The 55,890-nt window shown below is 66.5% G+C and carries 52 protein-coding genes (2 of these 52 cut by a window edge); 31 read left to right on the top strand and 21 right to left on the bottom strand.

The window, feature by feature from the left end:
- Both corA and ACW4E8_RS13170 read right to left on the bottom strand, forming a co-directional pair.
- Positions 1-771: the 5' portion of a magnesium/cobalt transporter CorA gene (gene corA / locus ACW4E8_RS13175; RefSeq protein WP_456804913.1), read on the bottom strand. Its footprint begins 195 nt before the window's first position; only the first 771 of its 966 coding nucleotides appear in the window; the start codon lies at positions 769-771; its stop codon lies beyond the left edge, outside the window.
- 583 nt (positions 772-1,354) lie between these two features.
- On the bottom strand, positions 1,355-2,254 hold the full coding sequence (locus tag ACW4E8_RS13170) for a DMT family transporter (protein ID WP_456804912.1): 900 nt from the start codon (positions 2,252-2,254) through the stop codon (positions 1,355-1,357).
- A 186-nt stretch (positions 2,255-2,440) separates the two neighbouring features.
- Here ACW4E8_RS13170 and pyrF point away from each other — a divergent pair, with 186 nt between their 5' ends.
- Positions 2,441-3,259, top strand: coding sequence for an orotidine-5'-phosphate decarboxylase (gene pyrF, locus ACW4E8_RS13165; protein ID WP_010813198.1), 819 nt, complete (start codon positions 2,441-2,443; stop codon positions 3,257-3,259).
- A 77-nt stretch (positions 3,260-3,336) separates the two neighbouring features.
- On the opposite strand, the gene ACW4E8_RS13160 is transcribed toward pyrF, so the two are convergent.
- The 3 genes from ACW4E8_RS13160 to thiL form a co-directional block, all read right to left on the bottom strand.
- Positions 3,337-3,834, bottom strand: a complete 498-nt coding sequence (locus ACW4E8_RS13160; protein ID WP_456804911.1) for a CinA family protein — start codon at positions 3,832-3,834, stop codon at positions 3,337-3,339.
- Positions 3,835-3,900: 66 nt separating this feature from the next.
- Complete coding sequence (locus ACW4E8_RS13155; protein WP_456804910.1) at positions 3,901-4,467, bottom strand: phosphatidylglycerophosphatase A family protein; 567 nt, start codon at positions 4,465-4,467, stop codon at positions 3,901-3,903.
- Positions 4,468-4,593: 126 nt separating this feature from the next.
- A complete protein-coding gene (gene thiL / locus ACW4E8_RS13150; RefSeq protein WP_456804909.1) occupies positions 4,594-5,574 on the bottom strand; it encodes a thiamine-phosphate kinase in 981 nt (326 codons plus the stop codon).
- 402 nt (positions 5,575-5,976) lie between these two features.
- On the opposite strand from thiL, the gene ACW4E8_RS13145 reads away from it, so the two are divergent.
- The 3 genes from ACW4E8_RS13145 (at position 5,977) to ACW4E8_RS13135 (ending at position 9,680) form a co-directional block, all read left to right on the top strand.
- On the top strand, positions 5,977-8,301 hold the full coding sequence (locus ACW4E8_RS13145; protein ID WP_153954204.1) for an NADP-dependent malic enzyme: 2,325 nt from the start codon (positions 5,977-5,979) through the stop codon (positions 8,299-8,301).
- Between the two features lie 393 nt (positions 8,302-8,694).
- Positions 8,695-9,066 (top strand): ribonuclease domain-containing protein, encoded by a 372-nt coding sequence (locus tag ACW4E8_RS13140; protein WP_114130960.1) that lies wholly within the window; start codon positions 8,695-8,697, stop codon positions 9,064-9,066.
- A complete protein-coding gene (locus tag ACW4E8_RS13135; protein ID WP_456804908.1) occupies positions 9,063-9,680 on the top strand; it encodes a barstar family protein in 618 nt (205 codons plus the stop codon). The genes ACW4E8_RS13140 and ACW4E8_RS13135 overlap by 4 nt, the downstream gene beginning before the upstream one ends.
- 83 nt (positions 9,681-9,763) lie before the next feature.
- Here ACW4E8_RS13135 and ACW4E8_RS13130 read toward each other — a convergent pair whose 3' ends face one another.
- Genes ACW4E8_RS13130 through ACW4E8_RS13120 form a run of 3 tightly spaced genes read right to left on the bottom strand, consistent with a single transcriptional unit; the run spans position 9,764 to position 11,624 of the window.
- Entirely contained in the window at positions 9,764-10,384 is a 621-nt protein-coding gene (locus ACW4E8_RS13130; protein WP_456804907.1) for a YidB family protein, read from the bottom strand.
- A gap of 59 nt (positions 10,385-10,443) precedes the next feature.
- The gene (locus ACW4E8_RS13125; protein WP_456804906.1) at positions 10,444-11,196 is read right to left on the bottom strand and encodes a 16S rRNA (uracil(1498)-N(3))-methyltransferase; all 753 of its coding nucleotides are present in this window, start codon (positions 11,194-11,196) and stop codon (positions 10,444-10,446) included.
- Positions 11,196-11,624 carry a VOC family protein gene (locus ACW4E8_RS13120; protein ID WP_013957973.1) on the bottom strand — a complete coding sequence of 143 codons (429 nt, stop codon included), beginning with the start codon at positions 11,622-11,624 and terminating at the stop codon, positions 11,196-11,198. The genes ACW4E8_RS13125 and ACW4E8_RS13120 overlap by 1 nt, the downstream gene beginning before the upstream one ends.
- 318 nt (positions 11,625-11,942) lie before the next feature.
- Between ACW4E8_RS13120 and tkt the strand changes: the two genes are divergently transcribed.
- Both tkt and gap read left to right on the top strand, forming a co-directional pair.
- Positions 11,943-13,976: a transketolase gene (tkt, locus tag ACW4E8_RS13115; protein ID WP_456804905.1), complete on the top strand. Its 2,034-nt coding sequence runs from the start codon at positions 11,943-11,945 to the stop codon at positions 13,974-13,976.
- Positions 13,977-14,060: 84 nt separating this feature from the next.
- Positions 14,061-15,059: a type I glyceraldehyde-3-phosphate dehydrogenase gene (gene gap / locus ACW4E8_RS13110; protein ID WP_010813209.1), complete on the top strand. Its 999-nt coding sequence runs from the start codon at positions 14,061-14,063 to the stop codon at positions 15,057-15,059.
- A gap of 81 nt (positions 15,060-15,140) precedes the next feature.
- On the opposite strand, the gene ACW4E8_RS13105 is transcribed toward gap, so the two are convergent.
- Complete coding sequence (locus ACW4E8_RS13105) at positions 15,141-15,752, bottom strand: flavin reductase family protein (RefSeq protein ID WP_456804904.1); 612 nt, start codon at positions 15,750-15,752, stop codon at positions 15,141-15,143.
- A 296-nt stretch (positions 15,753-16,048) separates the two neighbouring features.
- Between ACW4E8_RS13105 and ACW4E8_RS13100 the strand changes: the two genes are divergently transcribed.
- The gene (locus tag ACW4E8_RS13100; RefSeq protein ID WP_456804903.1) at positions 16,049-17,044 is read left to right on the top strand and encodes a LysR family transcriptional regulator; all 996 of its coding nucleotides are present in this window, start codon (positions 16,049-16,051) and stop codon (positions 17,042-17,044) included.
- 93 nt (positions 17,045-17,137) lie between these two features.
- On the opposite strand, the gene fur is transcribed toward ACW4E8_RS13100, so the two are convergent.
- The gene (gene fur / locus ACW4E8_RS13095; RefSeq protein ID WP_035817195.1) at positions 17,138-17,569 is read right to left on the bottom strand and encodes a ferric iron uptake transcriptional regulator; all 432 of its coding nucleotides are present in this window, start codon (positions 17,567-17,569) and stop codon (positions 17,138-17,140) included.
- Positions 17,570-17,814: 245 nt separating this feature from the next.
- On the opposite strand from fur, the gene ACW4E8_RS13090 reads away from it, so the two are divergent.
- From ACW4E8_RS13090 to ACW4E8_RS13050, 9 genes are all read left to right on the top strand, one after another.
- Positions 17,815-18,483: an outer membrane protein assembly factor BamE gene (locus ACW4E8_RS13090; protein WP_456804902.1), complete on the top strand. Its 669-nt coding sequence runs from the start codon at positions 17,815-17,817 to the stop codon at positions 18,481-18,483.
- 111 nt (positions 18,484-18,594) lie between these two features.
- Positions 18,595-19,392 (top strand): 4-hydroxy-tetrahydrodipicolinate reductase, encoded by a 798-nt coding sequence (gene dapB / locus ACW4E8_RS13085; protein ID WP_456804901.1) that lies wholly within the window; start codon positions 18,595-18,597, stop codon positions 19,390-19,392.
- Positions 19,393-19,574: 182 nt separating this feature from the next.
- A complete protein-coding gene (gene leuS / locus ACW4E8_RS13080; RefSeq protein ID WP_456804900.1) occupies positions 19,575-22,196 on the top strand; it encodes a leucine--tRNA ligase in 2,622 nt (873 codons plus the stop codon).
- A 34-nt stretch (positions 22,197-22,230) separates the two neighbouring features.
- Complete coding sequence (locus ACW4E8_RS13075; RefSeq protein ID WP_456804899.1) at positions 22,231-22,746, top strand: LPS-assembly lipoprotein LptE; 516 nt, start codon at positions 22,231-22,233, stop codon at positions 22,744-22,746.
- Between the two features lie 23 nt (positions 22,747-22,769).
- Positions 22,770-23,828 carry a DNA polymerase III subunit delta gene (gene holA, locus ACW4E8_RS13070; RefSeq protein ID WP_456804898.1) on the top strand — a complete coding sequence of 353 codons (1,059 nt, stop codon included), beginning with the start codon at positions 22,770-22,772 and terminating at the stop codon, positions 23,826-23,828.
- A gap of 88 nt (positions 23,829-23,916) precedes the next feature.
- A complete protein-coding gene (locus ACW4E8_RS13065) occupies positions 23,917-25,197 on the top strand; it encodes a glutamate-5-semialdehyde dehydrogenase (RefSeq protein WP_456804897.1) in 1,281 nt (426 codons plus the stop codon).
- Positions 25,198-25,249: 52 nt separating this feature from the next.
- On the top strand, positions 25,250-25,672 hold the full coding sequence (locus tag ACW4E8_RS13060; protein WP_456804896.1) for a CopD family protein: 423 nt from the start codon (positions 25,250-25,252) through the stop codon (positions 25,670-25,672).
- A 45-nt stretch (positions 25,673-25,717) separates the two neighbouring features.
- A complete protein-coding gene (locus tag ACW4E8_RS13055) occupies positions 25,718-26,323 on the top strand; it encodes a DsbA family protein (protein WP_456804895.1) in 606 nt (201 codons plus the stop codon).
- Positions 26,324-26,387: 64 nt separating this feature from the next.
- Positions 26,388-27,641 carry a THUMP domain-containing class I SAM-dependent RNA methyltransferase gene (locus ACW4E8_RS13050; RefSeq protein ID WP_456804894.1) on the top strand — a complete coding sequence of 418 codons (1,254 nt, stop codon included), beginning with the start codon at positions 26,388-26,390 and terminating at the stop codon, positions 27,639-27,641.
- A 35-nt stretch (positions 27,642-27,676) separates the two neighbouring features.
- On the opposite strand, the gene ACW4E8_RS13045 is transcribed toward ACW4E8_RS13050, so the two are convergent.
- The 5 genes from ACW4E8_RS13045 to ACW4E8_RS13025 form a co-directional block, all read right to left on the bottom strand.
- A complete protein-coding gene (locus ACW4E8_RS13045; protein ID WP_456804893.1) occupies positions 27,677-28,723 on the bottom strand; it encodes a response regulator in 1,047 nt (348 codons plus the stop codon).
- Positions 28,724-28,943: 220 nt separating this feature from the next.
- Complete coding sequence (locus tag ACW4E8_RS13040) at positions 28,944-30,416, bottom strand: NAD(P)(+) transhydrogenase (Re/Si-specific) subunit beta (protein ID WP_456804892.1); 1,473 nt, start codon at positions 30,414-30,416, stop codon at positions 28,944-28,946.
- Positions 30,416-30,757 (bottom strand): NAD(P) transhydrogenase subunit alpha, encoded by a 342-nt coding sequence (locus ACW4E8_RS13035; RefSeq protein WP_013957959.1) that lies wholly within the window; start codon positions 30,755-30,757, stop codon positions 30,416-30,418. The genes ACW4E8_RS13040 and ACW4E8_RS13035 overlap by 1 nt, the downstream gene beginning before the upstream one ends.
- A gap of 174 nt (positions 30,758-30,931) precedes the next feature.
- Positions 30,932-31,294, bottom strand: a complete 363-nt coding sequence (gene panD, locus ACW4E8_RS13030; RefSeq protein ID WP_456804891.1) for an aspartate 1-decarboxylase — start codon at positions 31,292-31,294, stop codon at positions 30,932-30,934.
- Positions 31,295-31,351: 57 nt separating this feature from the next.
- Positions 31,352-32,473 (bottom strand): Re/Si-specific NAD(P)(+) transhydrogenase subunit alpha, encoded by a 1,122-nt coding sequence (locus ACW4E8_RS13025; RefSeq protein ID WP_456804890.1) that lies wholly within the window; start codon positions 32,471-32,473, stop codon positions 31,352-31,354.
- A 287-nt stretch (positions 32,474-32,760) separates the two neighbouring features.
- Here ACW4E8_RS13025 and ACW4E8_RS13020 point away from each other — a divergent pair, with 287 nt between their 5' ends.
- Together ACW4E8_RS13020 and mnmA are read left to right on the top strand one after the other, a co-directional pair.
- Positions 32,761-33,264, top strand: a complete 504-nt coding sequence (locus tag ACW4E8_RS13020; protein WP_456804889.1) for an NUDIX hydrolase — start codon at positions 32,761-32,763, stop codon at positions 33,262-33,264.
- Entirely contained in the window at positions 33,261-34,346 is a 1,086-nt protein-coding gene (gene mnmA, locus ACW4E8_RS13015) for a tRNA 2-thiouridine(34) synthase MnmA (protein WP_456804888.1), read from the top strand. The genes ACW4E8_RS13020 and mnmA overlap by 4 nt, the downstream gene beginning before the upstream one ends.
- Positions 34,347-34,409: 63 nt before the next feature.
- Here mnmA and ACW4E8_RS13010 read toward each other — a convergent pair whose 3' ends face one another.
- Entirely contained in the window at positions 34,410-35,024 is a 615-nt protein-coding gene (locus tag ACW4E8_RS13010) for a glutathione S-transferase C-terminal domain-containing protein (RefSeq protein ID WP_114133769.1), read from the bottom strand.
- A 375-nt stretch (positions 35,025-35,399) separates the two neighbouring features.
- Between ACW4E8_RS13010 and purB the strand changes: the two genes are divergently transcribed.
- The 8 genes from purB (at position 35,400) to ACW4E8_RS12970 (ending at position 44,164) form a co-directional block, all read left to right on the top strand.
- The gene (gene purB / locus ACW4E8_RS13005) at positions 35,400-36,776 is read left to right on the top strand and encodes an adenylosuccinate lyase (RefSeq protein WP_456804887.1); all 1,377 of its coding nucleotides are present in this window, start codon (positions 35,400-35,402) and stop codon (positions 36,774-36,776) included.
- A gap of 284 nt (positions 36,777-37,060) precedes the next feature.
- Positions 37,061-37,615 carry a cytochrome b gene (locus ACW4E8_RS13000; RefSeq protein ID WP_456804886.1) on the top strand — a complete coding sequence of 185 codons (555 nt, stop codon included), beginning with the start codon at positions 37,061-37,063 and terminating at the stop codon, positions 37,613-37,615.
- A gap of 68 nt (positions 37,616-37,683) precedes the next feature.
- A complete protein-coding gene (locus tag ACW4E8_RS12995; RefSeq protein WP_456804885.1) occupies positions 37,684-38,253 on the top strand; it encodes a YceI family protein in 570 nt (189 codons plus the stop codon).
- A gap of 81 nt (positions 38,254-38,334) precedes the next feature.
- Entirely contained in the window at positions 38,335-38,925 is a 591-nt protein-coding gene (locus ACW4E8_RS12990; protein ID WP_456804884.1) for a YceI family protein, read from the top strand.
- Between the two features lie 349 nt (positions 38,926-39,274).
- Positions 39,275-40,666 (top strand): class I SAM-dependent methyltransferase, encoded by a 1,392-nt coding sequence (locus ACW4E8_RS12985; protein ID WP_456804883.1) that lies wholly within the window; start codon positions 39,275-39,277, stop codon positions 40,664-40,666.
- Between the two features lie 22 nt (positions 40,667-40,688).
- Positions 40,689-42,020: a sensor histidine kinase gene (locus tag ACW4E8_RS12980; protein WP_456804882.1), complete on the top strand. Its 1,332-nt coding sequence runs from the start codon at positions 40,689-40,691 to the stop codon at positions 42,018-42,020.
- Between the two features lie 6 nt (positions 42,021-42,026).
- Positions 42,027-43,160 (top strand): ATP-binding protein, encoded by a 1,134-nt coding sequence (locus ACW4E8_RS12975; protein WP_456804881.1) that lies wholly within the window; start codon positions 42,027-42,029, stop codon positions 43,158-43,160.
- Complete coding sequence (locus tag ACW4E8_RS12970; RefSeq protein ID WP_013957946.1) at positions 43,157-44,164, top strand: response regulator; 1,008 nt, start codon at positions 43,157-43,159, stop codon at positions 44,162-44,164. Before ACW4E8_RS12975 ends, ACW4E8_RS12970 begins: the two co-directional genes overlap by 4 nt.
- An 86-nt stretch (positions 44,165-44,250) precedes the next feature.
- Here ACW4E8_RS12970 and secF read toward each other — a convergent pair whose 3' ends face one another.
- The 5 genes from secF to queA all read right to left on the bottom strand — a co-directional run bounded on the left by secF (position 44,251) and on the right by queA (position 50,110).
- On the bottom strand, positions 44,251-45,222 hold the full coding sequence (gene secF / locus ACW4E8_RS12965) for a protein translocase subunit SecF (protein WP_456804880.1): 972 nt from the start codon (positions 45,220-45,222) through the stop codon (positions 44,251-44,253).
- 40 nt (positions 45,223-45,262) lie between these two features.
- The gene (gene secD / locus ACW4E8_RS12960; protein WP_456804879.1) at positions 45,263-47,134 is read right to left on the bottom strand and encodes a protein translocase subunit SecD; all 1,872 of its coding nucleotides are present in this window, start codon (positions 47,132-47,134) and stop codon (positions 45,263-45,265) included.
- Positions 47,135-47,343: 209 nt separating this feature from the next.
- The gene (gene yajC / locus ACW4E8_RS12955; RefSeq protein WP_013957943.1) at positions 47,344-47,670 is read right to left on the bottom strand and encodes a preprotein translocase subunit YajC; all 327 of its coding nucleotides are present in this window, start codon (positions 47,668-47,670) and stop codon (positions 47,344-47,346) included.
- A 222-nt stretch (positions 47,671-47,892) separates the two neighbouring features.
- Positions 47,893-49,023, bottom strand: a complete 1,131-nt coding sequence (tgt, locus tag ACW4E8_RS12950) for a tRNA guanosine(34) transglycosylase Tgt (RefSeq protein ID WP_456804878.1) — start codon at positions 49,021-49,023, stop codon at positions 47,893-47,895.
- Between the two features lie 16 nt (positions 49,024-49,039).
- Positions 49,040-50,110, bottom strand: coding sequence for a tRNA preQ1(34) S-adenosylmethionine ribosyltransferase-isomerase QueA (gene queA, locus ACW4E8_RS12945; protein ID WP_456804877.1), 1,071 nt, complete (start codon positions 50,108-50,110; stop codon positions 49,040-49,042).
- A 222-nt stretch (positions 50,111-50,332) separates the two neighbouring features.
- Between queA and recG the strand changes: the two genes are divergently transcribed.
- From recG to ACW4E8_RS12920, 5 genes are all read left to right on the top strand, one after another.
- Positions 50,333-52,522: an ATP-dependent DNA helicase RecG gene (recG, locus tag ACW4E8_RS12940; protein WP_456804876.1), complete on the top strand. Its 2,190-nt coding sequence runs from the start codon at positions 50,333-50,335 to the stop codon at positions 52,520-52,522.
- 112 nt (positions 52,523-52,634) lie between these two features.
- Positions 52,635-53,585, top strand: coding sequence for a LysR substrate-binding domain-containing protein (locus ACW4E8_RS12935; protein WP_456804875.1), 951 nt, complete (start codon positions 52,635-52,637; stop codon positions 53,583-53,585).
- A gap of 402 nt (positions 53,586-53,987) precedes the next feature.
- Positions 53,988-55,430 carry a catalase gene (locus tag ACW4E8_RS12930; RefSeq protein WP_456804874.1) on the top strand — a complete coding sequence of 481 codons (1,443 nt, stop codon included), beginning with the start codon at positions 53,988-53,990 and terminating at the stop codon, positions 55,428-55,430.
- A 50-nt stretch (positions 55,431-55,480) separates the two neighbouring features.
- Positions 55,481-55,678 carry a hypothetical protein gene (locus ACW4E8_RS12925; protein ID WP_013957937.1) on the top strand — a complete coding sequence of 66 codons (198 nt, stop codon included), beginning with the start codon at positions 55,481-55,483 and terminating at the stop codon, positions 55,676-55,678.
- 92 nt (positions 55,679-55,770) lie between these two features.
- Positions 55,771-55,890, top strand: partial view of a Dps family protein gene (locus ACW4E8_RS12920; protein ID WP_041228123.1) — the beginning only. Its footprint extends 366 nt past the window's final position; 120 of the gene's 486 nt are visible here — the first part of the coding sequence; it begins with the start codon at positions 55,771-55,773; the stop codon falls past the right edge of the window.

Here is a 55,890-nt window from a genome sequence, read left to right as displayed (position 1 = left end):
GTTCTGGTTGATGTTGATGAAACCGACGGTCGCGTCCATCAGGAAGTTGATCTTGTCGAACAGGAACGCGGTGTGGTTCTCGATCGAGTCGATGTCGCGCAGGATCTGGCGGGCCTCGTCCTGCTGTTCGGCCGACAGCAGCTGGCTGCGCATCAGGAAGGACACCGCGCGGCGCGTGTCCATCACGTTGCGGCGGATGCGACCGTTCAAGTCTTCCTCGCGGGCGATGGTTTCCAGCACGTCGGCCGCGGCGGCATCGGTCACGTTCTCGGCCAGCACGCGGCGGCTGGCTTCTTCCAGGCGTTCGTAGACTTCCTCGATCGAGTCGGCGGAGTATTCCGCGTCGGTCGCGTACAGGTCCATCAGCACGTCCTTGGCGTTGCGCACCGAGCCCGGACGCATGCGCGCGCGCAGCCGCACCAGCCGGAACACCGGCAGGTCTTCGTCGTGGATGGAGAACAGCACGTCGCGCGTCAGCACGAAGGCCACGCGCACGTTGCGCGACAACACCTCTTCCTCGTCCAGCAGGAAGTCGGTGCGGATATGGATATTCTCGTCCTCGCCCTCGAAATATCGCGCGGACGCTTCCAGGTCGCCCAGGTCTTCCAGTTCAGGAAGGGCGACGCCATAGGCTTCCTTGATCCAGTTCAGTTCTTCGTCGTCGGGATTGACGACATCGATCCAGATCGGCTTGTGCTGCAGCAGCTCATTGCGCTCGTCGACCTGCTCCTGGGCAAGCCGGCCTTTCTGCAGGACGAACAGGTTGATCATCCCCGGGATTCCTTATTGCTGATTGCGACGAAAAACAAAGACAAGCGCGAAGACAAGCGCAGGCGGCTCGCCGCATTCCCAGGTAATCCGTCATGCCCTGCATGGCCTGGCGAGACGCCGGAAGGCGCTCTGCCAGGGCCGGGCCACGGGCAAGCGTGATCGCGCTGTGCCGCGGCTGCCGGACGCAACGGACTCGGCGGGCGGTGCAAGGCGATGGCGTTTGCCTGGGTTGGCTGGCTAGCCGGGAGAGGGAAAATCCGCACGCGGTGCGGCGCGCATGGATGGCGCCGCCGGTGGCACGGAAAGACACTCGCCCGCAGTTCTGCTGCGGGCGAGGCCGACGAGGCGCGGAGCCGGGTGCTCCGGGCGGGTCGTCGTTACGCAGCCCGCAGTGACATGGCATTCGCAGAGGTCGCAGCGCTGCTGCGGCAACTCGAACACCCGATGCTACTGCCCACGTAATTTCTCCGGGATTGTGATGGCCGCGAGTGTAGCCCAACGTAGGGTGGCTTGTTAAGTGAAATCTCCGCGCAAGCGGCCCGTTGTTGCCCTCTCACGACCCGGGGCGCGCCCACCCCGGGGATCAGCCCAGCACGCCCTGCAGCCGGCGCCACAGCAGCGGCGCCAGCATCACCGACGACAGCGCCAGGAACATCAGCACGATCGCCGCGTAATCCTGCCAGTGCGGCTGCTCGCCCAGCATCCACATGCCCGAGAACACCCCGACCACCGGAATGAACATGATCGACAGGCTCGACACCACCGGCGGCAGGCTGCGCGCCAGCCCGAACCAGACCAGGTGGCAGAAGGCGAAGACCACCACCGCGTTGTAGGCGATGGCGCCCCATTCGATGGCCGTGGGCATGCGCCAGCCGTCTTCCAGCAGCAGCGAGCCGGCCGCCAGGAAGGGCAGGGTCACGGCCAGCATCCAGAAAGTCATGGCGCCGATGGGCACGTCGGTCTGGGTGCGCTTCATCAGCTGGGTGCCGAAGCCCCAGCCGGCCGCGGCCAGCAGCATCAGCAGCGTGCCGGCCGGGCTGCCGGTCAGCGCGGCGATCTCGCCGGAAAGCAGCAGCACCGTGCCGGCCAGCGCGCAGCCGATGCCCAGCCAGGCCCAGGCGCCAATGCGCTCGCGGAAGAACACCAGGCCCCAGACCACTGCCCAGATCGGCATGGTGTAGCCCAGGATGGCGGCCCGGCCCGAGGACAGCATCTTGACCGCGCAGATGGCAAACAGGTGCCAGATCACCATGTTGGGAATGGCCAGGCGGACCACCGTGCCCCACTCGCGCCGCGGCACGGCCAGCGAATCGCCACGCAGCCGCAGCGCCAGCCCCAGCGCCACCAGCCCGCCCGCCATGCACAGCAGGCGGAAGCCCATCGCCGGAAAGTGCGCTACGCCTACCTTCATGATGGGCCAGTTGATGCCCCAGGCAAGGGTGAGCACGAAAAGCAGGAAGATACCGCGGCGATCGAGAGACATGACGGGACGCGGCTGTGCGCCATGCCGCGCTTTGTTTTGAGAGGAAGCGCAAAACCATAGCACGCAGCGGGTAAAATTGCCGGAAGCGACATATGCTGCAGGCATGAAAGGTTTTCACGCCGCTGCGGCCAACCGCGCCGGCCGGGCCAATGGGGCGCCGGCGCCACCAGGATATTCCGAGTACCCATGACTTTCACCGAGCAGCTTGCTGCCGCCTGGCAGCGCAACGATTCCCTCCTGTGCGTCGGGCTCGATCCTGACCCGCAGAAGCTGCCGCTGTCCCTGACCGGGGCGGGCGGCGCCATCTTTTCGTTCTGCCGCGAGATCGTTGACGCCACCGCCGACCTGGTCTGTGCCTTCAAGCCGCAGATTGCGTACTTCCACTCGCAGCGCGCCGAAGACCAGCTCGAGCAGCTGATCCACTATATCCACGACGCCCACCCCGGCATCCCGGTGATCCTGGACGCCAAGCGCGGCGACATCGGCTCGACCGCCGAGCACTACGCGCTGGAGGCCTTTGAGCGCTACCACGCTGACGCGGTCACGGTCAGCCCGTACATGGGCTTCGATTCGATGCAACCGTACCTGGCCTATCCGGACCGCGGCGTGATCGTGCTGTGCCGCACCTCCAACCCGGGCGGCTCGGACGTGCAGTTCCTGCAGGTCGACGGCAAGCCGCTGTACCAGCTGGTGGCCGAGGCCGCGCGCGAGCGCTGGAACACCACCGGCCAGATGGGCCTGGTGGTCGGCGCGACCTTCCCCAACGAGATCGCGCGGGTGCGCCAGATCGTCGGCGACATGCCGCTGCTGATCCCGGGCATCGGCGCGCAGGGTGGCGACATCGAGGCTACGGTCAAGGCGGGGCGCACCGCGGACGGCACCGGCATGATGATCAACTCGTCGCGCGCCATCCTTTACGCCAGCCGCGAGAAGGATTTTGCGGCGGCGGCGCGCAATGTCGCGCTGCAGACGCGGGAGACCATCAATCGCTACCGCCACGGCTGAGGCCGGGCGTAGATAAAAAAACCGCGCCGGAGACGGCGCGGTTTTTTTATTGGGGCGGAGGTTGCCGGCCGCCGGCCTCAGGCCTCGTTCCGAATCAGCTCCAGCAGCCCCCGCATGGCATGCTCGGCCGCCTGCCGGCGGATCTGGCCGCGGTCGCCGCGAAAGCGCTGGGTCTCGGTATGCGTGGTAATGCGGTTGCTCCAGCCGAAGCAGACCATGCCCACCGGCTTTTCCGGGGTGCCGCCGTTGGGCCCTGCCACGCCGGTGATCGACAGCGCCACCTGGGCGCGGCTGTTGAGCAGCGCGCCTTCGGCCATGGCGCGCGCCACTTCCTCGCTGACCGCGCCGTGGTCGCGGATCAGCTTGGCGGGCACGCCCAGCATGGTGGACTTGGCCTCATTGGAATAGGTGACGAAGCCGCGCTCGAACCAGCCGGACGAGCCGGATACATCGGTAATGGCGGCAGCCACCAGCCCGCCGGTGCAGGATTCGGCAGTGGCCAGCATCAGGGACTTGTCGGCAAGGGTGACGCCGGCCTGGATGGCGAGCTGGTCGAGCAGGCGGCTGACGGACATGATGGATACGGGGTAGTTTTGGGGGGAATCAGCTTGCAATGGCTGGCGATGCGCGGCGATCGTGGCTCAGAACGAGCGCCACAGCGCAAACACCAGCAGCGTGTAGAAGGCCGCGAAGATGTCGTCGAACATCACGCCAAAGCCGCCGCGCAGGCCCGGGCCCTTGAGCGTGCGGTCATAGTGGCCGATCGGCGCGGGCTTGGCGATATCGAACAGCCGGAACCACAGGAAGGCGGCGAACTGCCCCCAGAAGCCGGTCGGCATGACAAAGGCCAGCACCAGCCAGAAGGCGACGATCTCGTCCCACACCATGCTGCCATGGTCGTGCACGCCCATGTCGCGCGCGGTGCGCGCGCACGCCCACAGGCCGACCAGGAAGCCGCCGGCGATGATCCACAGCCAGGTGGTGGGCGCGATCCACAGCGAAATCACCACGAACGACAGCCAGCCGTAGAGCGTGCCGACCGTGCCCGGCCCAACGGGCGACAGGCCCGAGCCGAAGCCGAAGGCGATCAGGTGGGCCGGATGGGCCAGCATGAAGCGCACGCTCGGGCGCGTGACCTTGACGGTCTGGCCGGCTTCCAGGGTCAGGGCGGGGTCGCGCGGCGCGGCCCCGGGAGGGAAGGTGGACATCAAAGTTGGCTCGTGTGATGCAGATACTGCTTATGGTTATGGCCGGCTTGCACTGCCATGCTTGCGGGACTCCCGTGCCCGCGCAGCGCGCCGATGCCGGCATCATGACATGCCTGTGACCCGGTGTCAGGGGGCAGCGAAGTGGTCGAAGCTGGCGCCTTCGTAGCGGGTCGGGTTGCCGGCACCGTCGACCAGCCGCAGGCCGGGCTCTGGCGTGATCGTGCCGACACGTGTGAGCGGCAGCGCCAGGCGTTCGCTGATCGCCGCAATGGCGTCGCGGTTGCCGGCGGGCGCGGTGAAGCACAGCTCGTAGTCGTCGCCGCCGGCCAGCACGCATTCGCGCTGGATGGCATCGGGCTGGCTGGCCAGCACCGCCGAGCGCGGCAGCGCATCGACGTCGACCAGCGCGCCTGCTTGCGAGCGTTCCAGGATATGGCCCAGGTCGCCGACCAGGCCGTCGGAGATGTCGAGTGCGGCATGCGCCACGCCGCGCAGGGCCATGCCCAGTGCCACGCGCGGCGTGGGCGTGTCCATGCGCGGGCGCACCTGGCTGAACTCGGGTTCCGGCAGCAGCCATTCGCCGCGGCAGTCGCCCAGCGCCAGGCGGGCGTCGCCAAGCGTGCCGGAAATCCAGATATCGTCGCCGGGCCGGGCGGCGTCGCGGCGCAGCGCGGCGCGCAGCGGCACGTCGCCGAACACCGTCAGCGAGAGCGTCAGCGGGCCGCGCGTGGTGTCGCCGCCGACCAGTTCGCAGCCGTGGGCGTCGGCCAGCGCCAGCATGCCGTCGGCCAGTTCGGCCAGCCAGGCGGGGTCGGCCTCGGGCAGGGCCAGCGCCAGTGTGAAGGCGCGCGGTTCGGCGCCCATGGCGGCCAGGTCGGACAGGTTCACGGCCAGCGCCTTGTGGCCGAGCGCGCGCGGCGCCACGTCCGGGAAGAAATGCCGGCCGCTGACCAGCATGTCGGTGCTGATGGCCAGGTGATGGCCGGGGCGGCCCTCGATCAGCGCGCAGTCATCGCCCACGCCGAGCGCGGCCTTGCGCACCGGCCGCGTGAAATAGCGGCGGATCAGGTCGAACTCGGAAAGCTGGGCTGGCTGGGCGTGGGACATCGTCGTCGGGAAGATTCGCCCCGCCGGGTGGACGGGATCGGAAGGGCTGCGCGTTGCGCGAAGATGAATGGCGATCCGGGGCAATCCCGCGGCGCCGGTGCAGCGCGTCAGGATGGGGCGCGTCCAGCATTTCAGCAAGATACTGCCGCGCACGACAGCCATGACCGCCACGCGGTGCGCCGCTTCTGCCGGCAGGCGCTACGCTTGCTGGTATTGCCCGGGAGGATGGGGCATATTGTACCGAATCGCAAAGGTGCCCCAAGTAAAACGCTTATTGTGAAATAGTATTTCACTATATAAAATGTTGGGTTCCAAAGGAAGAGAAGGGCGGACACGTGGAGCCGGTCCGCCGATCGTCCCCCGCCTCGTCAATGACGGCTCCACCGATTGGAAGATGCGCCGATGACCAGCCCTCAGCAGTCCCCGTCCCAAGACGATCTGAAACAGCAGCAGCGTGAGGCGCTGCGCAAAGCGGCGCTCGAGTACCACGAGTTTCCCACCCCCGGCAAGATCTCGGTCACGCCGACCAAGCCGCTGTCGAACCAGCGCGACCTGGCCCTGGCCTATTCGCCGGGCGTGGCCGCCGCTTGTGAAGAGATCGTTTCCGATCCGGCCAACTCCTTCCGCTACACCGCCCGCGGCAACCTGGTCGCGGTGATCACCAACGGCACCGCCGTGCTGGGCCTGGGCGACATTGGCGCCGCGGCCTCCAAGCCGGTGATGGAAGGCAAGGCTGGCCTGTTCAAGAAGTTTGCCGGTATCGACGTGTTCGATATCGAAGTCGACGAAAAGGACCCGGAAAAGCTGGTCCAGATCATCGCCGCGCTGGAGCCCACCTTCGGCGGCATCAACCTCGAAGACATCAAGGCACCGGAGTGCTTCTACGTCGAGCGCAAGCTGCGCGAGAAGATGAAGATCCCCGTCTTCCACGATGACCAGCACGGCACCGCCATCGTGGTGTCCGCGGCCATCATCAACGGCCTGAAGGTGGTCGGCAAGGACATCAAGAAGGTCAAGCTGGTGGCCTCGGGCGCCGGCGCGGCCGCGCTGGCCTGCCTGGACCTGCTGGTCGATATCGGCCTGCCGATCGAGAACATCTGGGTGACGGACCTGGCCGGCGTGGTCTACGAAGGCCGTACCGAGCTGATGGACCCTGAAAAGGCGCGCTTCTGCCAGAAGACCGACAAGCGCAAGCTGGCCGAAGTGATCGACGGCGCCGACATCTTCCTGGGCCTGTCCGCCGCCGGCGTGCTCAAGCAGGACATGGTCCAGCGCATGGCCGACAAGCCGCTGGTGCTGGCGCTGGCCAACCCGAACCCGGAAATCGCGCCGGAACTGGTCAAGGAAGTGCGCCCGGACGCAGTGATGGCCACCGGCCGTACCGACTACCCGAACCAGGTCAACAACGTTCTGTGCTTCCCGTTCATCTTCCGCGGGGCGCTGGACTGTGGCGCCACCACCATCACGCGTGAGATGGAAATCGCCGCGGCCAATGCCCTGGCCGAGCTGGCGCGCCAGGAGCAGAGCGACATCGTCGCTACCGCCTATGGCATCCAGGACCTGTCGTTCGGCCCCGAGTACCTGATTCCGAAGCCGTTCGACCCGCGCCTGATCGTCAAGGTGGCCCCGGCCGTGGCCGAGGCCGCGATGAAGTCCGGCGTGGCCGCCCGTCCGATCGAGGACATGGACGCCTACCGCCTGCAGCTGCAGCAGTTCGTGTACCACTCGGGCACGCTGATGAAGCCGATCTACGCCGCCGCGCGCAAGGTCGAGATGGAGAAGAAGCGCATCGTCTTCGCTGAAGGCGAGCAAGAGCGCGTGCTGCGCGCGGTGCAGGTGATCGTCGACGAAAAGCTGGCCAACCCGATCCTGATCGGCCGCCCGGCCGTGCTGCAGCACCGCATCGAGCGCTTCGGCCTGCGCCTGCGCGCCGGCGTGGACTTCACTGTGGTCAACCCCGAGCACGATGAGCGCTTCCGCGATTATTCCGACGCCTACTACCGCATGATGGCGCGCGAGGGCATCACGCCCGAGTACGCCAAGCTGGAGCTGCGCCGCCGCACCACGCTGATCGGCGCCATGCTGGTCAAGAAGGGCGAGGCCGACGGCATGATCTGCGGCACCGTCAGCAACACCGCGGCGCACCTGCGCTATATCGACCAGGTGCTGGGCGGCACCAACAAGGTCTACGCGGCGATGAACGGCCTGGTGCTGCCGGGCCGCCAGATCTTCCTGGTGGATACGCACGTCAACGTCGACCCGACCGCCGAAGAGCTGGCCCAGATCACGCTGATGGCTGCCGAGGAACTGAAGCGCTTCGGCATCGAGCCCAAGATCGCGCTGCTGTCGCATTCGAACTTCGGTTCGTCCGAAGCGCCTTCGGCCCGCAAGATGCGCGAAACCCTCGCCATCCTGCGTGATCGCGCCCCGGACCTGGAGATCGACGGCGAAATGCACGGCGACAGCGCGCTCGACCAGAAGCTGCGCGACCAGCTGGTGCCGGACGGCGCGCTCAAGGGCGAAGCCAACCTGCTGGTGTGCCCGAACATCGACGCGGCCAATATCTCGTACAACCTGCTCAAGGTTGCCGCGGGCAACAACGTCGCGATCGGGCCGATCCTGCTGGGCGTGAAGGCGCCGGTGCACATCCTGACGCCGTCGGCCACGGTGCGCCGCATCGTCAACATGACCTCGCTGGTCGTGGTGGACGCCGCTGCCAAGCGCTAAACCGCTTGGTATCGCCGCTTGCATGGCCGGTAGCAGGCCAATGTGACGAAAAGCCGGGTTCGCCCGGCTTTTTTTGCATCCGTATGTGCGTGGTTAGTATGCGCACACATACGCTTAACATATTGAAACAATTGAAGAATTACCGGTGCTGTCGGGCCGGGATTGCTTAATTGCGTGCATGCGCGTAACCTTACGCCTTTGATACAGGCGCTCGCCATGAGCGCCCCGGTACGGCCGGCATCCATCGCGCTCCTCAACGGGTGGCGCAGGGCGCTGGCCAGGGTGGCCCGGACAGATAGATCGTCTACCCAACCAGCGGCAGGCTCGATTTCCGGTTCAACCAAGACAAGCAACGTGGGTTTCCAAGTTTCTCTGATGCGGCACGCAACGCGCATGCTGGCCCGGTCCATGACCGGCGCGGCGCTGGTGCTGGCCCTGGCGCAGCCGACACTGGCGCGGCAGGTGCAGACCGAAGGGATGGGAACCATTGCAGTGCAGCAGTTGCCCAACGAAGCACGGCAGACCCTGGAGCGCATCGAAGCCGGCGGCCCGTTCCTGTATGACAAGGACGGATCGAGATTCGGCAACTACGAGCGCATCCTGCCGCAACGTGAACGCGGGTATTACCGCGAATACACGGTCAAGAGCGCCAGGAGCCGGAACCGGGGAGCCAAGCGGATCGTCTGCGGCGGGGAACAACGCGCTGCCAACGATTGTTACTACACGGAAGATCACTACAACAGCTTCAAACGGATACTCAAATGATGACTGACATTTTCGGATTGGGCGACGCCCTTGCCGCCCGCGAAGAGCGCGGCGCCGGAGATGGCTGGCAGCGGGCTCAGCAGCAGGCCCAGAACCTATACGACAACGTGCTGATGATGCCGAGCCAAGAGCTCATGCAAAAACTCCCGCCCGCGACCGCGCCCGTGGCCATGCCCGCCGGTCCCGGTTGGAATGACGGCACCAGCGAGGGGGCCATGAACCTGTTCAAGACGGTGCGTCCGAACATCGTCCAGTCGATCCGCGCCTTCCGCGTGCCTGAGCTGGCCCAGGCGGCCGCCGATCTCGGGCAGCATTTCCTCTACGCCAATTGCGCCCATTGCGCGAGCAAGGCCGAGGTCCTGGAAAGCATCGCCACGTCGTTCACCTTCCCGAAGCACTTCGGCAAGAACTTCGACGCGCTGGCTGACTGCCTGACCGACATGATCTACAAGGCCGGCCCGCAGCCGGGCTTTGTGATCGTGCTGGAAGGCCTGCCTATTGCGCAGAAGTTCGACAAGGAAGGGCGCGAGGTGCTGCTCGACGTATTCCGCGACGCCGCCGAGTTCTGGGGCGAGCGCAAGGTGCAGTTCCGGGTGTTTTATTCGTTCGCCTGATTGCGCTGGCCTGGCCGTTCCACGGTATAGCAAGCAAAAAGCCCGCATCAGCGGGCTTTTTGCTTTCCGGCGAGGAGCTGGTCTTATCCCTGCGCCGGCAGATGCCCATGCGGCGTGAGCCGGTCGATCAGTTCCGGCAGTCCTTCGCTCAGTTGCGCGGCCACGTCGTCCTGCGACATGCCGGTGGTCTGTGCCAGCGATTCGAGCGCGCCGGTGTCGCCCAGCGCGCCGCTCAGCGCCGACGGCGTGACCGGCTGGTTGGCGCCGCTGCCGATCCACGAGTTCACCTGTTCGCCCAGCCCGGCCTGCGCCAGGATCTGCTGCAGCGCGCCGATGCCGCCGGCGGCCGCACCAAGTGCCTGGCTGTTGGCCGGCGCGCCACCCTGGCCGCCAAGCAGGCCGCCGAGCAGCGAGCCAAGGTCCAGGCCGCCGGTGGCGCCGCCGGGCGCTGCGCCGGCACCACCGCCGCCGAGCATGCCGCCCAGCAGCCCGCCGAGGCTGCCCAGGCCGCCCAGGCCATCATCGACAGGCGCCGCATCGCCCGCAGCGCCTGCTTGCCCGCGGCCGCGCATGGCCAGCGTTGCCAGCAGGCCGAGCGCCATCATCAGCTTGGGGTCGAGCCCGCCGCCGGTATCGCCAGCCTCGCCGCGCGCGCCGCCGAGTTGTCCGAGCACACCGCCCAGCACGCTATCGAGTAGTCCCATGGTCGACTCCTTTCAGTCAGGGTTGCAAGGTTGACGCGATGACCGGATGGCCGCCGCCGTCAGAATCCGCCAAGCAAGGCGTTAAGGGTTGCCAGGCATGCCAGCCCGGCGGTTTCAGTACGCAGGATGCGGGGGCCGAGCGACACGCCGGTGAAACCCGCTTGCCTTGCCGCCTGCTCTTCCTCGGGCGCCAGGCCGCCTTCGGGGCCGATCAGCAGCGTGACGCCGCCGGCCAGCAAGGCTTCGCGCTGTTCGGCGATGAACGCCGGCAGCGAGTGGGTGGCGCGCGGCGATACCAGCAGCCTGGCACCGCCAGCCGCGGACTGCGCCAGCCATGTCTCAAAGTTAGCGACCGGCGCAACCTCCGGCAAGCGATTGCGGCCGCATTGCTCGCAGGCGGCCTGCACCAGTGCCTGCCAGTGCGCGTGGCGCTTGTGCGCGCGCTCGCCCGACAGGCGCACCACCGAGCGGCTGGCCTGCAGCGGCTGGATTGCCGTGACGCCCAGTTCGACCGCCTTTTCGATCAGCCAGTCCATCTTGTCGCCGCCGGCCAGGCCCTGCGCCAGCGTGACGCGGAAGGGCGGCTCGGCTTCGGCCGCGTCATGCGCGCCGATGCGCGCCAGCGCGTGGCGCTTGCCCAGCTCAACCAGCGTGGCCGCGTGGCTGCCGCCGCGGCCGTCGAACAGCGTCATGGCGTCGCCCGGCACCAGGCGCAGCACCTGCGCGTGGCGCACCACCGGCTCGGGCAGCGGGAAATCGGATTCGGCGGCCAGGACGGTGTCTGTGCCGCCGACGAAGAAGCGTGGTGCCATCAGCTTGCCTGGCCTGCTGCCTGGTCCAGCGGCTTGCCAAAGCCCCAGCGGTAGCCGTCGGGATCTTCGACCATGCAATAGCGGTCGCCCCAGAACTGGTCTGCCGGCGCCATCAGGCTGACCGCGCCGGCGTCGACCGCGCGCTGGTGCATGGCGTCGACATCGTCGCAATAGACATAGAAGGTCTGCGGGCACTCGACGCCCAGCGAGCGCGGCGTGCGCGCGGTGCTGCCCCAGGCGCCCTCGGGCGCGAACATCACCACCAGTTGGCCCTGGTAGTGCATCTCGGCATGGGTCGGCACGCCGTTTTCGTCGACCACGTTGCCGGCGGCGAAGCCGAAGGCGCGGCTGTAGAAGTCCAGTGCGGCGCGCCCGTTGGCGACGGTCAGGTAGGGGGTGAGCCAGGGGGTGTTGGCCGGTCTGGTCATGATCGTCTCCTGAGTGCGGGAAACCCGGCGCGGCTGGCGTGCCGCGCGGTGCGAGAGTGCATCTTACGCGTGCCGCGCTACGCTGTCGAAGTGCGGCGCAGCGGTCGGCCGGGCTGGTTGGGGTGAAGCATCAGGCATGTCCGTGGCCGGATAGTTCCGATGACCGGGGGCGGGGGGCGCATGGAGCTTCCGGTGATCGCCCTCGCTGCGCCGCAGGCGCTGTCCGGGAGTCCGGAAAACCCCCTAGCTTCTGCTAAAATTGCGGTTTTCCTGCCGTCACCGTCAGGCTCACGCCCGCTCACGTCCAAGACCGCCCGCATGTCCGCCCTTGCCCATCCCGCCACAAGTCCTTTTGCTTCCCAGCCTTCCAAGCAGATGGCCGATGCCATCCGCGTGCTTGCCATGGACGCCGTCCAGCAGGCCAATTCCGGCCACCCCGGTGCGCCGATGGGCATGGCAGACATCGCCGTGGCGCTGTGGGGCCGGCACCTGAAGCACAACCCGAGCAACCCCCAGTGGGCCGACCGCGACCGCTTCGTGCTGTCCAACGGCCACGGCTCGATGCTGATCTATGCGCTGCTGCACCTGACCGGCTACGACCTGCCGGTCGAAGAGCTGAAGAATTTCCGCCAGCTGCACAGCAAGACCGCCGGCCACCCGGAATACGGCATCACCCCGGGCGTGGAAACCACCACCGGCCCGCTCGGCCAGGGCATCACCAACGCCGTCGGCATGGCGCTGGCCGAACGCCTGCTGGGCGAAGAATTCAACCGTCCCGGCTTCGACATCGTCAACCACCACACCTATGTCTTCCTGGGCGACGGTTGCCTGATGGAAGGCATCTCGCACGAAGCCAGCTCGCTGGCCGGCACGCTGAAGCTCAACAAGCTGATCGCGCTGTGGGATGATAATGGCATCTCGATCGACGGCGACGTGGTGCACTGGTTCAACGACGATACCCCGAAGCGTTTCGAAGCCTATGGCTGGAACGTGATCCGCGGCATCGACGGCCATGACGTGGTCGCGGTCGACAACGCCATTGCGCAGGCCAAGGCCAGCGACAAGCCGACCCTGATCTGCTGCCGCACCAAGATCGGCAAGGGCGCGCCCAACAAGGAAGGCGGCCACGACGTGCACGGCGCCCCGCTGGGCGGCGCCGAAGTGCTGGCCACGCGCGAGGCGCTGGGCTGGGCCCACTCCCCGTTCGAAGTGCCGGCCGAGGTCTACGACGCCTGGGACGCCAAGGCCAATGGCCAGGCGCTGGAGCGTGCCTGGAACGCGCTGTTCGATGCCTACGCCGAGCGCCACCCGTATGAGGCCGGCGAATTCCGCCGCCGCATGAAGGGCGAGCTGCCGGGTTCGTTCGACGCCGCCGTCGACGCCTTCATCGGCAAGTGCGAGGAAAAGGCCGAGACCATCGCCACCCGCAAGGCCAGCCAGAACACCATCGAGGCCTTCGGCCCGGTGCTGCCCGAATTCCTCGGCGGCTCGGCCGACCTGACCGGCTCGAACCTGACCAACTGGTCGGGCAGCCAGGCCGTGCGCGTGGATGCCTGGGGCAACCATATCAACTACGGCGTGCGCGAGTTCGGCATGAGCGCCATCATGAACGGCATCACGCTGCATGGTGGCTACATCCCCTACGGCGCCACCTTCCTGACCTTCTCGGACTACAGCCGCAATGCGTTGCGCATGGCGGCGCTGATGAAGATCCGCACGCTGTTCGTGTTCACCCATGACTCGATTGGCCTGGGTGAAGACGGCCCGACCCACCAGTCGATCGAACACGTCGCCAGCCTGCGCCTGATCCCGAACATGGACGTCTGGCGCACCGCCGACACCACCGAGACCGCCGTGGCCTGGGCCGAGTCGATCCGCCGCGAGAACGGCCCGAGCTGCCTGATCTTCAGCCGCCAGAACCTGCCGTTCCAGCGCCGCGACGACGTCACCCGCGCCAATATCGCGCGCGGCGGCTACGTGCTGCGCGACAGCGTCAACCCCAAGACCAAGCGTCCGGACGCCGTGATCCTGGCCACCGGCTCCGAAGTGGGCCTGGCCGTCGGCGCCGCCGACGCGCTGGCCACCGAAGGCGTGCATGTGCGCGTGGTCTCGGTGCCGGCCACCACGGTGTTCGACAAGCAGGACGCCGCCTACAAGGCCAGCGTGCTGCCGGCCGGCGTGCCGCGCGTGGCGGTCGAGGCGGGCGTGACGGACTTCTGGTGGAAGTACCAGGTCCAGGCGGTGGTGGGCATCGACACCTTCGGTGAATCGGCCCCGGCCGGCGTGCTGTTCAAGCACTTCGGTTTTACCGTCGAGAACGTGGTCCGCACGGTGAAGGACACCCTTATCTAAGCATCCGGGCGCTGGAGCCGCGTGGTGCGCCGCGCGGCAGCAGCGGCGCCCACCGGTTTCAATCGATCCTCAGGAGAGACAGTCATGACCATCAAGATCGGCATCAACGGCTTCGGCCGCATCGGACGCATGGTGTTCCGCGCCGCAGTCGCCAACTTCAAGGACATCGAAGTCGTTGGCATCAACGACCTGCTGGAGCCCGACTACCTGGCGTACATGCTGAAGTACGACTCGGTGCATGGCCGCTTTGACGGCGAAGTGTCGGTCGACGGCAACACCCTGGTCGTCAACGGCAAGAAGATCCGCCTGACCGCGGTCAAGGATCCGGCCGAGCTGAAGTGGGGCGAGATCGGCGCCGACGTGGTGGTCGAGTCGACCGGCATCTTCCTGACCAAGGAAGGCGCGCAGAAGCACCTCGACGCGGGCGCGAAGAAGGTGATCATGTCGGCCCCGTCCAAGGACGACACCCCGATGTTCGTGTACGGCGTGAACCACGAGTCGTACAAGGGCGAGGCGATCATCTCCAACGCCAGCTGCACCACCAACTGCCTGGCACCGGTGGCCAAGGTGCTGAACGACAAGTGGGGCATCAAGCGCGGCCTGATGACCACCGTGCACGCCGCCACCGCCACCCAGAAGACCGTTGACGGCCCGTCTAACAAGGACTGGCGCGGCGGCCGCGGCATCCTGGAAAACATCATCCCGTCGTCGACCGGCGCAGCCAAGGCCGTGGGCGTGGTGATTCCGCAGCTGAACAAGAAGCTGACCGGCATGTCGTTCCGCGTGCCGACCTCGGACGTGTCCGTGGTCGACCTGACCGTCGAGCTGGAAAAGTCGGCGACGTACGAAGAAATCTGCGCCGAGATGAAGGCCCAGAGCCAGGGCGCGCTCAAGGGCGTGCTGGGTTACACCGAAGACAAGGTCGTCGCCACCGACTTCCGCGGCGATGCCCGCACCTCGATCTTCGACGCCGAAGCCGGCATCGCGCTGGACGGCACCTTCATCAAGGTCGTGAGCTGGTACGACAACGAGTGGGGCTACTCGAACAAGGTGCTGGAAATGGTCCGCGTCGCGGCCAAGTAATTCAGCAGCCTTATCCGGCAGCTTCCGCAGTAAAGAAAAACGCGCCTTCGGGCGCGTTTTTCATTTTCCGGTGCAGTTAATTCAGCCAGCCGGGCGGGGCGCCAGCGGGCGCGCGTCTACTGCGTCGCCGTCCACCAGGAAATGGCCGCCAGCCACATGGTGGATGGTGCGCAGCGCGTCATGGCCGTCGAAATGCCAGTGCCCGTTGCTGAACACGCGCGAGTCCGCGTGCGCGGCCACGACTTCGCCAAGGAACAGGTCGTAGGTCTGCTGCGTGGCCGGCTCCGGCAGCAGCCGGCATTCCAGCCAGGCCGCGCAGCCCTCCAGCAGCGGCGCGCCGACCGCCGTGCCGGCAAAGGTGCCCAGGCCGTAGGCGTCGAACTTGTCGGTGCCTTCCTGCTCCATCAGCGCCAGGCCGGAGCTGGAGCCCAGCGCCTCGGTCAGGTCGACCTGGCTGACGGTGGGAACCTGCAGCACGAACTCGCCGCTGTCTTCCAGCAGGCGCCGGGTCCAGGTGCTCTTGTCCAGCACCACTGCCACCTTGGGCGGGGCAAAGTCGAGCGGCATGGCCCAGGCGGCGGCCATGATATTGCGCTTGCCGCCGGCGGCGGCGCTGACCAGCACGGTGGGGCCGTGGTTCAGCAAGCGGTACGCTTTCGGGAGCGGTACGGGGAGGCGGAAATGTTCAGGCATGATGGCCGGGATCGAGCCGTCGGAAAAGAATGATAGAAATGGGAACGGCGGACCCACTATTCGCCGATGCACTGGTGGATGTTGCGGCGCGGGAAATGTCCACATATGCGGTCATTAGTGGAAAAAACGCGCAATTTTTCAGAATTATGTCGTAGACGACCATTTTAGAAATGCCGAATTTGCTTTCCGAGCTTGTTTTTTCCTCTTACACTATTAAGACGCCGTTGAAATCTGATGTGCAGCCAGTGCAAGTGGTGGGGCCATCTAGCTAAGAATAATCTGACCGAGGCCTGATCATGGTGAACGTAGACACGAAGCTTTTAGTGATCTTCACCGAACTACTGAGCAAGCGAAACGCCACTTATGTCGCGGAAAAGATGCATATGACCGCGCCGGCCGTATCGCACTCGCTGGGCAGGCTGCGTGAAATCTTTGACGATCCGCTCTTCATCCGCGTCCCGCATGGCCTGACGCCAACGCCGCGTGCGCTGGAACTGGGCCCGAAGATCCGCGACATGCTGGACTTGTGGTCGTCGATCAACGAGGGCGATGCCGACAATTTTGATCCGGCCATTGCCACCGGCACGCTGAGCATCGGCTTTGCCGCCGAGCTGGGCGACACGGTATTCAACCGTTTTGTGCTGCGCATCAAGCAGCTGGCGCCGGACCTGCATATCAAGCTGGTCGAATCCCATTCGTGGGAAACGGACGTCGCCTCGATGCGCGCCAACGAACTTGACCTGGCCTTTTCCCCGTTCCCGACCCGCCACCCGGAAATCGTCGAGGAAATGGTGACGTCGCTGAACCTGTGGGTTTGCGCGCGCAAGAGCCATCCGGTGCTCAAGAACCACTGCTCGCTGGAGCAATACCTGGATTGCGGCCATATCTTCATGGCGCATTCCGGCGGCTCCGGCCGCCCGGCGCCGTCGCTGATCCCGCTCGACTACGCGTTGCAGCAGCGCGGGCTCAAGCGCAATGCGACGCTGACGGTACATTCATGGCGTGCCCAGGCTGAACTGGCCTCGCAGACCGACATGATCTTCACCGTCAATGCGCTGACCAAGGACATGGCCTGCGAGACCTATGGCCTGAAGGCCTTCCCGCTGCCGGCGGAACTGAACACCATGCTCGGCCTGAACATGTTCTGGCACCGCAGCCGCAACACCCATCCGATGCTGGTGTGGGCGCGCAACCTGTTCCGCCAGGTGGTGGGCGAGTTTGTCGGACTGCCGCCGGCACGCCCGGCACGGGTGGTTACCGAACAGGACCTGCAAGACCTGCAGGCGCCCTGAGCGGCATCCTGCGGCGAGCAGCCCAAACAAAAAACCGGCGCCTGGCGCCGGTTTTTTGTTGCCCGTCTGCGCTCCGCGGTGGAGCGTGCAGGCTTATCGTTTGGGTCTGTGGGGACAGTCTGTTTTGGTGCAATTGCCGTACAGCGACAGCGCATGTTCCTGCAGCGTAAAGCCGCGCTCGCGCGCGATGCTTTGCTGGCGGTGCTCGATTTCAGAGTCGAAGAACTCCTCGACGCGGGCGCAGTCGAGGCACACCAGGTGGTCATGGTGCTTGCCTTCGTTGAGTTCGAAAATCGCCTTGCCGGATTCAAAGTTGTTGCGCGACAGCAGTCCTGCCTGCTCGAACTGGGTCAGCACGCGGTAGACGGTGGCCAGGCCGATATCCATATGCTCGTTCAGCAGGATACGGTAGACGTCTTCCGCGCTCAGGTGCCGCTGTTCACTGGTCTGAAAAATTTCAAGAATCTTCAGCCTGGGCACGGTCGCCTTCAGGCCGATGTTCTTGAGGTCCGCCGGACTCGGCATGTGGGTGACTCCCTAGAGTACAATGACTGGATAGTTGAATCATAAGGGTTTTGGCAGCAAAAGTCGCTCGCGGTAGTGATGTCCCAAGTCGGCATCACGCGCCCGGCACAGTTGCCGTCCCATGTGGTTGTCGCGGCAGGCGCAACAGGCGTGTGTGGTGCAATCGGCGCATATTGCGCCGTTTTTGTGCCCGCTTTGCGGTACCTTGCCGTGGTACTTTTCTTTCCCTCCCGGAAGCGAGATACATGCGTTCTATCCGTTCGTCCGCCATGCGCCCGACGCTGGTTGTCTCCCTGCTGGCCGCGGCCCTGCTGGCCGGCGCCTGCTCAGCCTACGATTCCACCTCGCGCAAGGTAGCCAACGCCATTACGCCGTACCGGATCAACATCGTGCAGGGCAATTTCGTCTCGCGCGAGGCCGTATCGCAACTGCGCGAAGGTATGACGCGCGACCAGGTCAAGTTCCTGCTCGGCACGCCGCTGCTGAATGACGTGTTCCACGCCGACCGCTGGGACTACGTGTTCTCGTTCCGCCGCGGCAATACCCCCGTGGTGCAGCAGCGCCGCTATACGGTGTTCTTCGAAGGCGACCGGCTGGTCAAGTTTAGCGGCGATGAACTGCCGTCCGAGTATGAGCTGATTGCCGAGATCGACGGCATGAAAAAGGCGCTGAAGGACCAGACGCCGGGCAAGATCTCCACTGGCGCGGCAGCCACCGCGGCCACCGCGGCCGCCCCGGCCGCCCCGGCCGAATCGCAGACCACGGTGGACAACTTTGTGCCGCGGCAGGCGCAGCAGCCGGAAGCGGCACCCGCCGCTGCGGCATCGCCGGCCGCGCCGTCCGCTCCCACCGAGGCAGCGGCGCCGGCCCAGGCCCCCGCGCCGGCCGGGACCCCCAAACCGGCCGCCAACTGATCCGCCGCACGGCGCGCCGGCGGCGGCGCGCCACCAGTTTTCCGGGCCGGTCAGGCATGGCCGGCTCGATCACTTTCCGCGCATTGCGCATATTCCGCTGAGCCAGACACCATGAACATCGCCATTGCAGGCGCATCGGGCCGCATGGGCCGCATGCTGATCGAACACGTGCTGAACACCGAGGGCGTGAGCCTGGCGGGCGCGCTGGACGTGCCGGGCTCGCCGGCGCTGGGCCAGGATGCGGGCCTGCTGCTGGGCCGCCAGACCGGCGTGGCGATCAGCGCCGATGTGGAAGCGGTGCTGGCCGGCGCGGACTGCCTGATCGACTTCACTCGCCCCGAAGGCACGCTGGCCCACGTGGCCGCGGCGAAGAAGCTGGGCGTGAAGCTGGTGATCGGCACCACCGGCTTCGACGAGGCCGGCAAGGCCGCGCTGGCCGAGGCCGCCAGGTCGATCGGCATTGTCTTCGCCGCCAACTTCAGCGTCGGCGTCAACGCCACCTTCAAGCTGCTGGAAGTGGCCGCCAAGCTGCTGTCGACCGGCTATGACATCGAAGTGATCGAGGCGCACCACCGCTTCAAGGTCGATGCCCCCTCGGGCACCGCGCTGAAGATGGGTGAGGTGATCGCCGAGGCGCTTGGCCGCGACCTGAAGATTTGCGCGGTCTATGCCCGCGAAGGCCACACCGGCGAGCGTGATCCCAATTCGATCGGCTTTGCCACCGTGCGCGGCGGCGATATCGTCGGCGACCACACCGTGATGTTCGCCGGCATCGGCGAGCGCATCGAGATCAGCCACAAGTCGTCCAGCCGCCAGTCGTATGCCGACGGTGCCGTGCGCGCCGCCCGTTTCCTGGCCGACAAGCCCAACGGCCTGTTCGACATGCAGGACGTGCTGGGCCTGAAGTAAGGCGCCGCGGCGCGCGCAGGGCCGAAACTGGCCTGCCGCCACGGTTATAATCGTCTTCTTTCGCATTGCACGCCCGGCGGGCGCCGCGCAAGCGGCGCGCCCGCTGCTCACATTCCAACGATTCCCCCGGATGCCGGCAGGCCAGTTGCCGCGCAAACGTTGTCCTGACTGCTGTCCCGACCATGCAAGACAAATACCTTCCTTCCGCCGTTGAACAAGCCGCCCAGCAGCACTGGCAAGCCATCGACGCCTATCGCGTGTCGGAGCATGCGGCCGGGGCCGACGGCAAGGAAAAGCCCAAGTTCTACGCCTGCTCGATGCTGCCGTATCCGTCGGGCAAGCTGCACATGGGCCACGTGCGCAACTACACCATCAACGACGTGATGGCGCGCTACCTGCGCATGAACGGCAACAACGTGCTGATGCCGATGGGCTGGGACGCCTTCGGCATGCCGGCCGAGAACGCCGCGCTGAACAACGGCGTGGCCCCGGCGGCCTGGACCTACGACAACATCGCTTACATGAAGAAGCAGATGCAGTCGATGGGCCTGGCGATCGACTGGTCGCGCGAAGTCGCCACCTGCAGCCCGGACTATTACCGCTGGAACCAGTGGCTGTTCCTGAAGATGCTGGAAAAGGGCATCGCCTACCGCAAGACCGGCACCGTCAACTGGGACCCGGTCGACCAGACCGTGCTGGCCAACGAGCAGGTCATCGACGGCCGCGGCTGGCGTTCGGGCGCGGTGGTGGAAAAGCGCGAGATCCCGATGTACTACCTGCGCATCACCGAGTATGCGGAGGAACTGCTGGGCGACCTGGACCAGCTGGGCTGGCCCGAGCGCGTCAAGGTGATGCAGCAGAACTGGATTGGCAAGAGCGTGGGCGTGCGCTTTGCGTTCCCGCACGACATCCCGGGCGAGGACGGCAAGCCGATCAATGACGGCAAGCTGTACGTGTTCACCACGCGCGCCGACACCATCATGGGCGTGACCTTCTGCGCGGTCGCCGCCGAGCACCCGCTGGCCACCCACGCCGCGCTGAACAACCCCGAACTGGCTGCCTTCATCGACGAATGCAAGCACGGCTCGGTCATGGAAGCCGACATGGCGACCATGGAGAAGAAGGGCATGCCGACCGGCCTGCAGGTCGTGCACCCGCTGACCGGCGAGAAGGTCGACGTCTGGGTCGGCAACTACGTGCTGATGAGCTATGGCGACGGCGCCGTGATGGGCGTGCCCGCGCACGACGAGCGCGACTTCGCCTTCGCGCTGAAGTACAAGTTGCCGATCAAGCCCGTCATCGACGTGAAGGGCCAGCCGTACTCGACCGAAGCCTGGCAGGAGTGGTACGGCGACAAGGAAAACGGCACCTGCATCCATAGCGGTAAATACGACGGCCTCGGCTACCAGGCCGCGGTCGAAGCCATTGCCGCCGACCTGGGCGCCAAGGGCATCGGGGAGAAGAAGGTGACCTGGCGCCTGCGCGACTGGGGCATCTCGCGCCAGCGCTACTGGGGCACGCCGATCCCGCTGATCCACTGCGACAGCTGCGGCGTGGTGCCGGTGCCGGAGCAGGACCTGCCGGTGGTGCTGCCCGAGGACCTGGTGCCGGACGGCACCGGCAACCCGCTGGCCAAGGATGCGCGCTTCCTGCAGTGCACCTGCCCGTCGTGCGGCAAGCCGGCGCGCCGCGAGACCGACACGATGGATACCTTCATCGATTCGTGCTGGTACTACATGCGCTATACCTGCCCGGATGCGGCCACCATGGTCGATGCGCGCAACGATTACTGGATGCCGATGGACCAGTACATCGGCGGCATCGAGCACGCGATCCTGCACCTGCTGTACGCACGCTTCTGGACCAAGGTCATGCGCGACCTGGGCCTGGTCAAGTTCGACGAGCCCTTCACCAACCTGCTGACGCAGGGCATGGTGCTCAACGAGACCTACTACCGCGAGGACGCCTCGGGCAAGAAGCACTGGTACAACCCGGCCGAGGTCGACCTGCGCACCGACGAGCGCGGCCGCCCGGTGGGCGCCACGCTGATCGCCGACGGCCAGCCGGTGGTGATCGGCGGCATCGAGAAGATGTCGAAGTCCAAGAACAACGGCATCGACCCGCAGGCGCTGATCGACCAGTACGGCGCCGATACCGCGCGCCTCTTTGTGATGTTCGCCGCGCCGCCGGAGCAGCAGCTGGAATGGAGCGGCTCGGGCGTGGAGGGCGCCTCGCGCTTCCTGCGCCGCGTGTGGAACTACGGCTATGCCAACGCCGCGGCCATCCGCGACGGCGCCGCCGGCAGTCCGACTGCCGATGACGCCGACCTGCGCCGCGAGATCCACGGCGTGCTCAAGCAGGCCAACTACGACTACCAGCGCATCCAGTACAACACCGTGGTGTCCGCCACGATGAAGATGCTGAACGCCCTGGACGACGCCAAGACCGCTTCGCCGGCCGCGCGCCGCGAGTGCTTCGGCATCCTGCTGCGCGTGCTGTACCCGGTGGTGCCGCACGTCACCCACGGCCTGTGGGACCAGCTGGGCTACGCCGCCGAAGCCGGCGACCTGCTCGACGCGCCGTGGCCGCAGGTCGATGAAGCCGCGCTTGTGCGCAGCGAGATCGAACTGGTGCTGCAGATCAACGGCAAGGTGCGCGGCAGCATCACCGTGCCCGCCGACGCCGACCGCGCCGCCATCGAGGCAACCGCCGCCGCCAGCGAGACCGTGGCCAAGTTTGCCGAGGGCAAGGCGCCGAAGAAGATCGTGGTGGTGCCCGGCCGCCTGGTCAACGTGGTGTTGTAAGCTGGCCCCGGAACCTGACAAGGAATCGCCAAGAATGAAGCGACTGAACATGGGGCGCCGCAAGGTGCTCGCGGCAATGCTGGCAGTGCCGGCAACGGGCCTGCTGGCCGGCTGCGGCTTCCACATGCGCGGCAACTCGGATTTCGCCTTCAAGCGGCTCTATATCGGGATTCCGCCCAATTCGCTGATGGGCGCGGACCTGCGCCGCGCCATCCGCGGCGGCTCCGACACCCAGGTGGTGGGCGACCAGAAAGAGGCCGACGCGCTGCTGGACGTGCTGCAGGACACACGCACCAAGTCGATCCTGTCGATCACGACCGAGGGCGTGGTGCGTGAATACCGCCTGACGCAGCGCTTCACCTTCCGCCTGCGCGACCCCGCCGGCAAGGAACTGATCCCGCCGTCGCAGCTGGTGCTGACGCGCGACCTGACCTACAACGAAGCCAACACGCTGGCCAAGGACTACGAAGAGCAGCAGCTGTACCGCGACATGCAGCGCGATATCGTGCAGCAGCTGATGCGCCGGCTGTCCGCCGTCAAGGCCATCTGAGCGGGCGCGGGCAGGCATACGGCATGCAGCTCAAGCTCGACGGGCTCGACGCACACCTGCGGCAGGCAAAGGCCAAGGGCCTGGCACCGCTGTACGTGGTGCATGGCGACGAGCACCTGCTGGTGCTGGAAGCCGTCGACCGCCTGCGCGCCGCTGCGCGCGAAGCCGGCTTCTCCGAGCGCGACGTGTTGGTGGCCGAGCGCGGCTTCCACTGGGGCCAGCTGGTCGAGGCGCAGCAGTCGATGTCGCTCTTTGGCGACCGCAAGATCGTTGAACTCCGCATCCCGTCGGGCAAGCCCGGCAAGGACGGCGGCGAGGCGCTGCGCGCCGTGGCCGCCCAGCCGTCGCCCGACGTGGTGCTGCTGGTGACGCTGCCGCGGCTGGATTTTGCCGCGTCCAAGTCGGCCTGGTTCCAGGCGCTGGAAGCCGCCGGCGTGTCGATCAAGGTCGACACCGTGGACCGCACCCGGCTGCCGGCCTGGGTCGGCGAGCGGCTGTCGCTGCAGCAGCAGCGTGTCGAGGGCGGCGAGCCGGGCCGGCGTGCGCTGCAGTTCATCGCCGACAAGGTCGAGGGCAACCTGCTGGCGGCGCACCAGGAAATCCAGAAGCTGGGGCTGCTATACCCGCCCGGCGAGCTCACCTTCGACCAGGTGCACGATGCGGTGCTGAATGTGGCCCGCTACGACGTGTTCAAGCTGTCTGAATCGATGCTCTCTGGCGACGTGCCGCGGCTGGTGCGCATGCTCGAAGGACTGCGCGGCGAGGGCGAGGCCACGGTGCTGGTGCTGTGGGCGCTGACCGAGGAAATTCGCGTATTATCCAAGGTCCGGCAAGGGCTGGCGGCCGGCAAGCCGGCGGGCGTGCTGATGCGCGAGTTGCGCGTCTGGGGCCCGCGCGAGCGGCTGGTGCCGCAGGCCGCGCAGCGCCTGGCGCAGCCAAGGCTGGAAGCGGCGCTGGCGCTGGCGGCGCGGCTGGACCGCCAGGTCAAGGGCCTGTCGGACCTGCCGCCACCGGGCGGCAGCCCGCTGCCGGCGGAACCATGGGACGGGCTGCAGCAGCTTGCCCTGATGATCGCGCGCTGAACGCGCAACTCCACAGGTTTGCTTCCCCCGCCGCGTGCGGCGGGGGGACGGAAAACACACTGACGGCCACCACCCCAGGGCCACTGACATGAACGAGCTCGACCTCAACCAATACATGGACCGCGTCGGCCGCCAGGCCCGCGCCGCGTCGCGCGCCATGGCGCGTGCCTCCACGGCCGACAAGAACCGTGCGCTGCTGACCATCGCCGCGGCCATCCGCCGTGATGCCGACAAGCTCAAGGCGGTCAACGCGTGCGATGTCGAGCGCGCCCGCGCCAACGGCCAGGACGACGCCTTTATCGACCGCCTGACGCTGTCGGACAAGGCCATCGCCACCATGGCCGCGGGCCTGGAGCAGATCGCCGCGCTGGCCGACCCGATCGGCGAGATCTCGAACATGAAGTTCCGCCCGACCGGCATCCAGGTCGGCCAGATGCGCGTGCCGCTGGGCGTGATCGGCATCATCTACGAGTCGCGCCCGAACGTGACCATCGACGCCGCGGCGCTGTGCCTGAAATCGGGCAACGCCACCATCCTGCGCGGCGGTTCCGAGGCGATCGAATCCAACACCGCGCTGGCGGCGCTGGTGGCCGAGGGCCTGTCCGCGGCCGGGCTGCCGTCCGAGGCGGTGCAGGTGATCGAGACCACTGACCGCGCCGCCGTGGGCCGGCTGATCACCATGACCGAATACGTCGACGTGATCGTGCCGCGCGGCGGCAAGAGCCTGATCGCGCGGCTGATGGAAGAAGCGCGCGTGCCGATGATCAAGCACCTGGACGGCATCTGCCACGTCTATATCGACGCCGATGCCGACCTGGACAAGGCCGTGCGCGTCTGCGACAACGCCAAGACCCAGCGCTATGCGCCGTGCAACACCATGGAGACGCTGCTGGTGTCGCAGGACATCGCCGCCGCCGCGCTGCCGCCGCTGTGCCGCATCTACCAGGAGAAGGGCGTCGAGCTGCGCGTGTGCCCGGCCACCCGCGCCACGCTGGAAGCAGCGGGCTTCACCGGCCTGGTCGATGCCGCAGAGGAAGACTGGCGCCTGGAATACCTGGCCCCGATCCTCGCCATCAAGACCGTGGCCGGACTGGACGAGGCCGTCGCCCATATCAACGAATACGGCTCGCACCATACCGATTCGATCATCACCGAGAACTACTCGGCGGGCATGCGCTTTATCCGCGAGGTCGATTCGGCCAGCGTGATGATCAATGCCTCGACCCGCTTCGCCGATGGCTTCGAGTACGGCCTGGGCGCGGAGATCGGCATCTCCAACGACAAGCTGCACGCACGCGGGCCGGTCGGGCTGGAAGGGCTGACCTCGCTCAAGTACGTGGTATTCGGGCACGGCGAGATCCGCACCTGAGCCATACCGACAGCGCCAACAATAACAATCGTCCTTACACGCCTGCCTGCCGATGCTCTGGGTCAAAGCGCTGCATATCGTCTTCGTGGTCTCGTGGTTCGCCGGCCTGTTCTACCTGCCGCGCATCTTCGTCAACCTGGCGATGGATACCGACGCCGCCAGCACGCAGCGCCTGTTGCTGATGGGGCGCAAGCTGTTCCGCTTCATGACCATGCTGGCGGTGCCGGCGGTGGTGTTCGGGCTGTGGCTGTACCTGGGCTACGGCATCGGCCGCGGCGCGGGGCAGGGCTGGATGCACGCCAAGCTGGCGCTGGTGCTGGTGCTGATCGGCTACCACCACGGCTGCGGCGTGCTGCTGCGCAAGTTCGAAGCGGGGCGCAATACGCGCTCGCACAAGTTTTATCGCTGGTTCAATGAGCTGCCGGTGCTGGTGCTGCTGGCGGTGGTGATCCTGGTGGTCGTCAAGCCGTTCTGAGCCTGGCGCCCGGTCTGTTGTTGCCAATCCTGTTGCGGAACCGAAATGAGCAAGCTGGTTGACTATTACCTGACGCCGCAGTCGCCGTTCGTCTACCTGGGCCATGCGCGCTTTGCCGCCATCGCCGAGCGCCATGGCGCGCAGGTGAACCTGAAGCCGTGCGACCTGGGCAAGGTGTTTTCCGTCTCCGGCGGGCTGCCGCTGTCGCAGCGCCCGCCCCAGCGCCAGGCCTACCGCCTGGTGGAGCTGGCGCGCTGGAGCGAATTCCTGGACGTGCCGCTGCATCCGCAGCCGACGTTCTTCCCGGTATCGGGCGACGCGGCCAGCAAGCTGATCATCGCGGCGCAGCTGGCGCATGGCACCGCGCGCGCGATGCAGCTGACCGGCGCCATCGGCGCGGCGGTGTGGGCCCGGCAACGCAATATCGCCGATGCCGCCACGCTGGCGCAGATCGCCGACGAGGCCGGCCTGGACGGCGCCAGCCTGCTCAAGGCCAGCGAGGCGCAGTCGGTGCAGGCGGCCTATGCGCAGAACACCCAGGACGCGATCTCGGCCGGCGTGTTCGGCGCGCCGTGGTACGTCCATGACGGCCAGCCCTTCTGGGGCCAGGACCGGCTGGATTTCCTCGACCGCGCCCTGGCGGCGGCTTGAGCTAAGCTTCGGATAGATCCCCGTCCGCTACGGCGGACGTTTTTGTTTGCAGGAAACCCAACACATGACCCAAGCCTTCTTTGCCCCTTGCCCGCGCGGCCTGGAGAGCGCCCTCGCCGAAGAACTGCGCGAGATCGCCACGATGCCGGGCATGGCCGCGCTGGCGCCGTTCACGGTGCACCAGGAGGTGCCGGGCGGCGTCAATTTCTCGGGCGAGATGGCCGCCGCCTATGCGGTCAACCTGCATTCGCGCATTGCCAGCCGGGTGCTGATGCGCGTGGCCGCGCGCGGCTACCGGCATGAGGACGACATCTATACGCTGGCACGCGGCGTGCGCTGGGAGCAGTGGTTTTCGCCCGATGAATCGCTGCGCGTGGACATCACGTCGCACAAGTCGCCGCTGCGCAGCCTGAATTTCACCGCGCTGCGCGTCAAGGACGGGGTCTGCGATGCCCTGCGCGAGCGCGTGGGCGCGCGCCCGAGCGTCGATACCGCCAGCCCGGATGTGCGTATCTATGCCCATCTGACCGAGCATGACTGCACGCTGTACCTCGACACCACCGGCGAGCCCCTGTTCAAGCGCGGCTGGCGCACCGAGAAGGGCGAGGCGCCGCTGAAGGAAAACCTGGCCGCCGGCATCCTGCGCCTGGCGGGCTGGGTGCCGGGCCAGACCTTCCGGCCCTTTTACGACCCGATGTGCGGCAGCGGCACCTTCCTGATCGAGGCCGCGCAGGTAGCGCTGGGCATCGCGCCGGGCGGCAGCCGCAGCTTTGCCTTCGAATGGCTCAAGGGCATGGACACCAAGGCCTGGCAGAAGCTGAAGTCCGACGCGCAGCGCGCCCGCATGCTGGCCTCGGCCGATGCGCTGCAGGTGGTGGGTTCGGACATCTCCACCGACATGCTGGCCATCACGCGCGCCAACTGGGAGCGTGCCGGCCTGCCGGGCGAGGCGCGCACCAAGCAGGTGGATGCGCGCTTCGTGCAGCCGCCTTTTGAAGAGCCGGGTTTGCTGTTGATGAATCCCCCGTACGGCGAGCGGATCGCGGTGCGCGGCCAGCGCCGCCTGCCAGAGGAAGAGATGCCGCGCGACGAGGTCGAGGAGGCCGCCGCCAACCAGTTCGCCAGTGCCTTTGCCACCACGCTCAAGCAGCATTTCGCGGGCTGGCAGGCTTGGGTGTTTACCGGCGACATGGGCTTCCCGCGCCGGCTGCGGCTCAAGGAGTCGCGCCGCACGCCGCTCTACAACGGCAATATCGAATGCCGGCTGTTCCGCTTCGACATGGTGCGCGGCGCCAACCGGGCGGCGCAGGCGGACTGACGGCGCCTGCGGCGCCGGGCCGCAGGGCGGCTGGGTCAGGGGCGCTTGCGCCCCGTCAGTGCATCCGGATTGCGGCTGAAGTCCGCCAGGAAGGCCTGCAGGCTGACCACCGGCTCCTGCAGCAGGTGGCGCGGCAGGTCGAACAGCGCATAGATGAATTCTTCATTGCCTTCGCAGCGCTCGGCCGGCAGGCAGTATTGTTCCCAGTCCACGCACGCCGGCGTGTACATGCCGTTGCCGGGCCAGAAGAACGGCACCAGCCGGCCTTCGCGCAGGCCTTCGATCAGCGCCGCGGGGGCGTCGTAGGCCTCGGCCGATTCCACCTGGCTCATCAGCCCGGCGCGGGTCTCGATCACCATCAGCGTGGCGTGGCCTTGCGCGGTCAGCAGCAGGATGCCGGCCGGGTTGGGGTACAGGTAGTACTCGACAAAGCCATAGCGCGCGATGAGCTGGCGCACGCGCTCGGTGATGGCCGGATCGGACAGGAACGAGAACGAATGCCGCGTCAGCAGCTCGCGCAGCGTGCGCGACAGCGTGGCGAAGTACGCCTGCTGCATGGCCTCGATTTCCTGGTCCAGCCGCTCGACCATATTGCTTTCATGCTTCTTCACGTAGCGGTCGATCAGCCCGTGGTTGAAGCCCTGCACGGCGATGCTCTCGTCGGCGGTGCCGGTCAGCAGGATGGTCTTGCAGGGCAGGTCCTGCAGCGCCTGGCAGAATTCCAGCCCGTCCATCTGCGGCATCGAATAGTCGACCACCACCACGCCCGGCTGCAGGAAGCGCTTGAAGTCGTGGATCTGGCGGTAGATGCGGTCGATGTCGAGCTGCACGGTGCGTCGCTCGGTCAGGAAGGTCAGGTCGTCGTGCGTGACGCGCACCGGCAGGAAACCCGGGAAGCGGGTGGCGTAGGCCTCGCGGATCCATTGCAGCGCTTCACGCGGGTCGGTGAAGGTGATCACCGCGCGCGAGGCATCCATCTGGAATGCCAGGCTGTCGATGAATGACTTGCTGTCATCGACCAGGACGGTCAGGACCGGGTGATGGAAGACCGACAGGTTCCTGTCGTGCGGGTTGAAGGTCATGGAGCGGCGGGCAGGGGTTCGGCGCAGTAGTTAGGCACAGGCGTGGCGCAAGCGGCAAGCCAGTGTGCGCATTCGCAGGCCAGTATAGCGCGCCATGGCTGCCTTGCAAGGCACGCCTTGCAGCCAGGGCCGGCGGCAGGAGCCCGGCGGGCGCCGGGCGGGGGAAGCGCCCGCGGCAGGGCCGGGATGGCCCGGGCCTGCGCGCGGCGCGCGGACGGCCTTAGTCGACCGCCTTGAACATGTCTTCGACCACCTTCTTGGCGTCGCCGAACACCATCATGGTCTTGTCCATGTAGAACAGCTCGTTGTCCAGCCCGGCGTAGCCGGCGGCCATGGAGCGCTTGTTGACGATGATTGTCTTAGCCTTGTAGGCCTCCAGGATCGGCATGCCGGCAATCGGCGACTGGGGGTCGTTCTTGGCCGCCGGGTTGACCACGTCGTTGGCGCCCAGCACCAGCACCACGTCGGCCTGGCCGAACTCGCTGTTGATGTCTTCCATCTCGAAGACCTGGTCGTACGGCACCTCGGCCTCGGCCAGCAGCACGTTCATATGGCCCGGCATGCGGCCCGCCACCGGGTGGATCGCGTACTTCACGGTCACGCCCTTTTCCGCCAGCTTCTCGGTCAGTTCCTTGAGCGCGTGTTGGGCGCGCGCCACGGCCAGGCCATAGCCCGGCACGATGATCACGGTCTCGGCGTTGCCCATCAGGAACGCGGCATCGTCGGCGGAACCCGACTTGACCGGGCGCTGCTGCTGGTCGCCCGTTGCCGCCGCCGCCGTCGCGCCGCCGAAACCGCCCAGCAGCACGTTGAAGAACGACCGGTTCATCGCCTTGCACATGATGTACGACAGGATCGCACCGGAGGAGCCCACCAGCGAGCCCGCGATGATCAGCATCGGGTTGTTCAGCGAGAAGCCGATGCCCGCCGCCGCCCAGCCCGAGTACGAATTCAGCATCGACACCACCACCGGCATGTCGGCGCCGCCGATCGGGATGATGATCAGCACGCCCAGCACGAAGGCGATCGCCAGCATGATCAGGAACGGCAGCCAGTCCTGCGACAGGAAGAAGATGACGCCGAAGCCCACCATCGCCACCGCCAGCAGCAGGTTCAGCCAGTGCTGGCCGGCAAACACCACCGGCGCGCCCTGGAACAGGCGGAACTTGTAGCGCCCGGCCAGCTTGCCGAAGGCGATCACCGAGCCCGAGAACGTAATCGCGCCGACGAAGCAGCCGATAAAGAGCTCGATGCGGTTGCCCAGCGGGATCAGGTGCGAGCCTGCCGGGCTGATGCCGAACGCCGCCGGCTCGGCCACCGCCGCCACTGCGATGAAGACCGCGGCCAGGCCGATCAGCGAGTGCATCGCCGCGACCAGCTCGGGCATCTTGGTCATCTGCACTTTCTTCGCCACGTAGGCACCGATGCCGCCGCCGACCACGAGCGCGGCGAAGATCAGCGCCAGGCCCGTGCCCACCGACGACTGGGCCGTGCCCGCCGCGAGGAATTCATCCTTCAGCTTGATGATCAGGACCAGCGTGGTCACCGCGGCAATGGCCATGCCGATCATGCCGAAGGCATTGCCCTTGCGCGCCGAGGCCGGGTGCGACAGGCCCTTGAGCGCCTGGATAAAGCAGACCGAGGCCACCAGGTAGAGCAGGGTGACGAGGTTCATGCTGACAAGACCGGTCATCACGCGCCCTCCCTGGCCAGCGCCGGCTTTGCCTCAGGCGCCTTGGCCTTCGGTTCCTTCTTCTTGAACATCTCCAGCATGCGCTGGGTGACCAGGAAGCCGCCGAACACATTGACCGCGGCCAGCGCCACCGCCAGCGTGCCCATCACGCGCCCGACCCCGCCTTCGGTCAGGCCCGCGGCGAGCATGGCGCCGACGATGATGATCGCCGAGATCGCATTGGTCACCGCCATCAGGGGCGTATGCAGGGCTGGCGTAACCGTCCAGACCACGTGGTAACCCACGTAGATCGCCAGCACGAAGATGATCAGGTTGATCACCGTGTGGTTCACCATCTCCATCGACTTCTCCTCCGTTGCTTTGAATCCGGGATGCCGCTTGTCTTTTGCTGTATTGCGAACGACCGGGATGCTGCCGCGCAGGCAGGCCGACAGACCTCTGTGCGGGTCGTGGCTCTAGGCGACCAGCTGCGCGACCCCTCTCCCGCCTGCGGCAGAGGGGTGGAGAGCAAACCCTCAGAACTTCTTGATTTCCTTGATGCCGTTCTTCTCGTTCACCAGGATGACCTTGGGCTTGTAGGTGGCGATTTCCTCTTCGCTCATCGGCGCGTAGGTGCAGATGATCAGCTGGTCGCCCAGGTGCGCGCGGCGGGCCGCGGCGCCGTTCAGCGAGATCTCGCCGCTGCCGCGCTCGCCCTTGATGATGTAGGTGGAGAAGCGCTCGCCGTTGTTCACGTTGTACAGCTCGATCTTCTCGAACTCCTTCATGTCGGCAGCGTCCAGCAGGTCCTGGTCGATGCCGCACGAACCCTCGTAATTGAGGTCCGCCTGCGTCACGGTGACGCGGTGGAGCTTGGCGCGGAGCATGATGCGTTGCATGGGTGATACGTCCTTATATTTGATGCAAAAGCAGTGGGCGCACGGCGCCCGTGGAAATTACGCCGCCTCTCGCACGACCTGGCCGTCCCTGCACATCAGGCAGGCCGCGACGATGTCGTCTTCAAGGTTCAGCGTGTACTGGCCGTCCTTGTCGACGACCAGCTTGAGGAAGTCCAGCACGTTGCGGGCATAGAGCGCCGAGGCGTCGGCCGCGACCATGCTGGCCAGGTTGGTGTGGCCGATGAGGATGACGCCGTTATGGTTGACCACTTCGTCGGCCACCGTCAGCGGGCAGTTGCCGCCCTGTGCCGCGGCCAGGTCCACCACCACCGAGCCGGGTTTCATCTGCGCCACGGTGGCTTCCTGCAGCAGCACCGGCGCCTTGCGGCCCGGGATCAGTGCGGTGGTGATGACGATGTCGGCCTGGACGGCGCGCTGGTGCACCAGCTCGGCCTGGCGCTTCATCCAGTCCGGCGGCATCGGGCGGGCATAGCCGCCGACGCCCTGGGCGATCTCGCGCTCTTCATCGGTGAGGAAGGGCACGTCGAGGAACTTGGCGCCGAGCGATTCGATCTGCTCCTTGACCGCGGGGCGCACATCGGAGGCTTCGATCACCGCGCCCAGCCGCTTGGCCGTGGCGATGGCCTGCAGGCCGGCGACGCCCGCGCCCAGGATCAGCACGCGTGCGGCCTTGACGGTGCCGGCGGCGGTCATCAGCATCGGCATGAAGCGCTGGTAGTGGTGCGCGGCCACCAGCACGGCCTTGTAGCCGGCGATGTTGGCCTGCGACGACAGCACGTCCATGCTCTGCGCGCGCGTGGTGCGCGGCGCGGCTTCCAGGGCAAAGGCGGTGATGTTCGCGGCGGACATGCGCGCGTTGTTCTCGGCGTCGAAGGGATTGAGCATGCCGACCAGTACGGCGCCTGGCTTCATCTGCGCCAGTTCGGCGGCGTCCGGTGCGCGCACCTTGAGCACCAGCTGGGCGCCCAGTGCTTCGGCTGCGGTGCCGATGGTGGCGCCGACCGCCTCATACGCGCCGTCGGGCTGGCTGGCGGTTACGCCGGCGCCAGCCTGCACGACCACCTTGTGGCCCTGGGCGACGTACTTCTTGACTGTCTCCGGGGTGGCGGCGACGCGAGTCTCGCCGGCCCGCGTCTCCTGCGGGATGCCGATGTACATCGTCAATTTCTCCTTTAGCTGGCGTCTTGTCTGGTTGGGCGGACCGACGTCTGGCCCGTGCGCGCCGCAGGCTTAAGCCGCAGCGCAACAATTTTTTCGCAGCTTACAGGAATCTGACGTTCAACGGTGACCGGCCGGTCGGCTTTTACGGCGACCGCCAAAGGGGGAGTTGCAGCCGGAATTTCAGCACCAGCCGGACTCGCCGGCCGGGGGCCATGGCGGGTCGGCGGCGCTGCACGATGGGCCCGCAACCGGTAGAATGCGGGATTGCCTAAAAATTGAGCATCATGTCAAGTGACTGGAATGCCAGCGTGACCGTTGCCGCCGTGATCGAACGCGGCGGCCGCTTCCTGCTGGTCGAAGAGGAAACCGCCGACGGGCTGCGCCTGAACCAGCCCGCCGGGCACCTGGACCCGGGCGAGAGCCTGATCCGCGCCGTGATCCGCGAAACCCTGGAAGAGACCGCGCACACCTTTGAGCCGCGCGCGCTGCTGGGCTGCTACATGGGCCGTTCGCTGTCGTCGCGCACCGGCACCGATGTGACCTATGTGCGCTTTGCCTTTACCGGCGACCTGGGCTCGCTCGACGCCGGCCGCCAGCTCGACACCGGCATCGTGCGCACGGTCTGGATGAGCGCGGAAGAACTGCGCGCCTGCCCGGAGCGTCACCGTTCGCCGCTGGTGATGGCCTGCGTCAACGACTACGTGGCCGGCAAGCGCTTTGCGCTGGACGCGTTGTACACGCACCCGTCGGCGCTGGCCGCGGCCGTCCCGCTGGGAGCGCAGCCGTGAGTGGTGCCGGAAAACGTGTCGTCGTGGGCATGTCGGGCGGGGTCGACTCGTCCGTCACCGCGTGGCTGCTCAAGCAGCAGGGCTACGAGGTCATCGGCCTGTTCATGAAGAACTGGGAAGACGATGACGACAGCGAGTACTGCTCCACGCGCCAGGACTGGCTGGACGTGGTGTCGGTGGCCGACCTGATCGGCGTCGACGTGGAGGCGGTCAACTTTGCCGCCGAGTACAAGGACCGGGTCTTTGCCGACTTCCTGCGCGAATACTCCGCCGGCCGCACGCCCAACCCGGACGTGTTGTGCAATGCCGAGATCAAGTTCAAGGCCTTCCTCGACCATGCCATGTCGCTGGGGGCGGAAACCATCGCCACCGGCCACTATGCGCGCGTGCGGCAGAACGCGGCCGGCCGGTTCGAGCTGCTCAAGGCGCTGGACCACACCAAGGACCAGAGCTACTTCCTGCACCGGCTGAACCAGGCGCAGCTGTCGCGCACGCTGTTCCCGCTTGGCGAGATCCCCAAGACGCGCGTGCGCGAGATCGCCGCCGAGATCGGCCTGCCGAACGCAAAAAAGAAGGATTCCACCGGCATCTGCTTTATCGGCGAGCGCCCGTTCCGCGATTTCCTGAACCGCTACCTGCCGACCAAGCCGGGCCCGATGAAGACGCCCGAGGGCAAGGTCGTGGGCGAGCATATCGGCCTGGCCTTCTACACGCTGGGCCAGCGCAAGGGCATCGGCCTGGGCGGCAGCCGCGACGGCAACGGCGACGCCTGGTACGTGGCGCGCAAGGATATGGCGAACAATACGCTTTACGTGGTGCAGGGCCACGACCACCCGTGGTTGCTGACGCCGGTGCTGACCGCGTCGGACCTGTCCTGGGTGGCCGGCGAGCCGCCTGCCGCGGGCGCGGCGATGGCGGGCAAGACGCGCTACCGCCAGAGCGATGCGGCCTGCACGGTGCAGGCGGTGGACGGCGACGCGCTGACGCTCGGGTTTGCCGAGGCGCAATGGGCGGTCACGCCGGGCCAGTCGGCGGTTCTGTACGACGGCGACATCTGCCTGGGCGGCGGCATCATCCAGTAAGCGCTGCCGCAGCACGGAAAAACACCCGCTCGAGGCGGGTGTTTTCTTTTCGGCCGCTGCGGATCAGCCACGCGGCGGTTCCGTATCGATAAACGACTGGCGTTTGGACAGCTTTTCCTCCAGCGCCGCCAGGTTGGGATGGCGCTCGCGCCAGGCAATCTCGGGGAAGCGGAAGTCCAGGTAGGACAGCGCGCAGCCCACCGCCACGTCCGCCAGCGAATAGTGCGTGCCGGTGCAGAAGGGGCGGTCGGCCAGGCCGTGCGCCATGGCCACCAGCGCCGCGTCGATCTTGCCGCGCTGGCGCTGCACCCAGCGCTCGCTGCGCTCATGCGGCTCGCGCTGGGTTGCCTCCAGGCGCACCAGCAGCGCAGCGTCGAGCAGGCCGTCGGCCAGCGCCTCCCAGCAGCGGACTTCCAGGCGCTCGCGCCCGCCCTGCGGGATCATCCGGCTGACCGGCGTCAACGTGTCGACATATTCGACGATCACGCGCGAATCGAAGATCGCGCCGCCGTCTTCCATGACCAGGCAAGGCACTTTGCCGAGCGGGTTGAACTGGCCGATCCTGGTCTCGGGCGACCAGACATCCTCTTCGATGAGCTGGCACTCGATTTTTTTCTCGGCCATCACCACGCGCACCTTGCGCGCGTAGGGACTGGTCCGGGACGCATACAGCTTCATGTTCTCCCCTTGAGCTTGTTATGAAGTGCATCGTCGCTCTGTGGCAGCGGCGGTGGGGCGCGCGGCTTGCCCGATGCACTTCATAACAGGCTACTGGAACGGCGTGCGCGAGTATACCCGTGGTGCATGGCGAATGCGGGCTTGCGCACCGATGCCCCGCGGCGGCGCTTTACCGCTGCCCGGAGCCGGGGCAGGGGTGGTAAAATCCCGCGTTGCGCAGCGCCGGCGGGCCTGCCGGTGCGGCGTTTTGGACGCATCTGGCCGCATAAAGTCGCTTTTTCGATCCCTCCCGCCGCCAACGCTGACAGCGCCAGCCCCCGCGGCGCTCCTTGTTCGTCGCCTTCTTCTACTGCCTCCCTTTTCCCGGTTTCCAGCATGACCACCTCTTCGCTTTCGCCGCTCACCGCCCTGTCCCCGATCGATGGCCGTTACGCCGCCAAGGCCGATGCGCTGCGCGAATGGCTGTCCGAGGCCGCTTTCATGCGCAACCGCGTCAAGGTCGAGGTGCACTGGCTGATCGCGCTGTCGCAGGCCGGCCTGCCCGACATGCCCAAGTTCTCGGCCGCTTCCGAGGCCGCGCTGCTGGCGCTGGTGGACAAGTTCAGCGAGGCCGACGCCGCCCGCATCAAGGAAATCGAAGCCGTCACCAACCATGACGTGAAGGCGGTCGAGTACTGGCTCAAGGAACAGGTCAAGGGCAATGCCGAGCTGGAAGCCGCCAGCGAGTTCATCCACTTCGCCTGCACCTCGGAAGACATCAACAACACCTCGCACGGCATGATGCTCAAGGGCGCCCGCGAAGGCGTGGTGGTGCCGGCGCTCAAGCGCGTGCACGCCCGCCTGGTGGAACTGGCCAGGCTCAATGCCGCGCAGCCGATGCTGTCGCGCACCCACGGCCAGCCGGCCAGCCCGACCACGCTGGGCAAGGAAATGGCCAACGTGGCCGCGCGCCTGGCGCGCGCGATCCAGCGCATCGAGCAGGTCGAGCTGCTGGGCAAGATGAACGGCGCGGTGGGCAACTACAACGCGCACCTGTCGGCCTACCCGACGTTCGACTGGGAAGCCTTCTCGAAGCAGGTGATCGAGACCCGCCTGGGCCTGGCCTTCAACCCGTACACCATCCAGATCGAGCCGCACGACTACATGGCCGAGCTGTTTGACGCGATCGCCCGCGCCAACACCATCCTGCTCGACCTGAACCGCGACGTCTGGGGCTATATCTCGCTGGGCTATTTCAAGCAGAAGACCAAGGCCGGCGAAATCGGCTCGTCGACCATGCCACACAAGGTCAACCCGATTGACTTCGAGAACTCCGAAGGCAACCTGGGCCTGGCCAACGCGGTCCTGCGCCACCTGTCCGAGAAGCTGCCGCTGTCGCGCTGGCAGCGCGACCTGACCGATTCGACCGTGCTGCGCAATATCGGCGTGGCCTTCGGCTACAGCCTGCTGGCCTACGAGGCCTGCCTGCGCGGCCTGGGCAAGCTGGAAACCAATCCCGAGCGCCTGGACGAAGACCTGGACAACTGCTGGGAGGTGCTGGCCGAGCCGGTGCAGACCGTGATGCGCCGCTTCGGCGTGCCCAACCCGTACGAGCAGCTCAAGGAGCTGACCCGCGGCAAGGGCATCTCGCGCGAGGCGCTGCAGACCTTCATCAACGGCCTGGCGATCCCCGACGACGCCAAGAAGCTGCTGCTGGACATGACGCCCGCCAACTATATCGGCAAGGCCGTGGTGCTGGCCGAGCGTATCTGACGCCACATTCCGCCCCAGAACTGGGGCGACGTGCTGCAAAAGCCATCCGCGAGGATGGCTTTTTGCTTTTCTGGCGCGGCACGGCGGGCAGGGCCGCTGCGGCTTTGTGCCGCTTGCGACAGAATGTCACTTCAAAGCATTTGAATAACTTAATGAAGGACTGTCCTTCATCGGCGCACAGCCCGCCGCAATAATGCGAGAATCGTAAGCGCACGGGCGGGCCAGCCCCCGCCGGTGCCTTCCCCAAAATTGTGAAACGCTCCTACACGGGCGAGAGGAATCCGATGCGTTCTACCGCCAATGCCCCGACCGGCTACGGTGCCACCGCGATCGCCTTGCACTGGGTCATTGCGCTGGCGATCTTTGCCGCGTTCGGGCTCGGCCTGTACATGACCGGCATTCCGGGGCTGACGCCGACCAAGCTCAAGCTCTACTCCTGGCACAAGTGGCTGGGCGTGACGATCTTCGCGGTTGCCGTGCTGCGCGTGCTGTGGCGTGCAACCCATGCGGCACCGCCGGTGGCGCCCGGCACGCCGGCCTGGCAGGCCAAGGCCGCGGCCGGCGCCCATCACCTGCTGTACCTGCTGATCGTGATCGTGCCGATCAGTGGCTACCTGTACAGCTCGGCCGCGGGCGTGCCGGTGGTCTACCTGGGCCTGTGGAAGATGCCGGCGCTGCTGGAAAAGAACGACGAACTGAAAGAAATACTGAAGCTTGTCCATATCTGGCTGAACTACCTGATGGCGGCGGTGGTCGTTGTCCATGCGGCGGCGGCGGTCAAGCACCAGTTCGTCGACCGCGACGGCACGCTGGGCCGGATGCTGCCGTTCCTGCGCTGAGGCGCCGCCCCGGCCAACTTTTTCCGTACCGCGGCGCGCTGCGCCGACCCTGACAGGAGTTTTTTGAGATGAAACGCAATTCCCGCCGCGGCTCGGTCGTCATCGCCGCCGTCCTGACCGCCTCCGGCATCGCCGCCAACCTGGCCTGGGCGCAGGTCGACGCCGCCAAGAGCTCGGTGACCGCGGTCGCGCGCCAGATCGGCGTGCCGATGGAAGGCAAGTTCAGGAAGTTCGATGCCGCGGTCAGCTTCGACCCGGCCAAGCTGGCGACCTCGTCGGCCAAGGTCGAGATCGATGTGTCCAGCTTCGAGATCGGCGACGCCGAGACCACCAAGGAAGTGAAGGGCAAGGACTGGTTCGACGCCGCCAAGTACCCCAAGGCCGTGTTCCAGTCCACCAGCATCAAGAACGGCACGCCGGGCAAGTACGACGTGGCCGGCAAGCTGACCATCAAGGGCAAGACCGTCGACGTGGTGGTGCCCGCCACCTACCGCCAGGAAGGCGCCGTGCAGGTGTTCGAGGGCGCGCTGCCGATCAAGCGCACGGTCTTCAATATCGGCGACGGCGAATGGAAGGACACTTCCGTGGTGGCCGACGACGTGCAGATCAAATTCCGTATCGTGCTGGCCAAGAAGTAACAAGCAAGGCCGGCATTCCGCTGACGTACCCAAGGCGTTCCTGAGAACGTTCCGCCCCAACCTGATTTGTCGGGAGATTCCATGAAACTGCGTTTCCTCGTTGCCGCCGTCGCGGCCATTTCCGCAACCGCCGCCTTCGGCGTGGCTTCGGCCAATACCGTGACGTACAACCTCGATCCGACCCACACCTACCCGAGCTTCGAGGCCGACCACCTGGGCGGCCTGTCGACCTGGCGCGGCAAGTTCGACAAGTCCAGCGGCGTGGTCACGCTGGACCGTGCCGCCAAGGCGGGCTCGGTCGAGGTCAAGATCGACCCGGCTTCGATCGATTTCGGCAATTCCAAGCTGAACCAGCACGCCAAGGGCCCGGACATGTTCGACGTGGAAGCCTTCCCCGAGGCCGTCTACAAGGGCAAGTTCTCCAAGTTCAAGGGCGACGTGCCGACCGAAGTTGACGGCGTGCTGACGCTGCGCGGCGTGTCCAAGCCGGTCAAGCTGGAAATCCGCGACTTCAAGTGCATCCAGCACCCGATGCTCAAGCGCGAAGCCTGCGGCGCCGACGCCGTGGGCCATTTCAACCGTGCCGACTTCGGCCTGGACTATGGCGTGAAAATGGGCTTCAAGCCCGAGGTCAAGCTCGCCATCCAGGTGGAAGGCGTGCGCGCGGACTGAGCGCGCCAGCCCGCTGCGCCGGGCTTCCAAGCTATCAAGGCCGGCCATGCCGGCCTTTTTTGTTGTCCGGCATGATTCAGGGGCCTGCCAGGGCACTTGGTTGTACGACCCCCGACGGGCACAGTACAATGGCCCGCGGCAATACCTCCTTGATCGGGGCATTGCTACTCCTGCCATGGCGGGGGCAGCCATGCCCGCAACCGGCTAAAGCGCATCACTATGAGCATTCGCTGCATGTCCCGATACCGGTAGCCGCCCCCGCGACCTCCTCGCCCCTCATGCTGTACCCGGCCGTTCTGCCCTGGCTGTATGGCCCGCAGCGTTTCCCGGTTTTCCCTGGCGCAATACCGTGTATTCCAAAACGCAAATCGACCCGGTAGTTAGTTTCCGCAACTCGCAGGGCGAGCAGGCGCGGGGCACGATCATCAATCTCCAGAGGAAGTCCCTGGTGATGGAGGTCTACAACCCGTACTCGATCGTCCAGGTCAGCGAGGTGCTGAGCGAGCTCAGCGTCCGCATGGGGTCCAAGAACGCCTACCTGGGCAAGGCCGTGGTGATGAGCCTGGTGAACACTGGCCTGACCGCGGTGGTGTCGCTGACGCTGATCGACGAGTGGCGCGAGCTGTCCGACCTGAACAACGAACCCAAGTCTGTAGCCCGCGAAGCCGAGCTGTTCGTGCAGGACTGGGATTCGCGCTTCAATATCCGGCGCGACTACCAGATCGTGGTCAACGAGATGCGCGCGTTCCTGTCCGAAGTGTCGCGCTGGGTCGAGCAGGTCGACCTGACCGAATCGCTGCCCAAGAAGGACGGCAAGCTGCGCGAAGACGTGTTCTACGAGCTGGCCACGCCAATCATGGTCAAGACCAAGACCTACCTCGACTGGCTCGAGGGCGAGGCCGAGCGCGTGGACCCGGAGATCGCGCCGGTGCACCGCACCTATGCCCAGTCGGCGCTGCACCCGCTGCTGCTGCGGGCGCCGTTCGTATACCGGACCTTTACCAAGCCGTTGGGATACGCCGGCGACTACGAGATGGTCAACCAGATCCTGAGCGATCCGCAGCAGGGCCCGACCACTTACTTCCAGATCGTCAATACCGCCTTCCTGAAGGCGGCGGTGGCGACCGCGCACCGCAACCGCATCGACCTGCTGGTCGACTTCCTGACGCGCCAGGCCGAGCGCGCGCGCGCCGCGGGCCGTCCGTTCCGCGTGCTCAACGTGGGCTGCGGTCCGGCCTTCGAGATCCAGCGCTTCGTGCGCGAGTATCCCAATCCCGAGTTGCTGTCGTTCCAGCTGGTCGACTTCAGCGACGAGACGCTGGACTACACGCGCAGCTCGATTGAGCGCGCGGCCTCCGGCGCCGGGCGCAAGGCGTCGGTGGAAATGGTGCACCAGTCTGTGCACGAACTGCTCAAGCGGCGCATCTCGCCTGACGATATCAGTGCGCGGGAGTTTGACGCGGTCTACTGCGCCGGCCTGTTCGATTACCTTTCCGACAAGGTCTGCGCGCGGCTGCTGGCGTATTTCGCTTCGCGCTCGCGCGCGGGCGGGCAGATCCTGGTGACCAACGTGCATGCCAACAATCCCGAGAAATTCGGCATGGAGCACTTGCTGGAGTGGTACCTGATCTACCGCGACGACGCCGACATGGCGCAGCTGCTGCCGGAGAACTCGCATTTGCACCGCATCTACGTCGACCCCACTGGCGTCAACGTGTTTGCCGAAGCCACCATTGAATGAGGCTGTCCTAGCGGGCCACGCCATGAGCACTAACCAACTTTACGCCGGCTACCAGTCCGAACTGGCCGACTTCCGTCTGGCGTTCAGCCGCGGCGGCGCCTATACCGCGATCGTGCTGGTCATGCTCGGCGTCGGGCTCGACTACGGCCAGTATCCGCAGCAGCAGCTGGCGTTCGGGGTGGCACGCGTGCTGGTGTCGCTGTTGATCGCGGGCGTGGTGGTGATGCTGTACAGCGCCGCCGGGCGCCGCTTCGCGCCCTGGCTGACGCTGACCTGGCTGCTGCTGCCGCAGATCATGATCGCGTGGATGATCTTGCAGACCGAAGGGGTGGAGTCGCCTTACTACGTGGGGCTGAACCTCGCGATCTTCGCATCGGGCATCGCGCTGCCGTTCGGGTTGTGGCAGAACCTGGTGTTCGGCATGCTCTCGTACCTGCTGTACGTGCTGGCGTGCCTGTTCCATTCCGGCGGCATCGAGCCGGTCGGCACCTTTATCGTCAACTCGCTGTTCCTGCTGTTCGCCGCGGCGGCCAGCGGCGTCTACACCTTCTTCAACGAGCGCGCGCGCTTCATGCTGTTCCGCCTGAAGGCGGAGGTGGCCGAGAAGAACGCCGAGTTGGAAGTAATCAACCGCCGGCTGGCCGACATCAAGGGCCAGATGCTGCAGCAGGAGAAGATGGCCGCCATCGGTACGCTGGCGGCCGGCCTGCTGCACGAGGTGAACAACCCGGTCAACTTCTGCCTGATGGCGATCGAGGTGGCGATGGAAGAGCCGCAAGCCAAGGAGAACCCTTCGCTGGAAGAGTGCCTGGTCGACGCCAAGCAGGGGATGCAGCGCATCCAGCATATCGTCTCCGACCTCAAGACCTTTGCCTACCGCAAGCCGGGCGCCGAGGTGGAAGGCACGCCGTTCCTGTTCGAGAAGGCGCTCGATTCGTCGATCCGCCTGACCGCGCATGAGCTGCGCGGCGTCAGCCTCAGCCGCGAACTGCCTGCCGACACCCTGGTGCTGGGCGACGAGGCGGCCATCATCGGCGTGCTGATCAACCTGTTCTCGAATGCCGCGCTGGCCATGCGCAAGGCGGGCACGGCCGCGCCGGCGATCCATACCACGGCCCGGTGGGACAACCACCGCCTGCACGTCATGGTGCGCGACAACGGCCCTGGCATCCCCCAGGAAAACCTGGCGCGCGTGTTCGAGCCGTTCTTCACCACGCGCGAGGTGGGGCAGGGGCTTGGCCTGGGCCTGTCGATCAGCTACGCGGTGGTGGAGCGCCACGGCGGGCAGCTGTATGCCGAGAGCGAACTGGGCCAGTGGACCGCGTTCAGCTTCGACCTGCCGCGTGCGGAGTAACCAGCCATGAGCGAAGCGAAGCAGGCACGGCTTGCCGTTCTCTATGTCGACGACGAGGAGATGGCGCGCAAGTATTTCGCCCGCGCCGCCGGCGGCGACTATGAGGTGCTGGTGGCAGACGGCGCCGACGAGGCCCTGGCGGTGCTGCGCGCGGACCCTGCCCGCGTGGCGGTGCTGGTGACCGACTTCCGCATGCCCGGGCGCGACGGCGGCCAGCTGCTGCGCCAGGTGGCGCAGGAATACCCGCAGATCGTGCGCATCCTGGTCACGGCCTATGCCGACAAGGACGTGCTGCTGGAAACGGTCAACAGCGGCGAAGTCTTCCGCATCCTGGAAAAGCCGCTGAGCGTGGCCGACCTGCGCGAGGTGCTGGCACGCGCCGCCGAGCGCCACCGCGAGCGCACCCTGCGCCAGCACCGGCTGATGGCGATCGACGAGACCCTGGCCTTCCTGGCGCACGAGCTGAACACGCCGCTGGCGGCCATTGCCAACTTTGCCCACGGCATCCGCGGGCGTGTCGCCGGCGAATACAGTGCGCAGCGCCAGGCCGAGATCGGCCAGGCGGCCAGCGCCATGTACGACAACGCCCAGTATTGCCTGGCGGTGCTGTCGTCGTTCCTGCAGTCAGTGCGCAACAGTGCCGGCAGCATGCCGGCCCGGCCCGATGCCGGCACCGAGGTTAGCGCCGGCACGCTGGTCACTTCGCTGCTGGACAGCTACCCGTTCGCGGCCGACCAGCGCAGCTGGGTGCAGGTGGAGATGGACGGCGATTTCCCGGTGCAGACGCTGCCCAACTGCGTGGCGCTGGTGCTCTCCTCGGTGATGAGCAACGCGCTGCGGGCGCTGGGCAGTGTCGGCACGCCGGCGTTGCGCTTTGTGGTGGTGGCGCAGCCGCGCCCGGAAATCCGCATCTGCGACAACGGGCCGGGCATTCCGCCGGAAGTGATGGAGCGGCTGCTGGTCGACCCTGTCACCACCCACGCCAGTGCCGGCGGCAGCGGCCTGGGCATGATTTTTTGCAACCGCGTCATGCAGTCGTTTGGCGGCGGCATCCGGATCGAATCCGCATCCGGTGCCGGCACGACGGTGACGCTGGACTTTCCAAGTTTCAAGAGTCGAAAGCATAGGAGTGACCGATGACCGAACCGAATGCCACGCAGGCACCACCCCCGGCGATTCTGTTCGTCGATGACGAAGCGACTGCAGTCAAGTATTTCCAGCGTGCCATCGGGGCGCTGGCACCGGTGGCCACCGGCGGCTCCGTTGAAGAGGGCAAGGCACTGCTCGACGCCCACGCAGGCAGCCTGGCGGTACTGGTGTCGGACCAGCGCATGCCGGGCGAGTATGGCAACGAACTGCTGCGCTACGCGCGCGAGCGCTACCCGCATATCGTGCGCATCCTGACCACCGCGTATTCGGAGCTCGACCAGACCGTCGAGGCGGTCAACCAGGGGCAGATCCACCGCTACATCAAGAAGCCGTGGGACATCACCGCGCTGCGCATGGAGCTGAAGCAGGCGCTGGAACTGGCCGGCCTGCGCAAGGAACGCGACCAGCTGCTGCGCGAGAAGCTGTCCGTGCTGCAGACCCAGACCGTGGCCTCGCGCATCGGCATGGTGCATGCGCTGTGTGCCAGCCTGATCGGGCCGGGCCGTTTCCAGCCGGTGGAGACCTACCTCGCGGCGGTCGACCTGGCCGGCGCGGGCAGCGTCGAACCGGACTGGCAGCGCATGGACTACGCCGACCTGGTGCGTGCCGAAGCCGAGCGTAGCGGCAGCTTCGGCCATGCCGTGGCCACGCGCCTGGCGGGCCTGCGCAGCGCCAATGCCGGCCGGGGCGCTGCCGATGCAGCCGCAGTGATTGTCGATGCGCTGGGCAGCGAGGTGGTGCGCCGCGACGGCGACACCGTGGTGTGGACCGCGCCGGCCACGCTGGCGGAGTTCCTCGCGCAGCCGATCGGCGCACCCGTGTCGGCGCAGCACGCGGCCTGGCTGGCCAGCCTGCTGTGGCTGGAAGAGGCTGGCGGCGCGCTGCAGTTTGCGCGCGACGGCAACACCGTGGTGTGCCGCGCATGCCCGCGCAGCGAGGCCTTCGCGGCCGACCGGCTGGCGGCGTGGATCGAGCGGTTCTCGATGCCGGCCTGAATTTCCCAGCTGAATTTCCCAGACTTTGCAGCCATGAAAAACGGCGCCCCGCGGGGCGCCGTTCTGTTTTACCGGCAGGGCAGGTGTCAGGCCTGCGCGCCGTAGTTGGGGTCGTTGCGGTCGGTCGAGTCGGTCTTCTTGTCGCCCTTGACCAGGTCCTCGCGCTTGACGCCCAGCCACATCGCCAGCGCCGCGGCCACGAACACCGACGAGTAGATGCCGAACAAGATGCCGACCGTCAGTGCCAGGGCAAAGTAGTGCAGCGTGGGGCCGCCGAAGAAGAACATTGACAGCACCATCATCTGGGTCGAGCCGTGGGTGATGATGGTCCGCGAGATGGTGCTGGTGATCGCGTTGTCGATGATCTCGTGCGTGGTCATCTTGCGGAACTTGCGGAAGTTCTCGCGGATCCGGTCGAAGATCACCACCGATTCGTTGACCGAGTAGCCCAGCACCGCCAGGATCGCCGCCAGCACCGACAGCGAGAATTCCCACTGGAAGTAGGCGAAGAAGCCCAGGATGATGACCACGTCGTGCAGGTTGGCGATGATGCCCGCCACCGCGAACTTCCATTCGAAGCGGAACGACAGGTAGATCACGATGCCGGCCACCACGCACAACAGCGCCAGCAGGCCGTCGGTGGCCAGCTCCTTGCCCACCTGCGGGCCGACGAACTCCACCCGTTGCAGCTTCACGTCGGGCGAGGCCGCCTGCAGCGAGGTCATCACCTGCTCGCTCTGCTGGGCCGAGGTGACGGGCTTGCCGTCCGGGCCCTTCTGCAGCGGCAGGCGGATCATCACGTCGCGCGAGGTGCCGAAGTTCTGCACCTGCACATCGGTATAGCCCAGCTTGCCCACCTGGCCGCGGATCTTTTCCAGGTCGGCCGCCTGCTGGTAGCTGACCTCCATCACCGTGCCGCCGGTGAATTCGATCGACAGGTGCAGGCCCTTGTGCCAGAGGAAGAACACGGCCGCGGCAAACGTCAGGAAGGAGATCACGTTGAAGACCAACGCGTGCTTCATGAACGGAATGTCGCGCCGGATGCGGAAGAATTCCATGTTGAATCCTGTTCTGTACTGCTAGTTGTTGCTGCTCGCCTTACTTGGCGACCGGCGTGTCGGTGGTGTTGCCCGGCTTCCAGATCTGGCCGATGGCCACGCTCTGCAGCTTCTTCTTGCGGCCGTACCAGAGGTTGACCAGGCCGCGGTTGAAGAACACCGCCGAGAACATCGAGGTCAGGATGCCCAGGCAGTGCACCACGGCAAAGCCGCGCACCGGGCCCGAACCAAAGGCCAGCAGTGCCAGGCCGGCGATCAGCGTGGTCACGTTGGAGTCCAGGATGGTGGCCCAGGCGCGGTCGAAGCCGACCGCGATCGCCATCTGCGGCGACGCGCCCCCGCGCAGTTCTTCGCGGATGCGCTCGTTGATCAGCACGTTGGCGTCGATGGCCATGCCCAGCACCAGCGCAATGGCGGCGATGCCCGGCAGCGTCAGCGTGGCCTGCAGCATCGACAGCACGGCGATCAGCAGCAGCAGGTTCACGCCCAGCGCCAGCACCGAGAACACGCCGAACAGCATGTAGTACAGGATCATGAACACGCCGATCGCGGCAAAGCCGTAGGCGACCGAGTCAAAACCCTTCTGGATGTTGTCGGCACCCAGCGACGGGCCGATGGTGCGCTCTTCGATGATCTCCATCGGCGCGGCCAGCGAGCCGGCGCGCAGCAGCAGCGCCAGGTCGTTGGCGGCTTCGGTGGAGTAGGAGCCGGTGATCTGGAAGCTCGAGCCCAGTTCGGACTGGATCGTCGCCACCGTCAGCACTTCGCCCTTGCCCTTCTCGAACAGCACGATCGCCATCGGCTTCTTCAGGTTCTCGCGCGAGACGTCGCGCAGCACGCGGCCGCCCTGGGCGTCGAGCTTGATGTTGACCGAGGGCTGCTGGTTCTGGTCGAAGCCGGCCGAGGCGCTTTCAATGCGGTCGCCGGTGAAGATGACCTGCTTCTTGAGCACCACCGGGGCGCCGTTGCCTTGCGTGAAGAGCTCGCTGCCGAACGGGATCGGGTCGCCCGGGCGCGGGCTGCGCGGGGCGTCGTTGTCGACCAGGCGGGCTTCCAGCGTGGCGGTGCGGCCGATGATGTCCTTGGCCTTGGCGGTGTCCTGCACGCCCGGCAGCTGCACCACGATGCGGTCGGCGCCTTGCTGCTGGATGACCGGCTCGGCCACGCCAAGCTCGTTCACGCGGTTGTGCAGCGTGGTGATGTTCTGCTTGACCGCGGCGTCCTGCACGGCCCTGCGGGCGGCTTCGGTGAAGGTGCCGACGACATTGTTGCCGTCCATCGCAAAGGCGACTTCACGCAGGTTGTCGGCCAGCACGGGGCGGGCGCGGCCGGCGTCCTCGGCGTTGTTGAAGCGCACCGTCAGGCGCTCGCCGTCGCGGTCGATGCCGCCGTGGCGGATGCTCTTGTCGCGCAGCAGGGTGCGCGCGTCGCCGCCCAGGCTGTCGAGCTTCTTGTCGACGGCGCCCTTCATGTCGACCTGCAGCAGGAAGTGCACGCCGCCGCGCAGGTCCAGGCCCAGGTACATCGGCAGCGCGTGCATGGCGGTCAGCCAGCGCGGCGAGCCCGACAGCAGGTTCAGCGCGACCACATAGGTGGGGTTGGCCGCGTCGGGGTTGAGCGTGCGCGACAGGATGTCCTTGGCCTTGAGCTGCTCGTCGGTGGTGCGGAAGCGCGCCTTGACCGAGCCGGACTGGCCGGAAATATCAAAGAAGACGCCGTCAGGCTGCAGCTGGTTCTGCGCCAGGATCTCTTCGACCTGCTTCTGCATCGACAGGTCGACCTTGACCGTGGCCTTGCCCGAGGACACCTGCACCGCAGGCGCCTCGCCGAAGAAGTTCGGCAAGGTATAGATGATGCCGATGGCCAGGGCCACCAGGATCACGAGGTATTTCCAAAGCGGATAACGATTCATCTCTGGCCAGTCATTCAGCGGTTGGCGGGGCCGGCGCTGGCGTGGCGCACCACGTCGGCGGGGCCGAACCGGTTTGGCAAACAGCCGCCTGGCAGCCACGGATCGAAGCCACGGGGGCTTCGTCGGGCTGGATCAGGCGGCTGCCGGGGCATGCGCGAACGGGCATGCCGGAAAAGACAAAGGCGGGAGTCGCGCGCGCGATCCGGAGATCAGAGCGCCTTGAGCGAGCCCTTGGGCAGCACGGTGGTTACGGCACTCTTCTGCACGGTGATTTCAGTGCCTTCGGCGATTTCCAGGCTGACATACTGGTCGGTGACCTTGGTCACCTTGCCCAGGATGCCGCCGGCGGTCACGACTTCGTCGTTCTTGGCCAGCGCTTCGAGCATTGCCTTGGCTTCCTTCTGGCGCTTCATTTGCGGGCGGATCATGATGAACCACAGCACGCCAAACATCAGGATGATGGGCAGGAAGCTCATCAGGCCGCCAGCCGCGCCGCCGGCTCCGGCGGTCTGGGCAAATGCGTTAGAAATCAGCACGTTGTTTCTCCGTCACAAAAATTAGTCAAATAATCGATCATTCTACCATTCGCATTCCGCCAGCCCTTGGCATTCTAGGGCGGAATACGGGTTTGTTCGGGTGCGCTCGGGGCAACTTGCGGCAGGGGTCGGCATGGCCGGGCGCTCTGGATCGCGGGTCGCCCCCGGATGACCCGGCTATTCGACCGCCGGCAGCGCAAAAGTTCGCGCCACCCGGCGTTGTCACTGCGTGCCGCGGGCGCGGTCGGCCGCAAACTGGCGGCGGAAGTCGGCAAAGCGATGGTGCTCGATGGCTTCGCGCATCTCGCGCATCAGCTGCAGGTAGTAGTGCAGGTTGTGGATGGTATTCAGGCGCGCACCCAGGATCTCGCCCACGCGGTGCAGGTGGTGCAGGTAGGCGCGCGAGAAGTTGCGGCAGCTGTAGCAGGCGCAGCTTTCATCGAGCGGGCGCGGATCGTTGCGGTGCGCCGCGTTCTTGATCTTGACGTCGCCGAAGCGGGTGAAGAGCCAGCCGTTGCGCGCGTTGCGGGTGGGCATCACGCAGTCGAACATATCCACCCCGGCGGCGACGCCGGCGACCAGGTCTTCGGGCGTGCCCACGCCCATCAGGTAATGCGGCTTGTTGGCCGGCAGGCGCGGCGCCACGTGCTCGAGCACGCGCATCATGTCTTCCTTGGGCTCGCCCACCGACAGCCCGCCGATGGCAAAGCCGTGGAAGTCCAGCTCGGACAGGCCGGCCAGCGATTCGTCGCGCAGGTCCTCGTACATGCCGCCCTGGACGATGCCGAACAGCGCGTTGGGGTTGGCCAGGCGCTCGAACTCGTCGCGCGAGCGCTTGGCCCAGCGCAGGCTCATGCGCATCGACTTGGCGGCTTCCTCATGCATAGCGGGGCGGCCGTCGATCTCGTATGGCGTGCATTCGTCGAACTGCATCACGATGTCCGAGTTCAGCGTGCGCTGGATCTGCATCGAGATCTCGGGCGACAGGAAGAGCTTGTCGCCATTGACCGGAGATGCGAACGTGACGCCATCTTCGGTGATCTTGCGCAGATCGCCCAGCGAAAACACCTGGAAACCACCGGAATCGGTCAGGATCGGCTTGTCCCAGCCGATAAAGCGGTGCAGGCCCTCGTGGGCGTTGACCACGTCCAGCCCGGGGCGCAGCCACAGGTGGAAGGTGTTGCCCAGGATGATCTGCGCGTCGATTTCATTGAGCTCCAGCGGCGACATCGCCTTGACCGAGCCATAGGTGCCCACCGGCATGAAGATCGGCGTTTCGACCACGCCGTGGTTCAGCGTGACGCGGCCGCGGCGGGCGTTGCCGTCGGTGGTGATGAGTTCGAAGTTGAGCATGAAGGGTAGTCGGAGATCAGGCCTCGGTGTCGGCACCGGGCTGGCGGGTCAGCAGCATGGCGTCCCCGTAGCTGAAGAAACGGTAGCGCTGCTCGACCGCATGGCGGTAGGCGGCGCGGATGGCTTCCACGCCGGCCAGCGCCGACACCAGCATCAGCAGCGTCGACTTGGGCAGGTGGAAGTTGGTGATCAGGGCATCGACCAGGCGGAAGCGGTAGCCGGGGGTGATGAAGATATCAGTGTCGCCACTGCCGGCGGCGAGCGTGCCGTCGGCCTGCGCGGCCGATTCCAGCGCGCGCAGCGAGGTGGTGCCGACCGCGATCACGCGGCCGCCGCGCGCGCGGGTGTCGCGCACGGCCTGGGCCAGGTCTTCGGAGACGGCGTACCACTCCGAGTGCATCTTGTGCTCGGCCAGGTTCTCGGTGCGCACCGGCTGGAAGGTGCCGGCGCCAACGTGCAGCGTCAGGAAGGCGCGCCGCACGCCGGCGGCATCGAGCCGCACAAACAGCGCATCGTCGAAATGCAGGCCCGCGGTGGGCGCGGCCACCGCGCCGGGGCTGCGCGCGTAGACGGTCTGGTAGCGAGTTTCGTCGTAGGCGTCCGGGTCGTGCGTGATATACGGCGGCAGCGGCAGGCGGCCGTAGCGCTCGATCAGGTCCAGCGCCGGCTCGGGGAAGCGCAGTGTGAAGAACTGGTCCACGCGCGGGCCCACGGTGACGGCGAAGGCGTCGTCGGCCAGATGCAGCGTGCTGCCCTCGGCCGGGGTCTTGGAGGCGCGCACCTGGGCCAGCACGGTGTGGGTATCGACCACGCGCTCGACCAGCACCTCGATCTTGCCGCCGCTGGGCTTGTGGCCAAAGAAGCGCGCCTTGATCACGCGGGTGTCGTTGAAGACCAGCAGGTCGCCGGGACGCAGGTAGTCGACGATGTCGCTGAAGGCGCGGTCGACCATGCGCACCGCGTCGGCGGTGTCGGCGGGGGCCAGCCGTTCGACCACCAGCAGCCGGCTCGCGCTGCGGTCGGGCAGCGCGCTCTGGGCAATCAGTTCTGGCGGCAGCGGGAAATCGAAATCGGAAAGCGTCAACATCGTGGGAGCGGGGGGCTGCGCGATCCCCATGCAGGCCGGAGCGGGGCACAAAACGGCACTCCGCTGCCCGTGGTGGCAGCCGGCATGGGTACAATCGGCGAATCCAATATTGTAAGGCCACGCGCGCGCTTGCCGCCGGGCCGGGCGTGATACCGGCTATTCGCCGGCGCCGCGCCAGCCAACCCCGCAGCACGAGAGCGACCGCTGCCAACTTTTTCGCCGATGCCCGGAACCGCCGCTGAACCGATCCACGACCCCGCCGACGCCGCCAAGGAAACGGCGGCGCCCGCGCGCGGCAAGGCCGGCGAAGCCAAGGGCAAGGCCGCCGCCTCCGGCACGTCTTCTGCGGCCGCGCGCCTGGCCAAGCTCGGCCTGCGCCGTCCCGTCGACCTGGTGCTGCACCTGCCGATGCGCTATGAGGACGAGACCACGCTCGCGCCGATTGCCGAGGCCATCCACCGCGCCGGGCTCGGGCTGCCGGCGCAGGTGGAAGGCGAGGTCATCTCCAACGAAGTCACGTTCCGGCCGCGCCGCCAGCTGGTGGTCAAGATTGCCGACGACAGTGGCGAGCTGACGCTGCGCTTCCTGAACTTCTACGGCAGCCAGACCAAGCAGATGGCCGAAGGCGTGCGCCTGCGCGTGCGCGGCGAGGTGCGCGGCGGCTTCTTCGGCGCCGAGATGGTCCACCCGACGGTGCGCCCGGTGGTGCCCGGCGAAGCGCTGCCCGACCGCCTGACGCCGGTGTATCCGTCCACCGCCGGCATCCCGCAGGCCTATCTGCGCAAGGCCATCGGCGGCACGCTGTCGCGCACGCCCATGCCCGAGACGCTGCCGCAGGCGGTGCTGGAGGGGCCGCTGGCACGCCTGCACCTGCGCCCGCTGGCCGACTGCCTGCGGCTGCTGCACGCGCCCCCGCCGCAGGAGAGCGAGGCCGCGCTGGCCGACCGCTCGCACCCGGCCTGGCAGCGCATCAAGTTCGACGAACTGCTGGCGCAGCAGATCTCGCTGCGGCGCGCGCACGCGGCGCGGCGCGAAAAGACCGCGCCGACCATGCCGCGCCGCGAGGGCGGCCTGCTGACGCGCTTCCTGGCCGCGTTGCCGTTCCGGCTGACCGGGGCGCAGCAGCGCGTGGTGGAAGAAATCGCCGCCGACATGACGCGCCCGCACCCGATGCACCGGCTGCTGCAGGGCGACGTGGGCAGCGGCAAGACCATCGTCGCCGCGCTGGCGGCCTGCCAGGCGATCGATGCCGGCTACCAGGCCGCGCTGATGGCGCCCACCGAAATCCTGGCCGAGCAGCACTACCGCAAGCTGTCCGCATGGCTGGAGCCGCTGGGCGTGCCGGTGGCGTGGCTGGCCGGCAGCCAGAAGGCACGCGAGAAGCGCGAGGCCGCGGCGCGCGTGGAATCGGGCGAGGCGCAACTGGTGATCGGCACCCACGCGCTGATCCAGGACACCGTGCGCTTTGCGAAGCTGGGGCTGTCGGTGGTCGACGAGCAGCACCGCTTCGGCGTGGCGCAGCGGCTGGCGCTGCGCGGCAAGGCCGGTGCCGCCGATGCCCCCGATTCAGCCGCAACCGCGGCCGAGACCGTACCGCACCAGCTGATGATGTCGGCCACGCCGATCCCGCGCACGCTCGCCATGACGTATTACGCCGACCTCGACGTCTCGGTGATCGACGAGCTTCCGCCCGGGCGCACCCCCATCGTCACGCGGCTGGTCAATGATGCGCGCCGCGACGAGGTGATCGCACGCGTGCACCATGCCGCCGCCGAAGGCCGGCAGGTCTACTGGGTCTGCCCGCTGATCGAGGAAAGCGAGGCGCTGCAGCTGCAGACCGCGGTGGAAACCTATGAAACGCTGGTGGCCGCGCTGCCGGACCTGCGCGTGGGCCTGGTGCACGGGCGCCTGCCGCCGGCCGAGAAGGCCGCCGTGATGGAAGACTTCAGCGCCAACCGCATGCAGGTGCTGGTGGCCACCACCGTGATCGAAGTGGGCGTGGACGTGCCCAATGCCTCGCTGATGGTGATCGAGCACGCCGAGCGCTTCGGCCTGGCGCAGCTGCACCAGCTGCGCGGGCGGGTGGGGCGGGGCAGCGCCGAATCGGTCTGCCTGCTGATGTACCAGGCGCCGCTGTCGCCCACCGCGCGCGAGCGCCTGGCGACCATGCGCGAGACCACCGACGGCTTCGAGATCGCCCGGCGCGACCTCGAAATCCGCGGCCCAGGTGAATTCCTCGGCGCGCGCCAGTCGGGGGAAGCCATGTTGCGCTTTGCCGACCTGCAGACCGACGCATGGCTGGTCGACTACGCGCAGGAGGCGGCCGAGCTGATGCTGGCGCGCTATCCGGAAGCGGTCGAAGCACACCTTTCGCGCTGGCTGGGCGGGCGCGAGCACTACCTGAAAGCCTGAACGGCGCTGTGCAGGTGCGCGATGCTTCGCATGCGTCGACACAATGCGTTGGCGCTCTGACAGAAGCGGCAATCGAAGGTAAAATCTATCGCCTACCGCAAATTGATAAGTCATGACGCTCACCGAACTCAAGTACATCGTCGCCGTGGCGCGCGAGCGCCATTTCGGCCGGGCCGCCGAAGCCTGCTTTGTGTCGCAGCCGACGCTGTCGGTCGCGATCAAGAAGCTGGAAGACGAACTCAACGTGCAGATTTTCGAGCGCGGCACCTCCGAGGTGTCGGTGACGTCGGTCGGCGAGCAGATCGTGGCGCAGGCCCAGCGCGTGCTTGAACAGACCATGGCCATCCGCGAGATCGCCAAGCAGGGCAAGGACCCGTTGGCGGGCCCGCTGCGCGTGGGCGTGATCTACACCATCGGCCCGTACCTGCTGCCGTCGCTGGTCAAGCAGATGATCGAGACCGTGCCGCAGATGCCGCTGATGCTGCAGGAGAACTACACCCACAAGCTGATCGAGCTGCTCAAGCAAGGTGAGATCGACTGCGCGGTGATGGCCGAGCCGTTCGCCGATTCCGGCCTGACGGTGCGCCCGCTCTATGACGAGCCCTTCGTCGTCGCCGTGCCGCGCGGCCACGAACTGGCGCAGGCGCGCGCGATCGACCCGGATGAACTCAAGCGGCAAACCATGCTGCTGCTCGGCAGCGGCCACTGCTTCCGCGACCATGTGCTGGGTGTGTGCCCCGAGCTGTCGCGCTTCTCGCAGGCGGCCGACGGCATCCAGAAAACCTTCGAGGGTTCGTCGCTGGAGACCATCCGCCATATGGTCGCCAGCGGGGTCGGCATCACCGTGCTGCCGCGCACCTCGGTGCCTGACATGAAGGCCAAGGGCGACATGCTGTCCTATGTGCCGTTTGCCGATCCGGTGCCCGACCGGCGCGTGGTGCTGGCCTGGCGCAAGAGCTTCACCCGCCTGCCGGCCATGGAAGCGCTGGCCAACGCCGTGGCCGCGTGCGAGCTGGCCGGCGTGCGCAAGCTGGACGCCAAGGAGCTGGCCGAAGCGGCCTGATTGTCTTACCCCCGCAGTACCGGCAATTCCCTCGGCCGCACCGGAGATTCCGCTGCGGCCGTTGTCATTTCTGGCCCCGCAACGGGGCAACCTGTCTTCGGGCGGTCACTTTCCGCTGCGATAAGTTGCAGAAATCCCGGATAGATTTGACCTAATACATAGGTATAAATAATTGAATTCTCAATTCGATAGATCGTTGGTAGCCTGACTCCTGTCGGTGCAGATTGCATCGACCTGAGACAGGATCCGATGATGAGCACCAGCGCCCAGTTCTCTCCGACAACAACCAACGAGCGCCCGTTCCCCCTCCGCATGGGGCGCTGCCTGCTCGATTGCCTTGCCTGCTATGCCGCCGCGCTCTGACGCGGCGATCCCTTTCAGCCTACCCACAAAGAGGAAAAGATGAGCAAGAAGGACACCCTTACCACTGCCGCCGGCGCACCCGTCGCCGACAACCAGAACTCGCAGACGGCTGGCCCGCGCGGCCCGATGCTGCTGCAGGACGTCTGGTTCCTCGAAAAGCTGGCCCACTTCGACCGCGAGGTCATCCCCGAGCGGCGCGTGCATGCCAAGGGCTCCGGCGCCTATGGCACGCTCAAGATCACCCACGACATCACCAGGTACACCAAGGCCTCGGTCTTTGCCCAGGTCGGCAAGGAGACGCCGCTGTTCATCCGTTTCTCGACCGTGGCCGGCGAGCGCGGCGCGGCCGATGCCGAGCGCGACGTGCGCGGCTTCTCGATCAAGTTCTACACCGACGAAGGCAACTGGGACGTGGTCGGCAACAACACCCCGGTGTTCTTCGTGCGCGATCCGCTCAAGTTCCCAGACTTTATCCACACGCAGAAGCGGAATCCGCGCAGCAACCTGCGCGACCCGATCGCGGTATGGGACTTCTGGTCGCGCCATCCGGAATCGCTGCACCAGGTCACCATCCTGATGAGCGACCGCGGCCTGCCGCAGAACTACCGCCAGATCCACGGCTTCGGCTCGCACACATACTCGTTTATCAACGCCAACAGCGAGCGCTTCTGGGTCAAATTCCACTTCAAGTCGCAGCAGGGCATTGCCAACTGGACCAATGAGGACGCGGCCAAGGTGGTCGCCAACGACCGCGAGAGCGCGCAGCGCGACCTGTTCGAGAACATCGAGACAGGCAATTTCCCGCGCTGGAACCTGCGCGTGCAGATCATGCCGGAGGCCGATGCGGCCAAGTACCACATCAATCCGTTCGACCTGACCAAGGTCTGGCCGTACAAGGACTACCCGCTGATCGACGTGGGCGTGCTCGAGCTCAACCGCAACCCGGACAACTACTTTGCCGAGGTCGAGCAGGTGGCGATGAATCCGGCCAATATCGTGCCGGGCATCGGCTTCTCGCCCGACAAGATGCTGCAGGGGCGGCTGTTCTCGTACGGCGACACGCAGCGCTACCGCCTGGGGATCAACCACAACCAGATCCCGGTGAATGCGCCGAAATGCCCGTTCCACAACAGCTTCCACCGTGACGGCGCGATGCGCGTGGACGGCAACCAGGGCGGCAAGCTCAACTACGAGCCCAACCGCGAAAGCGCCTACGCCGCCAGCGAGCGCGCAATCGAGCCGCCGCTGGCACTGGATGGCGCCGCCGACCACTGGGACCACCGCGTCGACCCGGACTACTACAGTCAGCCCGGCGCGCTGTTCCGCCTGTTCGACCAAGGCCAGCGCCAGCGCCTGTTCGCCAATATCGCGGCGGCCATGCAGGGCGTGCCTGAGGCGATCGTGCGCGTGCAGCTGGAGCACTTCACCAAGGCCGACCCGGCCTACGGCGAGGGCGTGAAGCGTGCGCTCAACCTGAAGTAAGCGGCAGCCTGGCGCGGCGCCCCTGGCGGGCTGCCGCGCCGCGGAGAACGATGATGGCAATGATCCGGTTGTTTATCGACGAGTGGCGGCAGCTGTGGCACGACGGGCACGACCAGCCCGGGCGCGCCGATGCCGCGCGGCTGCGCCACAAGCTGTGGCGCAAGGAAATCGGCGCCGCCGTGATCGTGCTCGGCGCGGCCGTGATGTTCAGCGAAGTGGCCCGGGGTTTGGCCGGGATTGCCGGCTAATGCAATAATGTGGGTACTGCGCCGCCCGGCCCCAAAACATGGCAAGCCCGGCGGCGCCCCTCGTGGCTTTACCAGAACGGAGCGTACCTACCATGGCAAAGAAGAATGAGATGAGCGTGAATATCGGTATTTCCGACAAGGACCGCAAGAAGATCGCGGAAGGCCTGTCCAAGCTGCTGGCAGACACCTACACCCTCTACCTCAAGACCCAT

This window comes from Cupriavidus sp. CP313 (genome assembly GCF_054072015.1).
This window is presented reverse-complemented; position numbering and strand designations above follow the sequence as displayed.

Excerpts from the sequence above, each read along its gene's own strand:
- ACW4E8_RS12980 (WP_456804882.1), top strand. The coding sequence starts at position 40,689 with ATGAGCACTAACCAACTTTACGCCGGCTACCAGTCCGAACTGGCCGAC.
- dapB (WP_456804901.1), top strand. The coding sequence starts at position 18,595 with ATGAACATCGCCATTGCAGGCGCATCGGGCCGCATGGGCCGCATGCTG.
- secF (WP_456804880.1), bottom strand. The coding sequence starts at position 45,222 with ATGGAATTCTTCCGCATCCGGCGCGACATTCCGTTCATGAAGCACGCG.
- ACW4E8_RS13130 (WP_456804907.1), bottom strand. The coding sequence starts at position 10,384 with ATGGGACTACTCGATAGCGTGCTGGGCGGTGTGCTCGGACAACTCGGC.
- secD (WP_456804879.1), bottom strand. The coding sequence starts at position 47,134 with ATGAATCGTTATCCGCTTTGGAAATACCTCGTGATCCTGGTGGCCCTG.
- ACW4E8_RS13010 (WP_114133769.1), bottom strand. The coding sequence starts at position 35,024 with ATGAAGCTGTATGCGTCCCGGACCAGTCCCTACGCGCGCAAGGTGCGC.
- ACW4E8_RS12925 (WP_013957937.1), top strand. The coding sequence starts at position 55,481 with ATGATGGCAATGATCCGGTTGTTTATCGACGAGTGGCGGCAGCTGTGG.
- ACW4E8_RS13000 (WP_456804886.1), top strand. The coding sequence starts at position 37,061 with ATGCGTTCTACCGCCAATGCCCCGACCGGCTACGGTGCCACCGCGATC.
- ACW4E8_RS13155 (WP_456804910.1), bottom strand. The coding sequence starts at position 4,467 with ATGTCCACCTTCCCTCCCGGGGCCGCGCCGCGCGACCCCGCCCTGACC.
- panD (WP_456804891.1), bottom strand. The coding sequence starts at position 31,294 with ATGCAACGCATCATGCTCCGCGCCAAGCTCCACCGCGTCACCGTGACG.
- fur (WP_035817195.1), bottom strand. The coding sequence starts at position 17,569 with ATGCCGAGTCCGGCGGACCTCAAGAACATCGGCCTGAAGGCGACCGTG.
- purB (WP_456804887.1), top strand. The coding sequence starts at position 35,400 with ATGACCACCTCTTCGCTTTCGCCGCTCACCGCCCTGTCCCCGATCGAT.
- ACW4E8_RS13100 (WP_456804903.1), top strand. The coding sequence starts at position 16,049 with ATGGTGAACGTAGACACGAAGCTTTTAGTGATCTTCACCGAACTACTG.
- thiL (WP_456804909.1), bottom strand. The coding sequence starts at position 5,574 with ATGTCCCACGCCCAGCCAGCCCAGCTTTCCGAGTTCGACCTGATCCGC.
- ACW4E8_RS13125 (WP_456804906.1), bottom strand. The coding sequence starts at position 11,196 with ATGGCACCACGCTTCTTCGTCGGCGGCACAGACACCGTCCTGGCCGCC.
- ACW4E8_RS12995 (WP_456804885.1), top strand. The coding sequence starts at position 37,684 with ATGAAACGCAATTCCCGCCGCGGCTCGGTCGTCATCGCCGCCGTCCTG.
- ACW4E8_RS12975 (WP_456804881.1), top strand. The coding sequence starts at position 42,027 with ATGAGCGAAGCGAAGCAGGCACGGCTTGCCGTTCTCTATGTCGACGAC.
- ACW4E8_RS13045 (WP_456804893.1), bottom strand. The coding sequence starts at position 28,723 with ATGACCTTCAACCCGCACGACAGGAACCTGTCGGTCTTCCATCACCCG.
- ACW4E8_RS13160 (WP_456804911.1), bottom strand. The coding sequence starts at position 3,834 with ATGTCCGTCAGCCGCCTGCTCGACCAGCTCGCCATCCAGGCCGGCGTC.
- ACW4E8_RS13065 (WP_456804897.1), top strand. The coding sequence starts at position 23,917 with ATGAACGAGCTCGACCTCAACCAATACATGGACCGCGTCGGCCGCCAG.
- holA (WP_456804898.1), top strand. The coding sequence starts at position 22,770 with ATGCAGCTCAAGCTCGACGGGCTCGACGCACACCTGCGGCAGGCAAAG.
- ACW4E8_RS12990 (WP_456804884.1), top strand. The coding sequence starts at position 38,335 with ATGAAACTGCGTTTCCTCGTTGCCGCCGTCGCGGCCATTTCCGCAACC.
- gap (WP_010813209.1), top strand. The coding sequence starts at position 14,061 with ATGACCATCAAGATCGGCATCAACGGCTTCGGCCGCATCGGACGCATG.
- ACW4E8_RS13075 (WP_456804899.1), top strand. The coding sequence starts at position 22,231 with ATGAAGCGACTGAACATGGGGCGCCGCAAGGTGCTCGCGGCAATGCTG.
- ACW4E8_RS13020 (WP_456804889.1), top strand. The coding sequence starts at position 32,761 with ATGTCAAGTGACTGGAATGCCAGCGTGACCGTTGCCGCCGTGATCGAA.
- pyrF (WP_010813198.1), top strand. The coding sequence starts at position 2,441 with ATGACTTTCACCGAGCAGCTTGCTGCCGCCTGGCAGCGCAACGATTCC.
- queA (WP_456804877.1), bottom strand. The coding sequence starts at position 50,110 with ATGTTGACGCTTTCCGATTTCGATTTCCCGCTGCCGCCAGAACTGATT.
- ACW4E8_RS13040 (WP_456804892.1), bottom strand. The coding sequence starts at position 30,416 with ATGACCGGTCTTGTCAGCATGAACCTCGTCACCCTGCTCTACCTGGTG.
- ACW4E8_RS13055 (WP_456804895.1), top strand. The coding sequence starts at position 25,718 with ATGAGCAAGCTGGTTGACTATTACCTGACGCCGCAGTCGCCGTTCGTC.
- ACW4E8_RS12930 (WP_456804874.1), top strand. The coding sequence starts at position 53,988 with ATGAGCAAGAAGGACACCCTTACCACTGCCGCCGGCGCACCCGTCGCC.
- ACW4E8_RS13105 (WP_456804904.1), bottom strand. The coding sequence starts at position 15,752 with ATGCCTGAACATTTCCGCCTCCCCGTACCGCTCCCGAAAGCGTACCGC.
- ACW4E8_RS13170 (WP_456804912.1), bottom strand. The coding sequence starts at position 2,254 with ATGTCTCTCGATCGCCGCGGTATCTTCCTGCTTTTCGTGCTCACCCTT.
- ACW4E8_RS13025 (WP_456804890.1), bottom strand. The coding sequence starts at position 32,473 with ATGTACATCGGCATCCCGCAGGAGACGCGGGCCGGCGAGACTCGCGTC.
- ACW4E8_RS13140 (WP_114130960.1), top strand. The coding sequence starts at position 8,695 with ATGCTGGCCCGGTCCATGACCGGCGCGGCGCTGGTGCTGGCCCTGGCG.
- ACW4E8_RS13135 (WP_456804908.1), top strand. The coding sequence starts at position 9,063 with ATGATGACTGACATTTTCGGATTGGGCGACGCCCTTGCCGCCCGCGAA.
- tkt (WP_456804905.1), top strand. The coding sequence starts at position 11,943 with ATGTCCGCCCTTGCCCATCCCGCCACAAGTCCTTTTGCTTCCCAGCCT.
- ACW4E8_RS13145 (WP_153954204.1), top strand. The coding sequence starts at position 5,977 with ATGACCAGCCCTCAGCAGTCCCCGTCCCAAGACGATCTGAAACAGCAG.
- ACW4E8_RS12935 (WP_456804875.1), top strand. The coding sequence starts at position 52,635 with ATGACGCTCACCGAACTCAAGTACATCGTCGCCGTGGCGCGCGAGCGC.
- ACW4E8_RS13120 (WP_013957973.1), bottom strand. The coding sequence starts at position 11,624 with ATGACCAGACCGGCCAACACCCCCTGGCTCACCCCCTACCTGACCGTC.
- ACW4E8_RS12970 (WP_013957946.1), top strand. The coding sequence starts at position 43,157 with ATGACCGAACCGAATGCCACGCAGGCACCACCCCCGGCGATTCTGTTC.
- ACW4E8_RS13060 (WP_456804896.1), top strand. The coding sequence starts at position 25,250 with ATGCTCTGGGTCAAAGCGCTGCATATCGTCTTCGTGGTCTCGTGGTTC.
- ACW4E8_RS13035 (WP_013957959.1), bottom strand. The coding sequence starts at position 30,757 with ATGGAGATGGTGAACCACACGGTGATCAACCTGATCATCTTCGTGCTG.
- leuS (WP_456804900.1), top strand. The coding sequence starts at position 19,575 with ATGCAAGACAAATACCTTCCTTCCGCCGTTGAACAAGCCGCCCAGCAG.
- recG (WP_456804876.1), top strand. The coding sequence starts at position 50,333 with ATGCCCGGAACCGCCGCTGAACCGATCCACGACCCCGCCGACGCCGCC.
- ACW4E8_RS13090 (WP_456804902.1), top strand. The coding sequence starts at position 17,815 with ATGCGTTCTATCCGTTCGTCCGCCATGCGCCCGACGCTGGTTGTCTCC.
- tgt (WP_456804878.1), bottom strand. The coding sequence starts at position 49,023 with ATGCTCAACTTCGAACTCATCACCACCGACGGCAACGCCCGCCGCGGC.
- ACW4E8_RS13050 (WP_456804894.1), top strand. The coding sequence starts at position 26,388 with ATGACCCAAGCCTTCTTTGCCCCTTGCCCGCGCGGCCTGGAGAGCGCC.